This window comes from Kribbella sp. NPDC002412 (assembly GCF_053592935.1).
On record NZ_JBSFBL010000045.1, the window covers coordinates 1 to 54450 of the forward strand.

59 protein-coding genes and 1 pseudogene (1 of these 60 only partly in view) are annotated in these 54450 nt (G+C 69.8%); 33 read left to right on the forward strand and 27 right to left on the reverse strand.

What is annotated here, in order from left to right; translation table 11 throughout:
- The first annotated feature begins 50 nt into the window (after positions 1-50).
- The 5 genes from ACWCOV_RS30190 (at position 51) to ACWCOV_RS30210 (ending at position 4249) form a co-directional block, all read left to right on the forward strand.
- Positions 51-767, forward strand: a complete 717-nt coding sequence (locus ACWCOV_RS30190) for a DUF4129 domain-containing protein (RefSeq protein ID WP_449832717.1) — start codon at positions 51-53, stop codon at positions 765-767.
- Positions 764-1357, forward strand: coding sequence for a hypothetical protein (locus tag ACWCOV_RS30195; protein WP_449832718.1), 594 nt, complete (start codon positions 764-766; stop codon positions 1355-1357). Before ACWCOV_RS30190 ends, ACWCOV_RS30195 begins: the two co-directional genes overlap by 4 nt.
- 6 nt (positions 1358-1363) lie before the next feature.
- Positions 1364-2374: an AAA family ATPase gene (locus ACWCOV_RS30200; RefSeq protein WP_449832719.1), complete on the forward strand. Its 1011-nt coding sequence runs from the start codon at positions 1364-1366 to the stop codon at positions 2372-2374.
- The gene (locus ACWCOV_RS30205; protein ID WP_449832720.1) at positions 2371-3672 is read left to right on the forward strand and encodes a DUF58 domain-containing protein; all 1302 of its coding nucleotides are present in this window, start codon (positions 2371-2373) and stop codon (positions 3670-3672) included. The genes ACWCOV_RS30200 and ACWCOV_RS30205 overlap by 4 nt, the downstream gene beginning before the upstream one ends.
- Before the next feature lie 91 nt (positions 3673-3763).
- On the forward strand, positions 3764-4249 hold the full coding sequence (locus ACWCOV_RS30210) for a hypothetical protein (RefSeq protein WP_449832721.1): 486 nt from the start codon (positions 3764-3766) through the stop codon (positions 4247-4249).
- Here ACWCOV_RS30210 and ACWCOV_RS30215 read toward each other — a convergent pair.
- Positions 4246-4794, reverse strand: a complete 549-nt coding sequence (locus tag ACWCOV_RS30215; RefSeq protein ID WP_449832722.1) for a TetR/AcrR family transcriptional regulator — start codon at positions 4792-4794, stop codon at positions 4246-4248. The genes ACWCOV_RS30210 and ACWCOV_RS30215 overlap by 4 nt on opposite strands.
- A gap of 119 nt (positions 4795-4913) precedes the next feature.
- Between ACWCOV_RS30215 and ACWCOV_RS30220 the strand changes: the two genes are divergently transcribed.
- Both ACWCOV_RS30220 and ACWCOV_RS30225 read left to right on the forward strand, forming a co-directional pair.
- A complete protein-coding gene (locus ACWCOV_RS30220; protein WP_449832723.1) occupies positions 4914-6329 on the forward strand; it encodes a DHA2 family efflux MFS transporter permease subunit in 1416 nt (471 codons plus the stop codon).
- A 9-nt stretch (positions 6330-6338) separates the two neighbouring features.
- Positions 6339-6662 carry an MmcQ/YjbR family DNA-binding protein gene (locus ACWCOV_RS30225; protein WP_449832724.1) on the forward strand — a complete coding sequence of 108 codons (324 nt, stop codon included), beginning with the start codon at positions 6339-6341 and terminating at the stop codon, positions 6660-6662.
- Between the two features lie 68 nt (positions 6663-6730).
- On the opposite strand, the gene ACWCOV_RS30230 is transcribed toward ACWCOV_RS30225, so the two are convergent.
- The 4 genes from ACWCOV_RS30230 to ACWCOV_RS30245 form a co-directional block, all read right to left on the reverse strand.
- On the reverse strand, positions 6731-7387 hold the full coding sequence (locus ACWCOV_RS30230) for a dienelactone hydrolase family protein (protein ID WP_449832725.1): 657 nt from the start codon (positions 7385-7387) through the stop codon (positions 6731-6733).
- Between the two features lie 4 nt (positions 7388-7391).
- The gene (locus ACWCOV_RS30235; protein ID WP_449832726.1) at positions 7392-7739 is read right to left on the reverse strand and encodes a hypothetical protein; all 348 of its coding nucleotides are present in this window, start codon (positions 7737-7739) and stop codon (positions 7392-7394) included.
- A gap of 152 nt (positions 7740-7891) precedes the next feature.
- On the reverse strand, positions 7892-8308 hold the full coding sequence (locus ACWCOV_RS30240) for a VOC family protein (protein WP_449832727.1): 417 nt from the start codon (positions 8306-8308) through the stop codon (positions 7892-7894).
- A gap of 34 nt (positions 8309-8342) precedes the next feature.
- A complete protein-coding gene (locus ACWCOV_RS30245; RefSeq protein ID WP_449832728.1) occupies positions 8343-9413 on the reverse strand; it encodes a neutral zinc metallopeptidase in 1071 nt (356 codons plus the stop codon).
- 230 nt (positions 9414-9643) lie between these two features.
- On the opposite strand from ACWCOV_RS30245, the gene ACWCOV_RS30250 reads away from it, so the two are divergent.
- The 3 genes from ACWCOV_RS30250 to ACWCOV_RS30260 are packed head-to-tail and all read left to right on the forward strand — an operon-like array spanning position 9644 to position 14007.
- Positions 9644-11335: a DUF885 domain-containing protein gene (locus tag ACWCOV_RS30250; protein WP_449832729.1), complete on the forward strand. Its 1692-nt coding sequence runs from the start codon at positions 9644-9646 to the stop codon at positions 11333-11335.
- Entirely contained in the window at positions 11332-12531 is a 1200-nt protein-coding gene (locus tag ACWCOV_RS30255; RefSeq protein ID WP_449832730.1) for a Maf family nucleotide pyrophosphatase, read from the forward strand. The genes ACWCOV_RS30250 and ACWCOV_RS30255 overlap by 4 nt, the downstream gene beginning before the upstream one ends.
- Before the next feature lie 9 nt (positions 12532-12540).
- Complete coding sequence (locus tag ACWCOV_RS30260; protein WP_449832731.1) at positions 12541-14007, forward strand: insulinase family protein; 1467 nt, start codon at positions 12541-12543, stop codon at positions 14005-14007.
- Here ACWCOV_RS30260 and ACWCOV_RS30265 read toward each other — a convergent pair.
- Genes ACWCOV_RS30265 through ACWCOV_RS30275 form a run of 3 tightly spaced genes read right to left on the reverse strand, consistent with a single transcriptional unit; the run spans position 14004 to position 16148 of the window.
- Entirely contained in the window at positions 14004-14363 is a 360-nt protein-coding gene (locus tag ACWCOV_RS30265; protein WP_449832732.1) for a hypothetical protein, read from the reverse strand. The genes ACWCOV_RS30260 and ACWCOV_RS30265 overlap by 4 nt on opposite strands.
- Positions 14364-14373: 10 nt before the next feature.
- The gene (locus tag ACWCOV_RS30270) at positions 14374-14574 is read right to left on the reverse strand and encodes an acyl-CoA carboxylase subunit epsilon (RefSeq protein WP_449832733.1); all 201 of its coding nucleotides are present in this window, start codon (positions 14572-14574) and stop codon (positions 14374-14376) included.
- A complete protein-coding gene (locus ACWCOV_RS30275; protein WP_449832734.1) occupies positions 14571-16148 on the reverse strand; it encodes an acyl-CoA carboxylase subunit beta in 1578 nt (525 codons plus the stop codon). Before ACWCOV_RS30275 ends, ACWCOV_RS30270 begins: the two co-directional genes overlap by 4 nt.
- Positions 16149-16241: 93 nt before the next feature.
- On the opposite strand from ACWCOV_RS30275, the gene ACWCOV_RS30280 reads away from it, so the two are divergent.
- Positions 16242-18866 (forward strand): hypothetical protein, encoded by a 2625-nt coding sequence (locus ACWCOV_RS30280; protein WP_449832735.1) that lies wholly within the window; start codon positions 16242-16244, stop codon positions 18864-18866.
- A 6-nt stretch (positions 18867-18872) separates the two neighbouring features.
- On the opposite strand, the gene ACWCOV_RS30285 is transcribed toward ACWCOV_RS30280, so the two are convergent.
- Positions 18873-19355, reverse strand: a complete 483-nt coding sequence (locus tag ACWCOV_RS30285; RefSeq protein ID WP_449832736.1) for an SCP2 sterol-binding domain-containing protein — start codon at positions 19353-19355, stop codon at positions 18873-18875.
- Positions 19356-19457: 102 nt separating this feature from the next.
- Between ACWCOV_RS30285 and ACWCOV_RS30290 the strand changes: the two genes are divergently transcribed.
- The 3 genes from ACWCOV_RS30290 to ACWCOV_RS30300 all read left to right on the forward strand — a co-directional run bounded on the left by ACWCOV_RS30290 (position 19458) and on the right by ACWCOV_RS30300 (position 23621).
- Positions 19458-20084 carry a TetR/AcrR family transcriptional regulator gene (locus ACWCOV_RS30290; RefSeq protein ID WP_449832737.1) on the forward strand — a complete coding sequence of 209 codons (627 nt, stop codon included), beginning with the start codon at positions 19458-19460 and terminating at the stop codon, positions 20082-20084.
- Positions 20085-20184: 100 nt separating this feature from the next.
- Complete coding sequence (locus tag ACWCOV_RS30295; RefSeq protein WP_449832738.1) at positions 20185-22812, forward strand: phosphoenolpyruvate carboxylase; 2628 nt, start codon at positions 20185-20187, stop codon at positions 22810-22812.
- On the forward strand, positions 22812-23621 hold the full coding sequence (locus ACWCOV_RS30300) for a biotin--[acetyl-CoA-carboxylase] ligase (protein ID WP_449832739.1): 810 nt from the start codon (positions 22812-22814) through the stop codon (positions 23619-23621). The genes ACWCOV_RS30295 and ACWCOV_RS30300 overlap by 1 nt, the downstream gene beginning before the upstream one ends.
- Here ACWCOV_RS30300 and ACWCOV_RS30305 read toward each other — a convergent pair.
- On the reverse strand, positions 23611-23718 hold the full coding sequence (locus ACWCOV_RS30305) for an MFS transporter small subunit (RefSeq protein WP_449832740.1): 108 nt from the start codon (positions 23716-23718) through the stop codon (positions 23611-23613). The two genes, ACWCOV_RS30300 and ACWCOV_RS30305, sit on opposite strands and share 11 nt — an antisense overlap.
- Positions 23715-25109 carry an OFA family MFS transporter gene (locus ACWCOV_RS30310; protein WP_449832741.1) on the reverse strand — a complete coding sequence of 465 codons (1395 nt, stop codon included), beginning with the start codon at positions 25107-25109 and terminating at the stop codon, positions 23715-23717. Before ACWCOV_RS30310 ends, ACWCOV_RS30305 begins: the two co-directional genes overlap by 4 nt.
- 162 nt (positions 25110-25271) lie before the next feature.
- Between ACWCOV_RS30310 and ACWCOV_RS30315 the strand changes: the two genes are divergently transcribed.
- The 6 genes from ACWCOV_RS30315 to ACWCOV_RS30340 all read left to right on the forward strand — a co-directional run bounded on the left by ACWCOV_RS30315 (position 25272) and on the right by ACWCOV_RS30340 (position 30922).
- Positions 25272-25871, forward strand: coding sequence for a PH domain-containing protein (locus ACWCOV_RS30315; protein ID WP_449832742.1), 600 nt, complete (start codon positions 25272-25274; stop codon positions 25869-25871).
- Positions 25872-25924: 53 nt separating this feature from the next.
- Positions 25925-26827, forward strand: a complete 903-nt coding sequence (locus ACWCOV_RS30320) for a hypothetical protein (protein WP_449832743.1) — start codon at positions 25925-25927, stop codon at positions 26825-26827.
- Positions 26828-26921: 94 nt separating this feature from the next.
- Entirely contained in the window at positions 26922-27263 is a 342-nt protein-coding gene (locus ACWCOV_RS30325) for a nuclear transport factor 2 family protein (RefSeq protein ID WP_449832744.1), read from the forward strand.
- A 208-nt stretch (positions 27264-27471) separates the two neighbouring features.
- Positions 27472-28080 carry a TetR/AcrR family transcriptional regulator gene (locus tag ACWCOV_RS30330; protein ID WP_449832745.1) on the forward strand — a complete coding sequence of 203 codons (609 nt, stop codon included), beginning with the start codon at positions 27472-27474 and terminating at the stop codon, positions 28078-28080.
- 189 nt (positions 28081-28269) lie between these two features.
- Positions 28270-28734 (forward strand): hypothetical protein, encoded by a 465-nt coding sequence (locus tag ACWCOV_RS30335; RefSeq protein ID WP_449832746.1) that lies wholly within the window; start codon positions 28270-28272, stop codon positions 28732-28734.
- 28 nt (positions 28735-28762) lie between these two features.
- Positions 28763-30922, forward strand: a complete 2160-nt coding sequence (locus tag ACWCOV_RS30340) for an MMPL family transporter (RefSeq protein ID WP_449832747.1) — start codon at positions 28763-28765, stop codon at positions 30920-30922.
- Between the two features lie 749 nt (positions 30923-31671).
- Here ACWCOV_RS30340 and ACWCOV_RS30345 read toward each other — a convergent pair.
- Positions 31672-32835: an acyl-CoA dehydrogenase family protein gene (locus ACWCOV_RS30345; protein WP_449832748.1), complete on the reverse strand. Its 1164-nt coding sequence runs from the start codon at positions 32833-32835 to the stop codon at positions 31672-31674.
- Positions 32836-32970: 135 nt separating this feature from the next.
- Here ACWCOV_RS30345 and ACWCOV_RS30350 point away from each other — a divergent pair, with 135 nt between their 5' ends.
- Positions 32971-34308 (forward strand): UDP-glucose dehydrogenase family protein, encoded by a 1338-nt coding sequence (locus ACWCOV_RS30350; protein WP_449832749.1) that lies wholly within the window; start codon positions 32971-32973, stop codon positions 34306-34308.
- Positions 34309-34317: 9 nt separating this feature from the next.
- On the opposite strand, the gene ACWCOV_RS30355 is transcribed toward ACWCOV_RS30350, so the two are convergent.
- The 3 genes from ACWCOV_RS30355 to ACWCOV_RS30365 form a co-directional block, all read right to left on the reverse strand.
- Positions 34318-35538 (reverse strand): MFS transporter, encoded by a 1221-nt coding sequence (locus tag ACWCOV_RS30355; protein WP_449832750.1) that lies wholly within the window; start codon positions 35536-35538, stop codon positions 34318-34320.
- 74 nt (positions 35539-35612) lie between these two features.
- Entirely contained in the window at positions 35613-36116 is a 504-nt protein-coding gene (purE, locus tag ACWCOV_RS30360) for a 5-(carboxyamino)imidazole ribonucleotide mutase (protein WP_449832751.1), read from the reverse strand.
- Positions 36117-36126: 10 nt separating this feature from the next.
- Entirely contained in the window at positions 36127-37299 is a 1173-nt protein-coding gene (locus tag ACWCOV_RS30365) for a 5-(carboxyamino)imidazole ribonucleotide synthase (RefSeq protein ID WP_449832752.1), read from the reverse strand.
- A 154-nt stretch (positions 37300-37453) separates the two neighbouring features.
- Between ACWCOV_RS30365 and ACWCOV_RS30370 the strand changes: the two genes are divergently transcribed.
- Positions 37454-38014: a GtrA family protein gene (locus ACWCOV_RS30370; protein ID WP_449832753.1), complete on the forward strand. Its 561-nt coding sequence runs from the start codon at positions 37454-37456 to the stop codon at positions 38012-38014.
- A gap of 73 nt (positions 38015-38087) precedes the next feature.
- Here the strand turns inward: ACWCOV_RS30370 and ACWCOV_RS30375 are convergent, their stop codons facing one another.
- On the reverse strand, positions 38088-38903 hold the full coding sequence (locus ACWCOV_RS30375; RefSeq protein WP_449832754.1) for a phytanoyl-CoA dioxygenase family protein: 816 nt from the start codon (positions 38901-38903) through the stop codon (positions 38088-38090).
- Between the two features lie 138 nt (positions 38904-39041).
- Here ACWCOV_RS30375 and ACWCOV_RS30380 point away from each other — a divergent pair, with 138 nt between their 5' ends.
- Positions 39042-39296 carry a DUF4242 domain-containing protein gene (locus ACWCOV_RS30380; RefSeq protein ID WP_449832755.1) on the forward strand — a complete coding sequence of 85 codons (255 nt, stop codon included), beginning with the start codon at positions 39042-39044 and terminating at the stop codon, positions 39294-39296.
- Here the strand turns inward: ACWCOV_RS30380 and ACWCOV_RS30385 are convergent.
- The 4 genes from ACWCOV_RS30385 to ACWCOV_RS30400 are packed head-to-tail and all read right to left on the reverse strand — an operon-like array spanning position 39272 to position 42265.
- Positions 39272-39961, reverse strand: coding sequence for a gamma-glutamyl-gamma-aminobutyrate hydrolase family protein (locus ACWCOV_RS30385; RefSeq protein WP_449832756.1), 690 nt, complete (start codon positions 39959-39961; stop codon positions 39272-39274). The two genes, ACWCOV_RS30380 and ACWCOV_RS30385, sit on opposite strands and share 25 nt — an antisense overlap.
- Positions 39961-40353, reverse strand: coding sequence for an MAPEG family protein (locus ACWCOV_RS30390; RefSeq protein ID WP_449832757.1), 393 nt, complete (start codon positions 40351-40353; stop codon positions 39961-39963). Before ACWCOV_RS30390 ends, ACWCOV_RS30385 begins: the two co-directional genes overlap by 1 nt.
- Complete coding sequence (locus ACWCOV_RS30395; RefSeq protein ID WP_449832758.1) at positions 40350-41312, reverse strand: ATP-grasp domain-containing protein; 963 nt, start codon at positions 41310-41312, stop codon at positions 40350-40352. Before ACWCOV_RS30395 ends, ACWCOV_RS30390 begins: the two co-directional genes overlap by 4 nt.
- Entirely contained in the window at positions 41309-42265 is a 957-nt protein-coding gene (locus ACWCOV_RS30400; protein ID WP_449832759.1) for a glutamate-cysteine ligase family protein, read from the reverse strand. Before ACWCOV_RS30400 ends, ACWCOV_RS30395 begins: the two co-directional genes overlap by 4 nt.
- 56 nt (positions 42266-42321) lie before the next feature.
- On the opposite strand from ACWCOV_RS30400, the gene ACWCOV_RS30405 reads away from it, so the two are divergent.
- From ACWCOV_RS30405 to ACWCOV_RS30415, 3 genes are all read left to right on the forward strand, one after another.
- Complete coding sequence (locus ACWCOV_RS30405) at positions 42322-42807, forward strand: MarR family winged helix-turn-helix transcriptional regulator (RefSeq protein ID WP_449832760.1); 486 nt, start codon at positions 42322-42324, stop codon at positions 42805-42807.
- A gap of 40 nt (positions 42808-42847) precedes the next feature.
- Positions 42848-44071: a GNAT family N-acetyltransferase gene (locus ACWCOV_RS30410; RefSeq protein ID WP_449832761.1), complete on the forward strand. Its 1224-nt coding sequence runs from the start codon at positions 42848-42850 to the stop codon at positions 44069-44071.
- A gap of 82 nt (positions 44072-44153) precedes the next feature.
- The gene (locus ACWCOV_RS30415; protein WP_449832762.1) at positions 44154-44777 is read left to right on the forward strand and encodes a hypothetical protein; all 624 of its coding nucleotides are present in this window, start codon (positions 44154-44156) and stop codon (positions 44775-44777) included.
- On the opposite strand, the gene ACWCOV_RS30420 is transcribed toward ACWCOV_RS30415, so the two are convergent.
- Positions 44701-45297, reverse strand: coding sequence for an ArsR/SmtB family transcription factor (locus tag ACWCOV_RS30420; protein ID WP_449832763.1), 597 nt, complete (start codon positions 45295-45297; stop codon positions 44701-44703). The two genes, ACWCOV_RS30415 and ACWCOV_RS30420, sit on opposite strands and share 77 nt — an antisense overlap.
- Positions 45298-45355: 58 nt before the next feature.
- On the opposite strand from ACWCOV_RS30420, the gene ACWCOV_RS30425 reads away from it, so the two are divergent.
- Positions 45356-45934, forward strand: coding sequence for a dienelactone hydrolase family protein (locus ACWCOV_RS30425; RefSeq protein WP_449832764.1), 579 nt, complete (start codon positions 45356-45358; stop codon positions 45932-45934).
- Positions 45935-45942: 8 nt separating this feature from the next.
- Here ACWCOV_RS30425 and ACWCOV_RS30430 read toward each other — a convergent pair whose 3' ends face one another.
- Entirely contained in the window at positions 45943-46170 is a 228-nt protein-coding gene (locus tag ACWCOV_RS30430) for a hypothetical protein (RefSeq protein ID WP_449832765.1), read from the reverse strand.
- Between the two features lie 118 nt (positions 46171-46288).
- Positions 46289-47083 carry an NAD(P)H-binding protein gene (locus tag ACWCOV_RS30435; protein WP_449832766.1) on the reverse strand — a complete coding sequence of 265 codons (795 nt, stop codon included), beginning with the start codon at positions 47081-47083 and terminating at the stop codon, positions 46289-46291.
- A 56-nt stretch (positions 47084-47139) separates the two neighbouring features.
- Between ACWCOV_RS30435 and ACWCOV_RS30440 the strand changes: the two genes are divergently transcribed.
- Positions 47140-48270 (forward strand): epoxide hydrolase family protein, encoded by a 1131-nt coding sequence (locus ACWCOV_RS30440; RefSeq protein ID WP_449832767.1) that lies wholly within the window; start codon positions 47140-47142, stop codon positions 48268-48270.
- A gap of 72 nt (positions 48271-48342) precedes the next feature.
- Here the strand turns inward: ACWCOV_RS30440 and ACWCOV_RS30445 are convergent.
- Positions 48343-48714 (reverse strand): annotated as a pseudogene (locus ACWCOV_RS30445) (GNAT family N-acetyltransferase); the annotation flags it as partial.
- Positions 48715-48790: 76 nt separating this feature from the next.
- On the opposite strand from ACWCOV_RS30445, the gene ACWCOV_RS30450 reads away from it, so the two are divergent.
- Positions 48791-49279, forward strand: a complete 489-nt coding sequence (locus ACWCOV_RS30450; protein WP_449832768.1) for a winged helix-turn-helix transcriptional regulator — start codon at positions 48791-48793, stop codon at positions 49277-49279.
- Here ACWCOV_RS30450 and ACWCOV_RS30455 read toward each other — a convergent pair.
- The gene (locus tag ACWCOV_RS30455; protein ID WP_449832769.1) at positions 49276-50145 is read right to left on the reverse strand and encodes a helix-turn-helix domain-containing protein; all 870 of its coding nucleotides are present in this window, start codon (positions 50143-50145) and stop codon (positions 49276-49278) included. The two genes, ACWCOV_RS30450 and ACWCOV_RS30455, sit on opposite strands and share 4 nt — an antisense overlap.
- Positions 50146-50298: 153 nt before the next feature.
- Between ACWCOV_RS30455 and ACWCOV_RS30460 the strand changes: the two genes are divergently transcribed.
- Positions 50299-51129, forward strand: a complete 831-nt coding sequence (locus ACWCOV_RS30460; RefSeq protein ID WP_449832770.1) for an SAM-dependent methyltransferase — start codon at positions 50299-50301, stop codon at positions 51127-51129.
- Between the two features lie 45 nt (positions 51130-51174).
- Here the strand turns inward: ACWCOV_RS30460 and ACWCOV_RS30465 are convergent, their stop codons facing one another.
- Positions 51175-52260, reverse strand: a complete 1086-nt coding sequence (locus ACWCOV_RS30465) for a ricin-type beta-trefoil lectin domain protein (protein WP_449832771.1) — start codon at positions 52258-52260, stop codon at positions 51175-51177.
- 103 nt (positions 52261-52363) lie between these two features.
- Positions 52364-52930 (reverse strand): helix-turn-helix domain-containing protein, encoded by a 567-nt coding sequence (locus ACWCOV_RS30470; protein WP_449832772.1) that lies wholly within the window; start codon positions 52928-52930, stop codon positions 52364-52366.
- A gap of 69 nt (positions 52931-52999) precedes the next feature.
- On the opposite strand from ACWCOV_RS30470, the gene ACWCOV_RS30475 reads away from it, so the two are divergent.
- The 3 genes in view from ACWCOV_RS30475 to ACWCOV_RS30485 are tightly spaced (at most 25 nt apart) and all read left to right on the forward strand, a layout consistent with a single transcriptional unit that may run on beyond the window.
- Positions 53000-53686 (forward strand): AzlC family ABC transporter permease, encoded by a 687-nt coding sequence (locus tag ACWCOV_RS30475; RefSeq protein ID WP_449832773.1) that lies wholly within the window; start codon positions 53000-53002, stop codon positions 53684-53686.
- Entirely contained in the window at positions 53683-54009 is a 327-nt protein-coding gene (locus ACWCOV_RS30480) for an AzlD domain-containing protein (RefSeq protein ID WP_449832774.1), read from the forward strand. The genes ACWCOV_RS30475 and ACWCOV_RS30480 overlap by 4 nt, the downstream gene beginning before the upstream one ends.
- A 25-nt stretch (positions 54010-54034) precedes the next feature.
- Positions 54035-54450, forward strand: partial view of a hypothetical protein gene (locus ACWCOV_RS30485; RefSeq protein WP_449832775.1) — the 5' portion only. The gene runs 283 nt beyond the window's last position; only the first 416 of its 699 coding nucleotides appear in the window; the start codon lies at positions 54035-54037; the stop codon falls past the right edge of the window.

Here is a 54450-nt window from a genome sequence, read left to right on the forward strand (position 1 = left end):
AGTCGGCTGCCATGGCTCGACACCGGCTTCTGATCGGTTAGCCTTCCGTGGTGCAGCCGAGGCGGCGGGGAGCGCTGGTGCTGGTTGTCGTGCTGATGCTCGGCATCGCGGCGGCCGGTTTCGTGGTGCTCGCCTCGGCGGGGGGACCGGTGCGGCCGGTCAGCGAGAGCACCCGGACGTCGAGCCCACGGCCGGTGACCCCGGAGCCGGCCGACGAGACCGCGCAGACTCCGCGGCCTGGCCCGCCGTCGGCCCTGAAAGACGTGGAGCCGAAACCGCTGCCTGCCTGGGTGGAAGCACTCTGGCAGGCAATCGTCTGGTTGGCGATCACGGCGATCGTGGCGTTCATCGGATGGCTGATCTACCGGGTCGTGCGGCAGGTCCAGCTGCCGGAGGCCGAGGACGAGGACACCGACTGGGAGCGGATCAAGGCCGACCGGCTCGCCGGGGCCGTCGACAGCGGACTCTCCAGGATCGACTCCGGCTCGGCGACCGACGCGGTGATCGCGTGCTGGGTCGCGCTGGAGAACGCGGCGGCATCGGCCGGGGTTCCCCGGGAGCAGTCGGAGACTCCGGCCGAGTTCACGGTCCGCGTCCTCGGCGTCGGCGGGATCTCCGAGCCCGAGCTCGTCCGGCTCGGTGAGCTCTACCGCGAGGCCCGCTACTCGACGCACGGCTCGACCGAGGAGGCTCGTGCCGAGGCTCGGGCAGCGCTGCTCCGCCTGCGTGACGAGTTGTCCGCAGTCACTGCCGAGGTGGGCGGATGACGTCGTACAAGTGGACGCCGTTGGACGAGTCGGAGCGGCGGGCTGCGGTCCCGCCGGCACCGGCTCGGTCGATGCGGCTGGACAAGGTGCTGGTGAAGCATGTCGGGATCACCGTGCTGGTGAGCCTGCTGCTGGTGGCCGCGTTCGGAGCGCTCGGGATGGCGCCGCGGCCGCTGTGGTTCGTGGCGACGGCACTCGCGATCGGGTTCGGCTCGCTGGCGATCCGGCTGATCGTGCCGGAGGTGCTCGAGACGAGCTGGCCGGCCCGGCACGACGAGAAGCTCTCCGCGTTGCGGACCCGGAGCAACGACAACCGCACGCAGTTCATCGCCACCTGGCTGCAGGAGTCCAGCCGCGAGCGCCGGGCGGGTGAGGGCTCGCAGACGTTCGCGCGCCGGATCCAGCCGCTGCTGCTCGAGGTGACCACCGACCGGCTGCTGCACCGCCACGGCGTCGACCCGCGGCGCGAGCCGGCCCGGGCCCGTGAGCTCACCGGCGACCGGCTGTGGGATCTGATCACCCGGGACGACAAGCTCACGGCCTCCCTCGACGAGATCGAGTACGCCGTCCAGACCATCGAGAATCTGTGAGGAACCGTGACCGACGCTGACCTGCCTGCCACCGAACACGCCGGCCGAGAGCTGCGGGTGGACGAGGTTTCCGCGCTCAGCCAGGAAGTGCTGGCACGGGTCGGCGAGGCGGTGGTCGGCAAGTCCGGGGCCCTGGAGCTGGTGCTGGCCGGGATTCTCGCCGGTGGGCACGTGCTCCTGGAGGACTACCCGGGGCTGGCGAAGACCTTGGCCGCGCGGTCGTTCGCGCAGGCGCTGGGGCTGGAGTTCCGGCGGGTGCAGTTCACCCCGGACCTGTTGCCGTCGGACGTGACCGGCGCGTTCGTCTACGACCAGAAGGAGTCCGAGTTCGCCTTCCGGCCCGGCCCGATCTTCACCGGCCTGCTGCTGGCCGACGAGATCAACCGGACGCCGCCGAAGACGCAGGCCGCGCTGCTGGAGTCGATGCAGGAGCACCAGGTCACCGTCGAGGGCCAGACCTTCCCGCTGCCCACGCCGTTCCACGTCCTCGCGACCGCGAACCCGGTCGAGTACGAAGGCACCTACCCGCTTCCTGAAGCCCAGCTCGACCGTTTCATGCTGCGGATCGGCTTCGGCTACCCGAGCGCCGCGGAGGAGTGGGAGGTCCTGCGCCGCCGGATGAGCCGCCGGCAGGAGGACCAGACCGTCGAGGCGGTCACCGACGCGGCCGGACTGCTCGCCGCCCAACGGGCGATCGAGACCGTGAACGTCGAAAACACAGTCGGCCAGTACTGCGTCGACCTGGCCGCCGCCACGCGTCGCGACTCGCAGGTCCTGGTCGGCGCGTCCCCGCGTGGATCGCTGGCGTTGTTGCTGACGGCCCGTTCGTACGCCGTGATCCAGGGGCGGGACTACGTCGTACCAGAGGATGTGAAGGCGGTCGCCGTACCGGCGCTCGCGCATCGGATCACGGTCCGGCCGGAGCTTTGGCTGCACGAGGTGACCGGAGCGACTGTGGTCCGGGCGGTGCTCGGCTCGGTGCCGACCCCGCCCACCGTGGTGGGCGCGTCCAGATGAGGTGGCAGCCTACGCACGCGCAGATCCGGGTGATCTGTGTGGCGGGCTTGTTGCTGCTCGTGGCGGTGCTGGCTCGCCGGCCGGACGCCGCCGTACTCGGGCTGCCGCTGGCGTTCGTCGCGGTCTGGGGGCGGTACTTCCGGCCGCGGGAGGCGCCTGAGGTGCACACCGAGCTGGACACGGATGTGCTGTTCGAGGGGCAGGCGACGACGTACCGGTTGCGCGTGGCCGGGACGCTTGATCCGGACATCGACCTGATCGTGGCGGCGTTGCCGCGGACGCAGTGGTTCCAGTACGACCCGCCGCAGGCCGCGATCGCGGAGCCGGTGACCGATGGTGCGGTGACGCTCGAGGTCGGGTTGCGGTCGAAGCGGTGGGGCCTGCGGGCGTTGGAGCGGCCGACTGTCGTCGCTACGTCGGTGCTCGGCGCGTACCGCATCCCGGTGACGTCGACGGAGCCGCTTGCGGTCAGCACTCTGCCGTTGCGCGAGGGCTTCGAAGCGGTCGACGCCGTACCGCGGCCGGCCGGGTTGGTCGGGTTGCATCGATCGCGGCGTCCGGGCGAGGGCACCGAGCTGGCGGGCGTACGGCCGTTCCGGACCGGGGACCGGCTGCGGCGGATCAACTGGGCTGTGTCGGCGCGCACCCGCGAGCTGCACGTCACGTCGACCTGGTCGGACCGCGACACCGAGGTGGTGATCCTGCTCGACACCGGTGGCGAGATCGGCATCAGCGAAGGGATCGACGGACGGTCGAGCAGCCTGGACACCGGCGTCCGCGCGGCCGCGTCGATCGCCGAGCACTACCTGCGCCACGGCGACCGTGTCCGGCTGATCGACACCGGCAACCTGGTCCGCGGCGTCCGCTCCGGCAGCGGCCGGGGGCATCTGCGCCGGATCCTCGATGCCCTGGTGCACGCCGATCGCCGCGGACGGCAGCAGGACGAGCAGCAACTCGTCCGCCGGAACCGGATCAGGTCCGACAGCCTCGTCCTGGTGCTCAGCCCGCTGCTCCGCCAGGCGATCCTCGGGTACGTCGTGACGCTCGTCCACTCCGGATGCACAGTTATTGCCGTGGACACGCTGCCCCCGGACGTCGCCTCGGTGATCGACCTCGACGAGCACGACGCCCGCGCCTGGCCGCTCGCCTGGCGCCTCCGGATGCTCGAACGCCGCCGCGAGCTCGACCGCCTCAGCGACCTCGGCGTCCCCACCGTCACCTGGCACGGCGCCGGCACCCTCGACGAGGTGCTGAGAGACGCCTCCAGACTCGCGGCTGCCCCAAGGATGCGCTCATGAACGGCATGCGGGCTTGGAGGTGTGGCTGGTGACGCCGGCGGAGCGGGTTAGTTTGTGGTTGGCGCAGGGGCGGGCGGCTGGGCGGGCTGTGGTGGTTGCTCGGCTGACCATCGCCGTGGCCGGGGCGGTGGCGTTGGGGGTTTCGGCGGTGCAGCCGTGGAATCAGCTGGATCTGGTTCCGCTGGTGGGGATTCCGATGCTGCTGGCGACGGTCGTGTTGCCGGACTCGCTGACCGGGGTGATCTTCCTGGTCGTGGTCGCCGGCGGCTGGTTGATCCGGGCCCCCGCCGAGGTCGGCTGGGGTGTGGTGCTGACCGGGATGAGCTTGCTGGTGGTGCATCTGGCGACCGCGTTCGCCGCACAGGTCCCGTCGTACGCACTCGTCCACCGCGAGGCGCTCCGCCGGTGGTGGTTGCCGGGGGCAATCGCGGTGCTGATCGTGCCCGTGGTCGCGGTCGCCGCCGCGCTGATCCAGGGCGCCGACGTCGCGGGCTCGATGCTGGTCACGGTCGCCGCGCTGCTCCTCGCCACGGCCGCGATCTGGTTCGCCGCCGGCCAGAAGGTCGGCCGGGACTAAGCCGGGTCGCCCAAGGTCGAGATGACCTCGTCGGCCCACGGGACCGGGACCGCCGACGGGCCGAGGACCTGCATCGCGGTCATCACGGTGAGCAGCATGCCGGTGCCGAGGAACTCGCGCACCTCGGTCGGGGACGCGCCGGTGAGCTCGCGGACCAGGCGGTAGATCCCGCCGAAGCGCTCGCGGACCAGGTCGCCGATCGCAGGCTCGCCGCTGGCCGAGAAGCCGTGCAGCAGGACCAGAAGAAGCTCTCGCTCGGCCAGGAAGGTCTCGTAGCGGCCGCCCAGGCTGGCCAGCGTCGGCTCCTCGGCCGCGGCCTCGCGGAAGGTCTGCTCGATCCGGTCGCACACGGACTGCAGCGCGGCCAGGAACAGCTGCTGCTTGGTGCCGAACAGGCGGATCACGTACGGCTGGGAGACCCCGGCGATCCGCGCGATCTCGTCCGTCTTGGTCCCCGCGTACCCGGCCGCGCCGAACGCCTGCACCGCCGCCGCCAGCACCTCTTCACCGCGCTCCGCCGCGGTCAACCGCACCCTCGCACCCATGTTTCTCCCATCTCTCCCTTGACATGTTATCAGTGAATGCATACTTTGGCCCTGGACTTGTTATCAGTCAATTACAACTAATCGCGCTTCGCGCGGGACACGGTGTGAGGGGTGTGGCAATGACATCGACCGCTCTCGAGGAGAGGCTGGAACCTTCGGCGTCGCGGGGCCGGCGGTTCGGGCTGGGCGCCGTGCTGACCGCGGTGGGGATCCCCACCTTCATGGTCACGCTGGACAACCTGGTCGTGACGAACGCGCTGCCGGTGATCAAGGCCGAGCTCGGCGCGTCGCTGTCCGACCTGCAGTGGTTCGTGAACGCGTACACGCTGGCCTTCGCCGCGCTGCTGCTGACCGCGGCCGCGATCGGTGACCGGCTCGGCCGCCGGCGGATCTTCCTGGCCGGGATCGTGCTGTTCACGGTGGCCTCGGCCGCCTGTGCGCTCGCGACCGAGCCGTGGATGCTGATCGGCGCCCGCGCGATTCAAGGCGTCGGCGCGGCCGCGGTCATGCCGTTGTCGCTGACGTTGCTGTCCGGCGCTGTACCCGAGAAGCTGCGCAGTGCCGCGATCGGCGCGTGGGGTGGCATCTCCGGTCTGGGTGTGGCCGTCGGCCCGGTGGTCGGTGGCGCAGTCGTCGACGGGCTGAACTGGCAGTGGATCTTCTGGCTGAACGTGCCGGTCGGCGTGGTCGCCGTACTGCTCGCCGCCCGCGTCCTGCGCGAGTCCAGAGGTACGGCGAAGCGCCTGGACCTGGCCGGGTTGGTCCTGGCGACGGCCGGCGTACTCGCGATCGTCTGGGGTGTCGTGCACGGCGCCGACGACGGCTGGACCTCGGGCGGTGTGCTCGGGTCCCTGGTCGCCGGGGTGGCCTTGCTGGCCGGGTTCGTCGCGTGGGAGCGGCGGAGCGCGGCGCCGATGCTGCCGCTGCGGCTGTTCTCGAACCGGGCGTTCAGCGTCGTGAACTTCGTTTCGTTCACGTTCTCCGTCGGCGTGTTCGGCGCGGTGTTCCTGCTGGCGCAGTTCTTCCAGGTGGTGCAGGGCTACAGCCCGCTGGAGTCCGGCGTCCGGACGTTGCCGTGGACGATGGCTCCGATGGTGGTGGCGCCGATCGCCGGGATGATCGTCGACCGGGTCGGTCCCCGCGTGCTGATCGCGACCGGGCAGCTGTTCCTCGCGGCCGCGCTCGGCTGGCTCGCCCTGATCACCACGGCCACGACCCAGTACGGCGAGATGGTGCTGCCGTTCGTCCTGGCCGGGATCGGGATGGGCCTGACGTTCGCGCCGGCGGCCAGCGTGGTGATGGCGAGTGCTCCCGACGCCGACCGTGGTGTTGCCTCCGGCACCAACAACACCATCCGCGAGGTCGGTGTCGCGATGGGCGTCGCGGTCCTGGCCTCGGTGTTCGCGTCAGCCGGCTCCTACGAGTCTCCGGTCAGCTACACCGACGGTCTCGTCCCAGCAGTCTGGACCGGCGCCGCCATCGTCGCCGTCGGCGCGGTCGTCGCCCTGCTGCTCCCTGGCCGCCGGCGCGTTTAGAGTGTCTGCGTGCTGGACGCTGACGACGTACGACGGATCGCGCTGTCCTTCCCCGAGACGGTGGAGAAACAGCGGTGGGGACACCCGACGTTCGACGTGGCCGGCCGGATGTTCATCACCATCCCGGACGACCAGACGTCGTTCGCGGTGCGCTGTCCCCGGCTGGAGCGGGACGAGCTGATCAAGGCGGAGCCGGAGAAGTTCTGGGTGCCGCCGCACGAGGCGGGTTCGAACTGGGTTCGGGCCCGCCTCGCGGCGCTCGAGGACGCCGACGAGCTACGCGACATCCTGATCGACTCCTGGCGCCAGGTCGCCCCGGCCGAGCTCACCTGATCGAGCAGCCCACGCGACGAGCTCTGACACCAGCTGATCGGTCTGACGTCGGCGCCATGGGACTGGACTCAGGTGGTTCTCGTGCCGCGCCGGACGTGTTCGTCGAAGAATGCCAGTACTCGTTGCCAGGAGTCGGTTGCGGCCTCGGGCTCGTAGGTGCGCCACTGATCGTTGAAGAAGGCGTGTTTGGCTCCCTGGTAGACCTTCAAGTCGTGTGCGACGCCTGCGGCCGTCAACTCGGCTTCAAGGATGCCGGCCGCCTTGGTGGTGAAGTCCTTGCCCGGCCAGGAACCGACGACGGGGCACAGCCGGCGGATCGCGTTTCGTGGCCTGGGCGCGGCGCCGTAGAACGGGGCTATCGCGCTCAGCCGGTCATCGGTGCAGGCCCACGTCAAGACGATCGAGCCGCCGAGACAGAACCCGATGGCGCCGATACGGTCGGCGTCGACGTCCGGATGACTCGACAGTTCCGCCAGGGCGTCCTTCAGCAAGGGAACGCCGTAGTGGTCCAGGTTGCCCTGCATTGCGCCCGCGAACATCCGGGCCATGCAGACAACCCGGCTTCGCCCCCGGAACAGGTCGACACCCAGGGCGGCGAATCCTTGGCCGGCGAATCGCCGGCAGATCTCCCGGATGTTGTCGTTGAGGCCGAATGCCTCATGGATCACGACCACGCCGGGGTGCGGGCCCACTCCGTCCGGCAGGGCCAGATACGCGCTGTTCACCGAGTCAGTTCTCATCGGCCCAGTCCGCGCCGCCGCGACCGGACTCCAGGTACCGCTTGAGTCCCACCCAGTTCCGGCGCTCCCAGGACGGGCCGATCAGGGCAAGCACCGGGGACATCACCCGCATCGGTCCGACCAGGCGCATGTCCCAGTCCCACCTCAGCCGCGTCCCGTCCGGCACCACCTCGAACGTCAACGTGCCGTCGACCTGCAGGTACGACGAGCGCACCACGTTGTGGAGCCGGCGCGGCCTGTCGTACTCCAGAATCTCGAGGACCATCTCGCCCCGGGCTCCCATGCCCTTGGGCACAGCGACGAACCGCGCACCCCCGCCGACCGGTCCCTCGTTCACCTTCTCCGGCGCGGATGATCCGCGGGTTGTACCTCGGCTCGTTCCGCTCGTCAGCGACCAGATCGAACACTTCCTCGGCGGGTGCGTCGATCGTGACCTCTCCACAGATGTGCGCCATCGCGATCTCCCCCCGGCGTACCGTCCACTCTCGGCTAGCTGCCGCCGCCGTACGGGACGGTGATGATCTCCAGCCAGTGCCCGTCCGGGCCCTCCCAGTAGAGTCCGCGGCCGCCGTCGCCGTGGTTGATCTCCTGCGGCTGCCGCTTGAACGGGTCGGCCCACCACTTGCGGCCGTCGTCGCGCAACCGGCCGAGGATGAGGTCGAACTCCTCCTCGCTCACCAGGAACGCGTAGTGCTGGCCGTGGATCTCGCCCTCGGTGTCCATGAAGTCCAGGCTCGCCCCGTTGTCCAGCTTCAGCTCGGCGAACGGGCCGTACGCCCCCGCCTCCGGCAGGCCGAGGATCTCGCCGACGTCGCGGGCCGCGGCCCACCGGTCCTTCACGTGCACGATCGTGTGGTTCAGCTCGATACTCATCAGGTCCCCCGGATGCGGTCTCAGCGTGGTCACTACTGTGCACCCCGAGCCCCGGCCCCGTGAAGAGTTAACTGACGTTGTTGGGTGACGCGGTGAAGGTGTTGCAGCTGGCCGGGTTGCCGGTCTTGAAGGACTGGCCCATGAACCGGCCCTGACTGGCCTTGCTGCCGTGGGTGCCCTCGTTCGGCTTGTCGCCGGCGGTGACGACCCACTTGTTCCACACCTGCAGCATCAGCCCGTTGATCGGATAGCTGCGCTTGTTCACCGCGAGGAAGACCCCGGCGAAGCAGTTCGCCTGGAGCTCGGTACGGCGGTTCATCCGCAGCCGCTCGTCGTACGACGAGGCGTCGTACTCCAGGTCGTGCGCGGCCTCCAGGATCCCGGTGATCTCCTGGACGTGGTGACCGTACTCGTGCGCGATCGAGCGGGTGTACCACATCCGCGAGTACGCCTTCGACTCCGCGTCCGGGTACTCCATGTAGGTCTTCACGAAGACGTCGACCTTCATGTACATCGTCTGGTTCGTCGGGCAGTAGAACGGCACCGCGACCGGGCCGCTGCCGCACGGGTTGGAGTAGCTCGTGCCCGCCCAGTAGACCATCTTCGGCGACACGAACCGGTAGCCGGCCTTGGCGACCAGGGGAGCCCAGCCGCGGTCCAGGCAGGGCTTGATCGCGGCCCAGTAGGCGGCGGCGTTGCGCTGGTTGGTCGGGCGGACCCGCGGCTCCCGGCAGCCCGTCGCGGCCATCTGGCCGGCCCCGTAGAGCCGGTTCTTCGCGACCACGTCGATGGCCTTCGGCTCCGGCCCCTCCGTCGTGGTGCTGGTCGGCTGCTCCGTCGGCTCGGACGTGGGTTCTTCGGTCGGCTCCGAGGTGGTGGTCGGCGACGGCGTGTACCGGCCCGAGCTGACCGGCGGGGTGTAGTCGTCGTCGGCGTCCTTGCTCACCTGGCTCCAGATGAACACGCCGGCGACCGCGACCGCGAGCAGGCCGAGCACCAGGACCGCGGGTCCCTTGGACTTCTTCTTCGGCGGCTGCTGCGGCTGCCAGCCAGGCTGAAAGCCGGGCCCACCGGGACCGGGCGGTCCGAAGCTGGGTCCCCAGCCGAATCCCTGTCCCTGCTGGGGCGCGACCGACACCGGCGCATACTGCGGCTGCCCGCCGTACTGGCCCGGTGGCGGACCGTAAGGCTGAGGCGGCGGGCCCTGCGGAGGCCCTGGCTGCTGGTACGGCGGGTACGGCGCATTCTGACCCTGCGGACCGCCGAACGGTGTCTGGCTCAACCCCGGTCCTTTCATTGACAGCGACGGCCACAGTATCGGCAGAAACAGGTCAGCCGACTCCGGCCCACGGGGGTAGGGTCGGCCAGGTGACCGATGCCACCACACCGAGCAGCCCGATCGATCAGCTCTCCGACCGGTACCTCGAGGAGTTCGTCGTGCTGTCGCCGACCGCGGCGACATTCATGGGGATCGAGGGCCACGACCATGAGCTGCCGGACTACACCCCGGCCGGTTTCGAGGCGCTGATCGACCTGACCCGGCGGTCGCTGGCCGAGGCGCGGGAGACCGCGACCGGCAGCCCGCGCGAGGAGGTCGCCAAGGACGCGTTCCTGGAGCGGCTCGGGCTGGAGCTGGAGACGTACGAGGCCGGCGTTCCGCAGCACCAGCTGAACGCGATCGCCTCCGTCCCGACCGAGATCCGCCAGGTGTTCGACCTGATGCCGACGGCGACCGAGCAGGACTGGGAGACGATCGCCATCCGGCTCAACCAGGTCGGCACGACGCTCGACGGGTACCGCGAGACGCTGCTCGACCAGGCCGGTCAGGGCCGGGTGTCGGCGCTGCGGCAGGTGAACGACCTGGCCGGCCGGATCGCCAGCTGGACCGGCGCCGACGGCGACGACTTCTTCGCCGGGCTCGCCGCGCAGGCCCCGGACAGCCCGGTCAAGGCGACCGTGGAGGCGGCGGCCGCGTCGGCGCGGAAGGCGTTCGAGCAGTTCGGCGGCTGGCTGCGCTCGGAGGTGGCGCCGCGCGCTCCGGAGCGGGACGCGTGCGGTCGCGAGGTCTATGCGCTTGCCTCCCGCAACTTCCTCGGCGCCGAGATCGACCTCGAGGAGACCTACGCCTGGGGCTGGGAGGAGCTGGCCCGGATCGAGGCGGACATGCAGGCGATCGCGGCCGGCCTGAACGACGGCGACCGCAGCATCGAGGCCACCGCCGCGCTGCTGGACGACGACCCGGCCCGCAAGATCCACGGCAAGGAAGCGTTCCGGGACTGGATGCAGCAGCTGTCCGACCGGGCGGTGGCCGAGCTCGGCGGCACCCACTTCGACATCCCGGCCGAGATCCGCACCCTGCAGTGCATGATCGCGCCGACCTCGGACGGCTCGATCTACTACACGCCGCCGAGTGAGGACCTGACCACCCGGCCGGGCCGCATGTGGTGGGCGGTGCCGAACGGCGTCGAGGATTTCGCCACCTGGCGCGAGGTCACCACCGTCTACCACGAAGGTGTGCCCGGGCATCACCTCCAGTGCGCGCAGACCATGCTGCGCACCGACCTGCTGAACCGCTGGCAGCGGATCGCCTGCTGGGTTTCCGGCCACGGCGAGGGCTGGGCCCTGTACGCCGAGCGCCTGATGGAGGAGCTCGGCTACCTCGAGGACCCGGGCGCGCGGTTCGGGATGCTGGACGCGCAGGGCTTCCGGGCCGCCCGGGTGATCGTCGACATCGGCATGCACCTGGAGCTGGAGATCCCCGCCAGCAATCCGTTCGGCTGGCGTCCGGGGGAGGTGTGGAACGCGGAGCTCGGGTTCGAGTTCCTGCGGGCGCACTGCCGGATGGAGACCGAGTTCCTCAAGGCCGAGCTCAACCGCTACCTGGGCTGGCCGGGCCAGGCGCCGTCGTACAAGGTCGGCGAGCGGATCTGGCTGCAGGCGCGGGATGAAGCAAGACAACGGAAGGGATCCGCGTTCGACCTGCGCAGCTTCCACTCCGACGCGCTGAACCTCGGCTCGATCGGGCTCGACCCGCTGCGGCGCGCCCTGGCGAAGCTGTGAGCGTCCGGTTCGTGCTCGCGTCGGCCTCGCCGGCGCGGCTCAAGACGTTGCGTGGCGCCGGGGTCGAGCCGGAGGTGATCGTCTCCGGCGTCGACGAGGACAACGTCACCGCGGAGAGCCCGGGCGAGCTGGCCCGGGTGCTGGCGACGCTGAAGGCGCGCGCGGTGGTCGCCGGCCTGACCGAGCACGCGACTGTGCTCGGCTGCGACTCGGTGCTCGAGCTGGACGGTGAACCGTTCGGCAAACCCGGTTCGCCGGAGATCGCGCGCGAACGGCTGCGGTCGATGCGCGGCCGGACCGGCGTACTGCACACCGGGCACTGCCTGATCGACACGGCCGCCAAGCAGGAGCTTCGCGAGCTGGAGTCGACAAAGGTCTACTTCGCCGACCTCACCGACGAGGAGATCGACGCGTACGTCGCAACCGGCGAACCGCTCGTGGTCGCCGGCTCCTTCACCGTCGACGGCCTCGGCGGCCCGTTCGTCACGGCGATCGAAGGCGACTACCACAACGTCGTCGGCGTCTCCCTGCCGTTGCTCCGCCGGATGCTCGCCGAGGTCGGCATCACCTGGCCGGCGCTCTGGAAGTCCTCTCCGCGGATCGATTACGACGAGACCGAGGCAGCGCGGTACGACGACACGCGCGGCGGCGCCGTACGCGCGCAAGCCGCCGCGGACGCGGTGGACTCGCTGCTGCCGAAGGGCGGCCGGGTCCTCGAGCTTGCCGTCGGCACCGGAATCGTCGGCGCCGAGCTCGTTGCCCGCGGCAACCTCGTGCACGGTGTCGACCTGTCCACCGCGATGCTCCGGCACGCACGCGTCCGCCTGCCCGGCCACGTCGCGGCGGCGAACGCGGGCCGGCTGCCGATCGCGGACCGCCGCTGCGACGCGGTGGTCGCCATCTGGCTGCTGCACCTGCTGGACGACAGCGAGCCGGTGATCGCCGAGGCGGCCCGGGTGCTGCGCACGGACGGCGTCTTCATCACCACCACCGAGAAGTCCGACGCCGGCCGCTACGCCGACGGCCGCGGTCCCGACGACTCCCGGTCGCAGGATGCGCTCGCCCACCTGGTCGCCACGGCCGCCCGCCACGGCCTCACCCTGGACGCCGCGACGACCTTCCCCGGCCCACCCCGCACGTCAGGCCAGTCCCCGCTCTACCCCCTGATCCGCTTCCGCCGCACCGCGACCGGCTAGCGTTCGGCCGTGAGCGAGTCCATCGACGGCGTCCAGGTGCTGCGGCACAGCGGCACGCAGAACCACACCGACGTCACCCTGACCTTCGCGGTCGGCTCCCGGGACGAGACCCTGCGGACCGTCGGGGTCGCTCACCTGCTCGAGCACCTGGTGATGCACGCCGTACGTCACCTGCCGATCGAGATGAACGCCGAGGTCGACCTGATGACGACCACGTTCGTGGCGTCCGGGTCGGCGGCGCGGGTCGGGGAGTTCCTGTCCGGGGTGTGCCGTGCGCTCGCCGCGCCGCCGGTCGACCGGATGGACGTGGAGGCCGGTGTGCTCGCGGCCGAGGAAGGACAGGCCGCGCACCCGGTCGTGGCACAGCTGCTGAACGTGCGGTACGGCGCCAAGAGCGCGGGACTCGCGTGGCTGGAGGGTCCCGGGTACGACGGAATCACACCGGAGCACGTGGTCTCTTTCGCCCGGAAGTGGTTCGTGCCGTCCAACGCGGTGCTGCAGGTGACCGGTCCGCTGCCGGACGATCTGCGGCTTGAGCTGCCGAGTGGTTCGGCGCCGGCCCGGGTGCATCCGGTCGCGCGTTCCTTCGATGGACCGGCCGTCGTCGGGTACGGCATCCCGGCGGCCGGTGTGCTGCTCACGCTGCCGCCGGACGACGCCGTACGGCGTTCCACGCTCGCGATCGACGTACTGCGGCAGCGGGTCGAGGAGGCGTGCCGGCACGCCGGCGGGCACAGCTATGAGGTCGGTGGTGATGTGGTGGCCGGCCCGGGTGGGAGCAGCGACTGGGTGGTGTACGCCGAGGCGCGGGAGGGCAGCGAGGAGGCGGTGTCCCGCGCGTTCGCGGAGGCGCTGACCGACCTGGCCGAGAACGGTCCGACCGAGGCGGAGCTCGCCTACCACGTCGCGCGCTGCCAGGAACGGCTCGACGCCGACGAGCCCGAGCTACGGCGTGCGTTCGCCAACACGATGGGCCGCATGTTCGGTGAGCCCGAGCTCGAGCCGGTCGACCGTGACGGCCTGGCAGCGCTGCGGCCGGCCGACCTTGCCGCCGTACTGAAGGCTGCGCTTCCGGACGCGATCGGTTACGCCTACGAGGATGCTGTCGAGGTGTGGAAGCAGGCCGGGTTCCGCGAGGGCACGCTCTGCCCGGTGATCCCGGAGCTGCCCACCGGGCAGAGCTTCAAGCCGCCGTTCGCGGCGCGGGCCTTCGTCAAGGAAGTCCGCTCGATGCTCTTGGTGCGGACGGACGCGGCGCTGGTACTGCGTGACGACGACGGAGTGCACGAGATCCGCTGGGACGAGGTCGCCGGCGTGATGCGAAGCCACGACGGCCCGACGATCGTCCTGGGCCTGAACGGCTGCGGGATCCCGCTCGACTCCGACCTGTTCCGCGGCGCCGGCAAACTGCTGGCCGAGCTCGCCGAACGGGTCCCGCGGGACCTCTGGTTCGACGAGACGAAGTTCGACGCCTAGGCCGTCAGGCCGGACTTCTGGTCGAGGAGTTGGAGGAGGTCGTGGGCGGCCAGTTCGACGGCCTTGTGCCGCCACTCGGAGGCGCGGTAGACCGAGGCGATCAGGGCCGTCCGATGGATCCGCCGGAAGTCCCCGATGACGAAGCCGTAGCGGGCCTTGGTCTCGTCCGACGGGCCGACGGTGAGGCCCAGGTGCCAGGCGGCGTACTCCTCCCAGCTGTGGTTCTCCAGATACGCGTTCTGGTCGTCCGCCCGGGGCTGCACCTCACCCCAGTCGCTGTCCAGCACGTACTGCCTGCCCTCGATCAGCCGCTTGGCCTGCTCGACAGCCGCCTTGTTGACCTCGTACTTGGCCATGCCCCCAGTGTTACGGGTGAGCCGACGCTCGCCAACGACCCGGGCCCGGGTGGAAGGGCTGCCGGGCGTGTCGCCAGTACGTCGCCCAGTCGGACGCCCGCCCTGGCTGCGACGGTACGACGGTCACCGACGAACGGGCCGCGATCACGGTGACGAGGGCGGCGAGCTCCTCGGGGGTCGGGTCGCCTTTGACTACCTGAAGGATCGTCACAGCGGGATGTTCCCATGCTTCTTGGGGGGCAGGGTGTCGCGTTTGGTGCGGAGGAGGCGCAGGGCCCGGACGATCTCGGCGCGGGTCTCGCTCGGCTTGATGACGGCGTCGATGTAGCCGCGCTCGGCGGCGATGTACGGGTTCGCCAGGTGGTCCTCGTACTCGGTGATCAGCTGCTGGCGGCGGACCTCCGGGTCGTCGGCGGCGGCCAGCTCCCGGCGGTACAGGATGTTGACCGCGCCCTGGGCGCCCATCACCGCGATCTGCGCGGTCGGCCAGGCGATGTTCATGTCCGCGCCGAGATGCTTCGACCCCATCACGTCGTACGCGCCGCCGTACGCCTTGCGGGTGATGACGGTGATCATCGGCACGGTCGCCTCGGCGTAGGCGTAGATCAGCTTGGCGCCGCGGCGGATGATGCCGTTCCACTCCTGGTCGGTGCCGGGCAGGAAGCCGGGCACGTCGACGAAGGTCAGGATCGGCAGGTTGAACGCGTCGCAGGTGCGGACGAACCGCGCGGCCTTCTCGGAGGCGTCGATGTCCAGCGTGCCGGCGAACTGCATCGGCTGGTTCGCGACCACGCCGACCGGGCGGCCCTCGACCCGGCCGAAGCCGACGATCATGTTCGGCGCGAACAGCGTCTGCACCTCGAGGAAGTCGCCGTCGTCCAGCACCGCCTCGATCGCGGTGTGCATGTCGTACGGCTGGTTCGGCGAGTCCGGAATCAGCGTGTCCAGCGCCAGGTCGGTCTCGGTCGGCTCGAGGTCGGCGTCGAAGTCGTAGGCCGGCGGGTCCTCCAGGTTGTTCTGCGGCAGGTGACCGACCAGCGCCTTCACCCACTCGATCGCGTCCTCCTCGTCGCTGCCGAGGTAGTGGGCGTTGCCGGACTTGGTGTTGTGCGTCCGGGCGCCGCCGAGCGCCTCCTGGGTGACGTCCTCGCCGGTGACGGTCTTGATCACGTCCGGGCCGGTGATGAACATGTACGACGACTCGTCCACCATCACGGTGAAGTCGGTGACCGCGGGGGAGTAGACGGCGCCGCCGGCGCACGGGCCCATGATCAGCGAGATCTGCGGGATCACCCCGGAGGCGCGAACGTTGCGGCGGAAGATCTCGCCGTACAGGCCGAGGCTGACGACGCCTTCCTGGATCCGGGCGCCGCCGGAGTCGTTGATGCCGATCAGCGGGCAGCCGATCTTCATCGCCAGGTCCATCACCTTGACGATCTTCTCGCCGAACACCTCGCCGAGGCTGCCGCCGAAGACGGTGAAGTCCTGGGCGAACACGCACACCTGGCGGCCGTCGATGGTGCCGAAACCGGTCACCACGCCGTCGCCGTACGGGCGGTTGCCGTCCAGGCCGAACGCGGTCGAGCGGTGCCGCGCGAACTCGTCCAGCTCGGAGAAGGAGCCCTCGTCCAGCAGCAGCGCGATCCGCTCCCGGGCGGTCTTCTTGCCGCGCGCGTGCTGCTTCTCCACCGCGCGCTCCGACCCGGCGTGCACGGCCTCGTCCAGCCGGTGCTCGAGGTCCGCGAGCTTCCCGGCCGTGGTGTGGATGTTCACCGTCTCTCCCATAATCGGGCAGCCTACGCGCCGGTACGCCGTCCTGCCCTGTGACGTCCACCGCAACGCCGTGACTGAACCCGCACGCTCGGTAGGTTGCTCCGCGTGGCCGACCCGGTGCTGAACGACCTCATCCGCAAGATCAACCAGCTCGTCGTCGCCGACACCGGCGGCCGGTCGATGGCGACCGGCGATCAGGTGCCCGGCGTGACCCGCGGCAACCAGCGGCGGCTGCTGCCGCTCGCGGAGAACCTCGACATCCCGGCCCGCCTCGCGCCGAGCCCGGAGGCGGTGGTGAACCGCGGCGGCGGCGAGACGTACGACCAGCGCGTCGGCATCCGGGCCGCGTTGACCGAGGTGGTGGCGAGCTGCGCGAACACCCTCGAGCCTCCGAGTCCGCTGCCGGCGCCGGCCGACTCCTACCACCGCAGCCGCCTCGGGATCGCGGTGAGCAGGGCCTATGCCGCCACGGCGACGCCGCGGCTCGCGCCACTGCTCTTCGAGAACGGGCGAGCCGACGATCTCGGCCGGTTCACGCCGCCGATCCTCGAGGGCGACGTCGCGGCCGCGCGGGCGCTGGCCCTCGCGATCGGTGCCCGGCTCAACCAACGCGACGACGCGGTGCTGACCGCACTCGTCGGCGCCGGTCGCGGCGGCGTCGCTCCGGCCGCCGGCCGGATGGTGCTGGGCGTGACGCCGGGGTTCGCGACGCTGCCGGACGCCGAGCAGGAGGCCGCCGTACGTGCGTTCGCGCGGAACCTCGAAACCGGCTTCGCGGCGCGCGACCTGACCGGGGCCAAGGCCCGCGAACTGTCCGAGGAGGTCGAGAACCGGCGGCAGGACATCGCCGGGGGCGCGGGCGCGGTCGACACGGCGCACAGGCTGGCCGCCACCGAGATCCAGAAGCTGCACGGGTTCCTGGACAAGTTGGACGAGTGGCATCCGGCGCGGCAGGAGCGGGCGCAGAAGCTGGCCGGCGTGCAGCGGCCGGAGTCGGTCCACCAGTTGGCAGAACGCATCGAGCGCGAGGTCGGCGAGCTGACCGGCGCCCCGCAGTCGCGGTGGAACGGTCAGGTCGAGTCGCTCCAGCTCACCGACGACCAGGAGCAGGCCCTGGCCAGGCTGACCGAAGCCGTCCGGCTGCGGCCGGAGGAGGTGACGGCCGCCCGGGACGGGTTCCGGCAGGCCACCGCGGAGCTGGTCCGCCTGGCCGTCCCGGACGAATACGACTGGCGGCACGAGCAGGCGGCCGCGAGTGTCGCACCGCGGTTCCTCACACTCGAACAGGCAGTCAGTACGGCGTTTGCCGAGGACAACGTCAACGGGATCATCGGCCGGACGCTCCCGGCCACGCTCGCGACACAGCTGCAGGCGCCGCGGGAAGCCCACCAGGACGGGCCCGCGGCTGTCGCGCGCGGGTTCGCCGCGGCGGTCGACTCGGCCAACCGGCGGCCGGCCGGCGAGACCCTTCGCCTGATGGCCGGACAGGGCCGGGCCGGGATGGCGATCGTCGCGGCGGAACAGATCGCGGCCGGGGTCCCCAACCTCGAGCGGCCCACCGCGGTCACGCTGATCGCCGAGACGATCGACGACAGCTTCGACGACCTGCCGCAGGTCCGGGACCCGCGGGCGTACGGCGAGGATGTCGCCAGGCTGGCCCAGTCCATGGCCGAGAACTTGGCGGAGGAGACAACCGAGGTCGCAGCCCCGGAGCGGCTGCAACCGGCGGCCGAGCGCCCCGCGAACATCCGTCAGCTGATGGAGCGCATCCAGGGCAGCGTCGCCGAGCTGACCGGCGCACCGGAATCCCTGTGGAACAACGAGTTCGAGCTGATGCCGCGGGACGGCGTCGCCCCGTCCGCCGAGGGCACGATGTACGTCGAGCGCAGCGCTGACCTCGCGATGGTGCAACTGACCGACGGCGCGGACATGCCGCTCGTGGCGGCGCTGCGTGACTCCTCGGGCAACCTCACGCGCAAGCAACTGGCGGACGCGTACGACGGGATCACTGCAGCCACCGTGTCGTACGCACAGTGGGCGGTCCCCGCCGGGCACACGCGGGAGGACGAGATGCGGGCCGAGGCGGACCCGCAGTACGACGCGCTCGCGGCGTCGGTGCGGAACGCCTTCGTCGAGGACAACCGCGACGAGATCATCGACAGCGTGCTGCCGGCCGAGCTGGCGGACCAGGTGAAGTCAGCTGGGCCGTCGTACGTCGACTCGGCCTGGGCTCCGGCGGCGCGTGGACTCGCGCAGTCCATCGACGAGGCCATCGAGGCGGCCCCTGGGACGACGCTCCGGCAGTTGGCGGGGCAGCACCGGGCCGGGATCGCCACGGCCGCCGCGGCGGCACTGGTGGCCGACACCGACATCCCGGCCGCTGACCGGCCGGCCGCCGTACGCGAGGCCGCCGACCGGATCGGTCACGCGTTCGGCAACCTGCCGGCCCAGCTCCAAGCCTGGCAGGAGGCCGGTACGACGGACGCCGACCTGGCCACCAAGTCGTTCGAGTACGGGCAAGAGCTGGGCATGGATGCCAATGACCTGGTCCGCGAGCGTAAGGAAGGCATGTTCACGATCGCCGCGCAGGCCGATCCGCACCTGCGGTTCGCCAACGACCCGGCGGCGCCACGGCCGGGCAGTGTCAAGGCACCGGCGGCCGCTCCGGGGGCGAACCGCGCGGGCGGGTCCGGCGCGTCCAGGCCCCGCGGTCTGGGCGAGCGAGGCTGACCGGCGTCAGGCTGGTCCGACGGCGAAGATCTTGGTCAGGCGGGCGGCCAGGGCCAGGTCGCCGCGGACCGAGAGGCGTTGTTTGAGGACCGCCAGGACCGGGTCCTCGATGCCGGTGACGACGCGCAGCAGCGTGGCCGGGTCGGTGCGGATGGAGATGTCGGCGCTCTCGGGCTGATCGTCGAGCAGCCGGCAGCGGCCGTCGCTGACCCGGATCCAGAACTCGTCCACGTCCCCTGCGACGCCGTTCCCGCCTGCCCCCGTGATCTGCCAGGCTACGACTGCGTCGAACCCGGCAGCCCGGGCGGGTCGGAGGTACTCCGGCATCCGGCGAAAGATCTCGCGCAACGCGACCTCCCGCACGCCCCCGATGAGCCGATGCCGAAGCTCCCGTTCCGACGTCCGGTCCACCAGCCGGGCGAGCTCACCCGCGTCGAGCGAGGTCAGGCCGTCGGACTCCAGCCAGCCCGCGCTGCCTCGCTCGGTCATGGCGACCTCCCCGAAGGTGTGGAGACCCGGGACCGTAGGCGCATTCCGGACCGGGTTCCTACCAGACCGTAGGAATTTCCTACGATCTGGTAGGTTTGTCAAGTGGTGGAGGACCCCGAACCGCGCCGCCGGGCGGCCCATCTAGGCCCGGAGCGCCGGCGGCCGATGATCCTGGACGCGGCCCTGGAGGTCTTCTCCGAGAAGGGCTACGCCGGGACGACGATGCAGTCGGTGGCGGACGCCGCCGGAGTCACCAAGCCGGTCGTCTACACCTCCTTCGCCAACCGCGACGAGCTCCTGCTGGCCCTGCTCGCCCGCGAGGAGCAGCACCTGGTCATCTCGATCGTCGCCGCGTTGCCGGCCGACCCGAGCGTCGGCACTCCCGAGGAACACGTCCTCGAAGGCCTGACCGCCTTCCTCACCACCGCCGCGCAGCACCCGCGGTCCTGGCGGATCGTCTTCGGCGCCCAGTACGGCGCCGCCCCCGTCGTCGCCGAACGGGTGCGAGCCGCCCGCGCGTTTCTGGTCGAGGGCCTGCGGCTGACCCTGATGAAGTCCCTGCCCGGCGTCACTGCTCCGGACGCGAACCTGCCGGTGCTGGCCGAGCTGCTCGCCTCGATGACCGAGGCCTGCGCCCGGATGCTCGTCGTCGACGGCACCGAACGGACCCCCGCCGAGCTCGCCAAGGTGGTCTCCCAGGTCGTCGGAGGCGGCTTCGGCAACGTCTGACCCGCCGTACTGGGAAGTAGCTGCGGATGGGGTCACGATCGGGCTTCCAGCAGGCGGACTGTGCGGCGTCGGCGTGCGCCCGCCGATAGGGTGGGCGAACGTGACCGAGACCGGTAGTGAGACCCGTACCCGCGCGCGGTTCGAGGTGCCCGAAGAACTTCGGGCCGACGTGCGCCTGCTCGGCGAGATCCTCGGCAAGGTGCTCGTGGAGTACGCCGGTCAGCCGCTGCTCGACGACGTCGAGAAACTCCGCGAGCTCACCATCGCCGGTGACGGCGCGGCGGCCGAGCAGCTGGTCGCGTCCTGGCCGCACGAGCGGGCCGAGGACGTCGCGCGGGCGTTCACCTGCTACTTCCACCTGACCAACCTGAGCGAGGAGCTGCACCGCGCCCGGGTGCTGCGCGAGCGCGACCGGATCGGCGATGCGCCGGTGGTGTCAGAGCTCGCTCAGGCGGTCGAGAAGATATCGGCGGAGAGCGGTGAGCAGCAGGCCCGCGCGCTGCTGAACGGGCTGGAGTTCCGCCCGGTGCTGACCGCGCACCCGACCGAGGCCCGGCGGCGCGCTGTACTGGCGACCATCCGCCGGATCTCGTCGCTGCTGGAGGAGCGGTCCGACCCGCGCGCTGGTGACAGCGAGCTGGCCGAGAACCAGCGCCGCCTGATCGAGCAGGTCGACATCCTCTGGCGGACGTCGCAGCTGCGGACCAGCCGCCCGTCACCGCTGGACGAGGTGCGGTCCGCGATGGCGGTGTTCGAGGAGACCCTGTTCGATGTCGTCGGCAACGTGTACCGGCGGCTCGACGACGCGCTGGCCGGTGACGCGGCCGGGACGAAGACGCCGGCGGTGGCGCCGTTCGTCCGGCTCGGATCGTGGATCGGCGGCGACCGCGACGGCAACCCGAACGTGACCGCGGCGATCACCCGCGAGGCCATGCAGATCCAGGCCGACCATGTGCTGCGGGCGCTCGAGCGGGCCACCGACGAGCTCGGCCGGGCGCTGACCTTGGACGCGGCAACCACTCCGCCGTCCGCGCCGGTCCGCCGCATCCTGGAGGACGCCCGCGCGGTCAACCCGGACCTGATTGCCGACATCGAGACTCGCTCGCCTGCCGAACCACACCGTCAGCTCCTGCTGCTCGCTGCGCGCCGGTTGGCCGCGACGCGCGCCCGGGATGCCGACTTCGGCTACCCGCGAGCTGCTGACTTCTTACACGAGCTGAAGGTGCTGCAGGACTCGCTGGTGACCGCCGGCGCTCCGCGGCAGGCGTACGGCGAGCTGCAACAGCTGATCTGGCAGGTGAACTCGTTCGGCTTCCACCTGGCCGAGCTGGAGGTCCGCCAGCACTCGTCGGTGCACACCAAGGCACTGGAAGAGGTGCTGGGCGGTGGTGAGCTCTCCGACCAGACCGAAGAGGTGCTCGCCACGCTTCGGGTGATCGGCCAGATCCAGCAGCGCTTCGGCCCCGAGGCGTGTCGTCGGTACGTCGTTTCGTTCACCCGCAACGCCGGGGACCTCGCGGCCGTCTACGAGCTGGCCGACGCCGCGATGGACGGCCGGCCGATCGAGCTGGACGTCGTACCGCTGTTCGAGACCGGTGAGGACCTGCAGAACTCGGTGGAGGTGCTGGACAACGCGATCCAGCTCACCCGGGTCCGGCACCGGCTCACCGCGAACGACCGGCGCTTCGAGGTCATGCTCGGCTACTCCGACTCCGCCAAGGACGTCGGACCGGTGTCGGCCACGCTGGCTCTGTACGACGCGCAGGCGCGGATCACTGCCTGGGCTCAGCGCAACGCGATCCGTCTGACCCTGTTCCACGGCCGCGGTGGTGCTCTCGGTCGTGGCGGTGGTCCGGCGAACCGCGCCGTACTGGCACAGGCCCCTGGGTCGGTGTCGGGGCGCTTCAAGCTCACTGAGCAGGGCGAGGCGATCCCTGCTCGCTACGGCAACGCAGCAATCGCCCAGCGGCACATCGAGCAGGTGACCGCGGCGACGCTGCTGGCGTCCACTCCGGCTGTCGAGGAGCGGGCGGCTGCAGCGGCCAACCGGTTCTCGGTGGTGGAGAAGACGCTCGACGAGGCCGCGCGTACGGCGTACCACCGGCTCGTGAAGGCGGACGGCTTCGCGGAGTGGTTCGGCCGGGTGACTCCACTGGAGGAGCTCGGTCAGCTGCCGCTCGGGTCGCGTCCTGCTCGCCGTGGCGTGGCGGTGTCCTCGCTGGAGGACCTGCGGGCGATCCCGTGGGTGTTCGCGTGGTCGCAGGCTCGCGTGAACGCGCCCGGCTGGTACGGCCTCGGTACGGCGCTGGCCGCCGTCGGCGATGTCGCCGTACTGCGTGACGCGAACCAGAACTGGCCGCTGTTCCAGGTGATGCTGGAGAACGCGGAGATGTCGCTGGCCAAGACCGACCGGCGCATCCTCGGCCGCTACCTGGAGCTGGGCGACCGGTCGGACCTGACGCAGCTGATGCTCGACGAGCACGCGCTGACGACCGAGTGGGTGCTCAAGGTGCTCGACCAGGACCGCCTGCTGGCCGGACGGCGCGTGCTGGGTCGTGCGGTCGAGCTGCGCAACCCGTACGTCGACGCACTCAGCTACCTGCAGCTGCGTGCACTGCGGACGCTGCGCACAGACGACTCGCTGGACGAGGAGCAGATCGTCCGGACCCGGCGGCTGCTGTTGCTGACCGTCTCGGGTGTTGCCGCCGGCCTGCAGAACACCGGCTGATGTTCAGCGACCTGGATCGGCCGCCACTCGACGCACGCTTCCTGAGTGGGCGGCTGGTGCGACCCGGCTCGCTCTGGACGCAGATCGACGTACTGACCGAGACGGAGTCGACGAACGCGGTCGTGGCCGCTGCTGCGGCTGCCGGCGCTCCGGAGGGGCTGGTGGTCACTGCGGAACACCAGTCGTCGGGGCGCGGGCGGCTGGGGCGTACGTGGACCACTCCGCCGCGGTCTGCCCTGCTGACGTCGGCCTTGCTGCGTCCGACGGCTGTGCCCGCCGCGCGGTGGCCGTGGCTCGGGTTGCTGGTGCCGTTGGCGGTGGCAGCCGCCGTACGTCGGGTGGGGGAGATCCCGGCTCAGGTGAAGTGGCCGAACGACGTACTGGTCGAGGACCGCAAGCTGGCCGGCATCCTGCTCGAACGCGTCGACGGGCCTGCGGCTGTGGTCGGCATCGGGCTCAACGTGACCCTGCGCGAGTCGGAGAAGCCGCATCCCGCTGCGACGTCGCTGGCGCTAGAGGGTGCCGCGACTACTGATCGGGTGACCGTGCTGGCCGCCGTACTGCGCGAGCTTGCGACTCGCTACCAGGCCTGGCGTGCTGCCGACGGGGACCCGGAGACGATCCTGCCGGAGTACCGCGAGCACTCAGCGACGCTCGGGCGTCAGGTGCGCGTAGAGCTGCCGGACGGGACGTTCCTGGAAGGCACAGCACGTGACCTGGCCGACGACGGCCGGCTGATCGTCGACACCCCCGACGGCGTCCGACCACTCGCCGCCGGGGACGTGACGCACCTGCGCGCTAATTCGTGAAGATCTTGGCCGCGGTGATGAGCGTCTGGATGATGCCGTAGCCGAGCAGCACGGCGACCAGCAGCCAGGAGATCACCAGGCGTGGCGTCTGGTTCATTTCGCCTCCTCCATCGTCGGCTCGGACCGCTCGTGGAACCGGGCGGCGACCGGGCGGATCAGCAGGTTCGCGACGAAGCCGACGGCCAACACGCCGACCATCGTGAACAGCGCCGGCCGGTACGCCTCGGCGGTCAGCGTGCCCGGCTTGCCCTCCCGGTCGAGGAACCCGTTGATGATCAGCGGCCCGGCGATCCCGGCCGCGGACCACGCGGTCAGCAGCCGGCCGTGGATCGCGCCGACCCGGTAGGTCCCGAAGAGATCCCGCAGGTACGCCGGCACGGTCGCGAACCCGCCGCCGTAGAAGGACAGGATCACCGCCGCGAGCAGGACGAAGATCACCGTGCTGTTGTGCCCGACCGTGGCCAGCAGGAAGTAGGCGATGATGCCGACTCCCAGGTACATCGCGTAGATCGGCTTGCGGCCGATCACGTCCGACGTGCTGGACCAGCCGAACCGGCCCGCCATGTTGAAGATCGACAGCAACCCGACGAACCCGGCGGCCGCGGCGACCGCCACCGAGGACTTGCCGTCACCGCCGCGGAAGAAGTCCTGGATCATCGGGCTGGCCTGCTCCAGGATGCCGATCCCCGCGGTCACGTTGCAGAACAGCACCACCCACAGGCACCAGAACTGCGGGGTCCTGATCGCGTTCGCCGCCGACACGTGGTTGGTGGTGACGAGCGCCTTCTGCTTGACCGACGCCGGGTCGAACCCGTCCGGCTTCCAGTCGTCGGCCGGCACCCGGATGTTGAACACCCCGAACATCATGATCACGAAGTAGCCGATGCCAAGGGTGAGGAACAACGCGACCAGGGCCCCGCCGCCGGCCACCGACGCGCTGTTGCCGGGATCGTAGTTGTCGTCGTACACGCTGAGCAGCTGGCGCGACAGCGGGCTGGCCACCAGGGCGCCGCCGCCGAAGCCCATGATCGCCAGGCCGGTGGCGAGGCCGGGGCGGTCCGGGAACCACTTGATCAGCGTGGAGACCGGCGAGATGTACCCGATGCCGAGGCCGATGCCGCCGATGACGCCGTACCCCAGGTAGACGATCCAGAGCTGGCCGGTGCCGATGCCCAGGGCGCCGACCAGGAAGCCGGTGGCCCAGAAGCAGGCGGACACGAACATCGCCTTGCGGGGGCCGTTGCGCTCCACCCAGGTGCCGCCGACCGCGGCGGACAGGCCCAGCATCACGATCGCGATGCTGAAGATCACCCCGATCGCGGTCTGGCTGGTGTCGAAGTGCTTCACCAGCGACGTCTTGTAGACGCTGGTCGCGTACGCCTGGCCGATGCACAGGTGGACGGCGAGCGCGGCCGGCGGGATCAGCCAGCGGCTGTATCCCGGCGGAGCGACGGTGTGCTCCCGGTCGAGTACCGACAAGACGGCCATCATCGCTTCCTTTCGTACCGAAGGCAGCACTGCGTGCTCGGGTCGTTACCCCTCGCGCATCCTGGCGCACTGTATGCATTTTGTGAAGAGTTAAACCACTGGGTGGAAAGGCTGTCGTGTCGGGACAGGACAAGCGAACCCGGGAACTGTGACACTGTGACCATGGCGATCTCGGCGAAGTTGTTGGGTGAGGACGAGTACGTCGTCGTCAGCACCCGGACGCACTGGAAGGCGCTGATCTTCCCGGTGTTCGTGCTGCTCGTGGTGGCGGGCGTGGGCGGCTTCGTGGCCGCCATCGTGCCGACCGGCAGCCTGCAGACGCCGGCCCGGATCGCGGTCCTCGCGGTCGGGGTGGTGGTGCTGGTGACGTTCGCCGCGAAGCCGTTCCTGAACTGGTTCTTCTCCACCTACACGCTGACCAACCGCCGGCTGATCACCCGGCACGGCATCCTCACCCGGACCGGCCGGGACATCCCGCTGATGCGGATCAACGACGTCTCCTACGAGCACGGCCTGATCGACCGCATCCTCGGCTGCGGGACGCTGCACATCGAGTCCGCCGGCGAACGCGGCCAGGTGGTGCTGCCCGACGTACCGCACGTCGAGCACGTCCACCTGCAGATGTCCGACCTCCTCTTCGGCGGCCCCGAAGGCCGCCCCGGCGACGGCATCCTCGACGACGAAGAACCCCCCGCGCACATGCGTCGCCGCCCCCAGGCCGAACCCGACTCCGAAACCCTCTTCAGCTCGGACGACAAGTAATCAACGCCCACCTTCGGTCATCTATCCAGGTAGAGACCAAGGGATGGCGCGGGATGAACAAGGCGATCGGTACGACGGCAGCGGCTCTGCTCGTGGCAGGCAGCCTGCTGGCACCTGGTACGGCGACAGCCGCGGAGTCGGCGAACTGCGTGCTGGGCGTGGGGGCGGTGACGGCCGGCGGCGACCACCGGGCACAGACGGTGATCGCGACGACGCCGCCGACAGCGACCAGCTACCTCCTCGCGCAGAACGGGCACGCCGACGGGCTGGCGAAGGTGAGCAGCTCGGCGGGTGTCCTCGACGACGGGTACGGCGGTGTCAGCGTCCACGGGTACGTCATCCTGGGCGATGCGCTGCACATGACCGGCTATCACGCGGCGAAGGGCCAGATCGACTCCACCGGCTCGACGACGCGGCGGATCGGCGGCGGATGGGGGAGCTTCGTCGCACTCGAGGAAGCCGAGTACCAGGGCCCGACCGCGGCCGGCATCTCGCGCCGGAACACGTACGGACTCCGCAACGACGGCACCCTGTTCCGCTGGAGCGTCGACACCAAGGGCGTCTGGCGAAACCGGGTGTCCGCGCCGGGGTTCGCCGCAATGAAGTCGATGGCGCTGATCAGCAAGAGCAAGGCCTACGACACCTTTCTCGCGAACACCCGGGGCGGTGCGCTGTACACCATCCACATCCCGACGACCGCCCCGATGAAGCCGGTGGTGAAGTTCGTCCGCCGCTCGACCTGGCAGGGCTTCGAGGCGATGCTCGCTCAGAACTGCGGCAAAGGCACCGTGCTGGTCGGCATCGACAAGGACACCAGGTCCGCCTACCTCTACGCCGTCGGCCGGGCCAACGGCCTGTCCACCGTCATCCAGGGCCTCGGCAAGATTCCCATGGCCTTCACCGACCCCACCTACTTCCGCTGGAAGGACCCCGGCTCACCGCTCACCGGCGAGTGAGCTGGGGCTTTCCGCAGCTGAAGTCTGCGGAAAGCCGCATACTCGTCCACTCTCCAGCACTGTTTACTGCTGGAGAGTGGAACGGAGAAACGCTGTGGAGCAATGGGATTCGAAGACACCTGGTGTGTTGCTGACGTCGTTGCTGGCCGAAGACGTGCGCATCACCATGCCGCCGGACCCACTGGTCATCGGGAGAGACGCAGCGGCCGAGTTCCTGGGCAGGCCCCTGGACTGGCGCACGTTCCCGTCCGCTGCCAACGGCCGGCCTGCCCTGATCTGCTACCTCCGTCGTCCCGGCAGCGATCAGTACGACGCAATGGTCGTCGACGTCCTCACGATCGAGAACGGCAGGATCGTGGCGAGCAACGCCTTCGCCGGATCCCACCACGTCACCGTCTTCGGCCTGCCCGCAACCCTCGAGCAGCCCAAAACCTGATCCGGCAACCACACTCATTGATCGTGAACTGGGGTTCACGGTACACCGCGGCTCGGTCGTCCTGCCACCGGCAGGCATCGCTCTGAAGTTCTTGCATGGGTCGGACGGGCCCTCGATGATCAGTGTGATCTGGTGGCGCAGCCCCAGTTCGTCGACGCCTAGACTGACGGCCTCTCACGATGACCTACGACGACGGACAGGTTGAGCGATGACCAAGCGGCGAACCAGCGAAGAGGTCGATGCGATCCGCGCATCGCTGGTCTCGGCGGCGAAGGTGCTCGTGCGACGTGAGGGCGCGAATGCGCTCACTATGCGCGCCGTCGCCCGTGAGGCCGGGTGCGCACTTGGCCTGCCCTACAAGTTCTTCGCCGACCGCGAGGAGCTCGTTCTCGAGCTCGTCGCGGCCGAGTTGGCAGAGCTCACGTCGGCACTGGACGCATGGCTCCAAACCTCGGGCCGACGCTCGGTCGGCGCCAATCTCGAGCGGTACGCCAAGATCCTGCTCGACTCAGACACGCCTGCCCTGCTCGGCGCGAACGCGCTCGACGACGCAGCCCTCAAGGCGCGGGTGCGGAGGATGACCCAGGAGTCGGGGCTCACGCATTCGTTCGACGAAGCAATCGCTGCCTACCTCCGAGCGGAGCAAGAGCTTGGCCGGGTACGGCCGGGCGTCAACGTCGATGCGTTCGGCTTTCTCATCGCCGGCGCAATCCACAATCTCGTCGTGGCAGGCGAGCTCTACCCGCGTCCGAGTCGACGCGAGTTGAGGCGTTTCCTCGACGAGTGTGCCGCAGCGATCGTCCCCGCCGGGGAGTAGTCGCCAACAGCCGCGCAGAGCGGTCCCCGCTCAGTTCGCCAAACGCGATGACATTTCCACCTGTGCTGCGACCTGCGTCGGGCGGCCGAATGCGATGAGACGGCCGGTGTCATGACGGCCTGCGTACCGCCGTGGACAGCCGTCCGCCGAGCTAGACTATGAACATGCGTTCACGGTAATATCGCCGGCATGAACTCCAAGCCCGGCCTTTCCCTCGACGCCACTCGACTGCATCCATGGATCCTGTGGGTCAGCGCGCTGGCGACGTTGAACACGGTTGTCCATCACCTGCACGGGGCACGGATCTATGACACCCCGGCGCGATACCACGCGATGTGGCTCGCTCTCGGTGGGATCGCGCTACAAGTTGTCGCTCTCGCGATCGAGCAGCACGCGGCCCCCCGGGTGGCACGCATCGCGCGGATGGCCTTCTACAACCTCACGGCGCTGTTCTTCGTGGTGCTCTTCGGCGTGGTTGAAGGGCTGATGACGCACGTCGTGTTGCCGATCGCTCACCGCGGTTACGGCACGGAGGAGCCGTTCGAGCTTCTGTTCCAGACCACGGGAATTCTCCACGTCGCTACTGCCGTACCGGCCGCCCTGCTCGTCGCCAGTGCCATGACGGCCGGTCGCCGGGCTCGCGCGGCGAAGTAGGACGATGCTGCGCCGTTGGGCTGCGTTCGTGGCCACCCGTCCGCGCTCCGTCCTTGCGGGCGCCTCAGGGGTGCTGCTGGTCGCCGGTCTGTTCGGGTTCGGCGTCATGGACTCGTTGTCGCACGGAGGCTACGCAGACCCGCAGTCGGAATCGGTCCAAGAGTTGGTGATCGAGCGCGAGGTGTTCGGCAACCGATCGGCCGACGTGATCGCGATCTACTCCAGCGACGAGCTGCTGGTCGCCGATCCAGCGTTCGAATCGGCTGTGGCGAAGGTGGTGCGGCAACTTCCGGCTGACCTCGTCAGCTCCGTGGTCTCCTATCAGGATGCGCCTGACCCGGCGGGCATGGTCAGCCGCGACGGGCGCGCCGCCCAAGTCGTCATCTCGCTGTCCGGCGCGGACCAGGACGAGTTCATCGAGCACTACAAGGAGTTGGCTCCACTCCTCGAGGCGGACGGGCTGCGCACCGACCTGGCTGGAACGTACGCGGTGTACACCGACGTCGACGAGATCACCGCCGAAGACCTCGCCCGCGCCGAACTGCTCTCGCTCCCCCTCGTGGTGTTGCTCGCGCTGGTGATCTTCGGCACCGCCGTGTCGGCGCTGCTGCCGGCAGTGGTCGGAGGCGCCGCAACTGTGGGTGCACTCGCCATGGTGCGACTTGTCGCCGGGTTCACAGAGGTCTCGGTGTTCGCGGTCAACGTCATCTCATTGCTCGGCATCGGGCTCGCGGTGGACTACGCGTTGTTCGTCGTCAGTCGTTTCCGCGAGGAACTGGCGACCGCGGCGGCAGGGTGTGCTTCCGGCGCGGTAGAGGTCGCCGTACGGCGAACTGTGGTCACCGCTGGGCGCACCGTCCTCGTCTCCGGGCTGACCATCGCCGCTGCCATGTCGAGTCTGCTGATCTTCCCCCAGGCCTACCTGCGCAGCCTTGGATACGGTGGCATCGCCGCGGTCCTGGTCGCCATGGCGGCGACTCTCACCATTCTCCCCGCAATCTTGCGGCTCCTCGGCGCGCGAGTCGACCGCGGGCGGATATGGACCCGACGAACCCCGAAGGCCGAAGGACGATGGTGGGCGGCACTCGCACGGGGCGTGATGGGCCGACCCGTGACCATCGTCCTCGTCGTGGCGGCGGGCCTCCTCGTGATCGCCGCGCCGTTCGCGGGGGCACGTTTCGGGAGTGTCGACCACCGAGTGCTCCCCGCGGACGCGCCGGCTCACCGGGCGGCAACGATGCTCGACAGATTCGGAGACGAGATCTCGACGGCGAACATCGTCCTTCGCGATGCCACGGCCGACCAAGCCGACAGGTATCGCGTGGCCCTGACCGCGGTTCCTCGCGTCGACACCGCCGAGATCGTCGCTCACGCAGCGGACGTCCACCTCCTCCGCGTCACCTGGTCTGGCGGCAGCCAGAGCGAACAGTCGCAGGAGGTCGTGCGTGGCCTGCGAACCGTCGCTCCCGAACAGGGACAAGCACTCGTGGGCGGCGTGACGGCAGACACGGTCGACCTGGTCGACTCGATCGGCGACACATTGCCCTGGATGGGCCTGATGGTGGCAGCAACCATGCTGGTGCTGCTGTTCCTCGCGTTCGGATCCCTGGTCCTGCCTCTCAAGGCCATCGCGATGAACCTGCTATCGGTAACCGCCTCCTTCGGCGTCGTAGCCTGGATCTTCAGCGACGGGCACCTCTCGGGCTTGCTCGACTTCACGCCGCAAGGCTTCATCGACGCTACCAACCCGGTCCTGATGTTGGCGGTGCTCTTCGGCCTCTCGATGGACTACGAAGTGTTCCTCCTGTCCCGGATCCGCGAGGAGTGGGACCGCACTGGCGACAACGAAACAGCCGTCGCCGTCGGCATCCAGCGCACCGGACGCATCATCACCAGCGCCGCTCTGCTGCTGGCGGTCGTCATCGGCGCATTCGCCACCAGTGGCCTGGTCTTCATGAAGGAACTCGGCATCGGCATGCTCGTCGCCATCTTGGTCGACGCCACGATCGTGCGTGCCCTCCTCGTCCCGGCAGCAATGAAGCTGCTCGGTCGCTGGAACTGGTGGGCTCCACACCCCCTCTCCGCATGGTGGCGCAACCACGCCTTCCACGAAGCGCCGCTGCTGCGCCGCGAGCCTTCCGCAGTCGAACAGACCCGAACCCCAACGCTGCACGGACCCAGCACCTGAAGGAGAAGGCAATGACCACCCGCCCATCGATTGCGGATGAGCGACAGCCTGGAGTTCCGGACGACTGCCATACGTCAGTCGCATCAACTTCCTCAAATACTTGCATTGGACGTATCGAGTCCGCGGACTTAGCGTCGAAGCAGTGACAAGGAGCTGATCGTGAACCTTCTGTTCATCGCCCTGATTCGCCAACGCAACCGCGTCGCGCAGTCGGCCTTGCCGCATGCTCCCTTTGAGGTTGAGAAGCCACTACCGCGCCGCCGTGTGCTCACCCGCTGGAGTCGGAGCAGGCCTGTCCGCTCAGCTCCAACCGGACCGGGTTCCGCCGTTGGCCGTGAAGCTACGTCGTGCCTCTCCGAGACGTTGGGGTCGTACCTGTGGCGGGTTGACGAGCGTGATCACGTGATGGATGCCTGCGCCGACCCCTCGGACACCTCCTGGGGATCGGGTGATCTGGTCAGATCTCCCCAGTCCCCGTTTGCTGTTCACGGCTGCGGCGATCACGAGTGATCCGGGCTGAGGTGTGCAGTTCGACAGGAGGTGTCCGGCGATCGAGCCAGATAACCGGTCCGCTCAGGCGTGCGTCGCCGGCAGTGGCCGCATACGTCCTGTCGAACTGGAACAGCAGCCAACGTTCCTTGACGCACTAGGCCTGTGTGGTCCGGAGTTGCGGAGCGGAGGCGCCTGCTCGAACATGCGCAACGCCGGGTCCGGTGCCGCGCACCCACCTTCGACCCGCGGAAACGTCCTCAGCCGAGGCCCTTCAGGAGTTGGCGGGCCATGACGATGCGCTGGACCTGGTTGGTGCCTTCGTAGATCTGGGTGATCTTGGCGTCGCGCATCATGCGTTCGACGGGGTAGTCGTGGGTGTAGCCGTAGCCGCCGAGGAGTTGGACGGCGTCGGTGGTGACGGCCATGGCGACGTCGGAGGCGAAGCACTTGGCGGCGGCGCCGAAGTAGGTGAGGTCGGCGTCGCCGCGTTCCGAGCGGGCAGCGGCGGCGTACGTGAGCTGGCGGGCCGCCTCGATCTTCATGCCCATGTCGGCGAGCATGAACTGCAGGCCCTGGAACTCGGCGATCGCCTTGCCGAACTGCTTGCGCTCCTTGACGTAGCCGAGCGCGTAGTCCAGGGCGCCCTGGGCGATCCCGAGCGCCTGGGCCGCGATCGTCACCCGGGTGTGGTCCAGCGTCGCCATCGCGGTGGAGAACCCGGTGCCGGGTTCCCCGATCAGCCGCGACGCCGGGATCCGGACGTTGTCGAAGTACACCTCGCGGGTCGGCGACCCCTTGATGCCGAGCTTCTTCTCCGGTGCCCCGAACGAGACCCCCTCGTCGGCCTTCTCCACCACGAACGCGCTGATTCCCTTGGACCGCGCCTCCGGGTCGGTGACCGCGAACACGGTGTAGTAGTCGCTGACGCCGGCATTGGTGATCCACCGCTTCACGCCGTTCAGCACGTAGTGGTCGCCGTCGAGCACCGCCCGGGTCTTCATCGAGGCGGCGTCCGAGCCGGCCTCGGGCTCCGACAGGCAGTAGGAGAACATCGCGTCGCCCGCCGCCACCGGCGGCAGGTACTTCTGCTTGACCTCCTCGGCGGCCGACAGCAGCAGCGGCAGCGAGCCGAGCTTGTTCACGGCCGGGATCAGCGAGGTGGAGGCGCAGGCCCGGGCCACCTCCTCGATCACGATCACCGTGGCGAGCGCGTCCGCGCCGGCGCCGTCGTACTGCTCCGGGATGTGCGGGGCGTGGAAGTCGGACGCCTTCAGGGCGTCGTACGACGCCTTCGGGAACTCGGCCAGCTCGTCCACGTCACCGGCGTGCGGGGCGACCTTGGCGTCGCAGACGTCGCGGACCGCCTCCCGGATCGCCTGGTGCTCCTCGGACAGCGCGTACAGCTCGAAAGAGTTACTCACGAGTTGCACTGTACGACGAACAACGCGCGAGCGGAGGGCGTCGTACGCCGAAAGTGACCAACAGCGCACGGCCTGGCAGACCGGCGGACATGAGCCGGTCACCGGCTGATAACCACGATGGGTAGAGTCCCCGACATGAGTGAAGCGACCTCCCGCCCGCTGCGGATCGCCGTGATCGGCACCAGCTACCTCGGCGCCAACACCGCCGCGGGGATGGCCGAGTTCGGTTTCGACGTGATCGGAGTCGAGATCGACGAGCACCGGCTGAAGCTGCTGAACGACGGCAAGGCGCCGCTGTACGAGCCCGGGCTGGACCCGCTGCTGAAGAAGCACGTGGAGTCCGGCCGGCTGCGGTTCACCAAGGACTACCGCGAGATCGCGGACTGGGCCGACGTGCACTTCATCGCCGTCGGCACCCCGCAGCTCGAGGGCAGCGAGGCGGCCGACCTGTCCCAGGTCAACTCGGTCGTCGACATGCTCGCCCCGCTGCTGACCAAGCCGACCCTGGTGGTCGGCCGGTCGACGGTCCCGGTCGGCACGTCGAAGCACGTCGAGCAGCGCTTCCACGCCGAGTCCCCGGCCGGTACGGCGGTCGAGATCGCCTGGCAGCCCGAGTTCCTCCGCGAGGCGCACGGCGTGGACGACACCCTGCACCCGGACCGGCTGGTGTTCGGGGTCGAGTCCGCGACCGCCGAGGCCCGGCTGCGCGAGGTGTTCGCCACCCCGATCGCCGAGGGGTCGCCGGTGGTGGTCTGCAACCGGCCGACCGCGGAGCTGGTGAAGGGCGGCGCGAACGCGTTCCTGGCGACGAAGATCTCGTTCATCAACGCGCTCGCCGAGATGGCCGACGCGACCGGCGCCGACGTGACCCAGCTCGCGGACGCGCTCGGGTACGACAAGCGGATCGGCCGCGGCATGCTCAACGCGGGCCCCGGGTACGGCGGCGGCTGCCTGCCGAAGGACCTGCGCGCCTTCATGGCCCGGGCCGGTGAGCTCGGCGTCGAAGAGGTGATCACGCTGCTGCGCGAGGTGGACGACATCAACCACCACCGCCGCGCCCGGATCGTCGACCTGACCCACGAGGTGCTCGGCGCCGAATGGGTCGGGCGGAACGTCACCGTCCTCGGCGCCGCGTTCAAGGCCGGTACGGACGACGTCCGCGACTCGCCCGCCCTCGACATCGCCGGCCGGATCCAGCTACACGGCGCCAACGTCACGGTCTACGACCCGGAGGCGATGGAGAACGCCCGCAAGGTCCGTCCGACGCTGCGGTACGCCGACTCCGTGCTCGAGGCCTGCGAGGGCGCGCACGCCGTACTGCACCTGACCGAGTGGCCCGAGTTCCGCGAGCTGGACCCGGTGAAGCTGAAGGAGGTCGTCGACATACCCGCGCTCGTCGACGCCCGGCTGCAGCTGGACTCGGTGCGGTGGCGCGCGGCCGGCTGGACCTACCGGGCGCCCGGCAAGCCCTGAGCTTCCGTCCTAAGCCACGGTCGCGGTGCGCAGGACGGGTCTCGTCAGCACGACGAGACCCGTCAGCGCCGCGGCGACGGAGATCCCCAGGCAGACACCGGTGATGCCGAAGCCGTCCACGTCCGCGAGAGTGCCGAGGACCGGGTTCATCACCACGAGGGCCAGGTTCTGGCAGAGCACCACGACCGACTGCAGCCGGGACTGGTACTCACGCTCGACCGAGTTCATCAGCAGCGGCAGCACGTGACCGGTGAACGTCCCGACGCCGATCCCGCTGAGCACACCGGCGGCGAAGGCCAGCGGCAGCGGGTCGAGAACCGCCAGGCCGAACAGCCCCGCCGCGGCGACGAGCAGCCCTAGCGCAGCGAAGATTCCCGGCCGCGGGAACGCTCCGCGCATCAGGATGCGCAGCGCGATCACCCCGACTCCGAGACTCCGGCTGGCCACCAGCAGGCCCGCGGTCGCCGCGTCCCACCCGTGCGACCGGGCCAGCAGCGGGAACAGCAGCGCGTCCAGCGGCATCAGCAGGCCGGCCGCCACCGTCATCATGATCAGCAGCGCCCGCGTCAGCGGCCGCCCGAACGCCACCTTGATCCCGGCCACGATCGACCGGATCATCCCGGTCGGCATCTGCCCGGGCGGGGTGATCGTCTTCCCGAGCAGAACCAGTACGACGATCATCACGCCGAACGTCAGCGCGTCGAAGGCGGACGCGGCCGCGAGCCCGGCCCAGCTGACCAGGACGCCGCCGACCGCCGTGCCGCTGACCGCGAAGACCACGCCGGTGACCTGGAAGCTGGCGAGCGCCCGCGGCACCTGCTCCGGCGGGACCAGCAGGCGCGGCATCGAGCGGGACGACGGCAGGAAGAACGCGTCGATCACGCCGACCACCAGGGCCAGTCCGAGCAGCAGCCAGACCGGCTCCCCGACCGCGAGCGTGGCCGGCACCAAGGCGGCGGTCACGACGAACATCGCCGTACAGCTGACCAAGAGGACCCGGGGTGCGCCGAACCGGTCGCCGACGGCGCCGCCGACCAGCAGCAGGGCGGCTCGGGGCGCGGCGGCGAGCAGCAGGACCAACCCGGCGACCTGGCCGCCGTGTTGGCTGGCCGACCAGCCGATGGCGAACGTCATCGTCAGGTCGCCGAGCAAGGACACGGCGGCGCCGAACAGCCAGATCCAGTAGCGGACCGGGATGCGCTGCGTATCCGATTCAGCGGGCGGAGTCACGATCAAGGACCTTAGACGACGTCGGTTGGGATCTCACGACTACCCGGCCCGGACCTGTGGAAAACCGGCTGTGATCAGCCTTTACGGAGCTGTGCCGCGCCGTCACGGACCGTGCTGCCCTTGGCCCGGGCCAGATCGGCCAGTGACTCCTGGAACGCGACCATCCGGTCGCGCAGCTTGTCGTCCGACGCGGCCAGGATCCGGACCGCGAGCAGGCCCGCGTTGCGCGCGTTCCCGATCGACACGGTAGCCACCGGGACCCCGGCCGGCATCTGCACGATCGACAGCAGCGAGTCCATCCCGTCCAGGTACTTCAGCGGCACCGGCACCCCGATCACCGGCAGCGGAGTCACCGACGCCAGCATGCCCGGCAGGTGCGCGGCCCCGCCGGCGCCCGCGATCAGCACCTTCAGCCCACGCTCGTGCGCCGACCGGCCGTACTCGATCATCTCGGCCGGCATCCGGTGCGCGGAGATGACGTCCGCCTCGAACGGCACGTCGAACTCGGCGCACACCTCGGCCGCGGCCTTCATCGTCGGCCAGTCGGAGTCCGACCCCATCACGATGCCAACAGACATGTCCCCGCTCCTACTCGTCGATGCTGCCGGTCAGGTACGCCGCCGCGTGCCGGGCGCGTTCGCGGACGTCCTCGAGGTCGTCGCCGTACGCCGTGACGTGGCCGACCTTGCGCCCGGGTTTCACGGACTTGCCGTAGAAGTGCACCTTCAGCCCAGGGTCGCGGGCCATGCAGTGCAGCAGCCCGCGGTGCATGTCCTCGACGTCACCGCCGAGCACGTTGACCATCACCGTGTACGGCGCCCGCGCGGCCGGCGACCCGAGTGGCAGGTCGAGCACCGCGCGGAGGTGGTTCTCGAACTGCGACGTCACCGCGCCGTCGATCGACCAGTGGCCGGTGTTGTGCGGGCGCATCGCGAGCTCGTTGACCAGCAGGCGGCCGTCGCGGGCCTCGAACATCTCCACCGCGAGGATGCCGACCACACCGAGCTCGCCGGCGATCTTCAGCGCGGTCTGCTGGGCCTGGGCGGCCTTGTCCGGCGCCAGGCCGGGTGCGGGCGCGGTGACCTCGACACAGATGCCGTCCTGCTGCACCGACTCGACGATCGGGTAGGCGACCGCCTGACCGTGCGGCGACCGGGCAACGATCGCGGACAGCTCGCGGACGAAGTCGACCTTCTCCTCGGCCAGGATCGGCACCCCGCTGCCGAACGCGGTCGCGACCGCCTCGTCGTCCGGGCCGTTCACGAACCAGACGCCCTTGCCGTCGTAGCCGCCGCGGGTGGTCTTCAGGATCACCGGGAACCCGCCGACCCGCTTGGCGAAGTCCTCGACGTCTGCCGGCGACTCCACCACTTGGTGCGCGGGTGACGGCGCGTCGAACATGTCCAACCGGTTGCGCATGACCGCTTTGTCCTGGGCGTGCACCAGGGCGTCCGGACCGGGGAAGACCTTCACGCCCTCGGACTCCAGCGCGTGCAGCAGGTCGGTCGGGACGTGCTCGTGGTCGAACGTGACCACGTCGCACTCGGCGGCGAAGCGCCGTACCGTCTCCGGGTCGCGGTAGTCGCCGACCGGCGCGTCGGCCACCGCCTGGGCCGCCGACACCGTCGGGCCCTCGGCGAGCACCCGGAGCTGGATGCCGAGCGCGATCGCGGTCTCCTGCGTCATCCGGGCCAGCTGGCCGCCGCCGACCATGCCGACGACCGGCGTCCCGACCGGGAGGTCCTTCCGTTCGAACTTCACAGCCTGGAGCCTAATGTCCATACATCAGGCGGGCGGCAGCGGGCCACAGTGACGCGCGGGGGCGCGCGGGCGATTTCGGAGTCGGACCAGTCGCCGGGTACCGTGGGAAGCTGCCCTCCCGTCGCGGTGTGATCACAGAAGGTTCCGGAGACCGTTGAAGCTCGTCACCACGCTGTATCGCCAGGTCGAGCACCTGGTGCACGAAGTGGCCAAGTTCGGTCTGGTCGGTCTGCTCGGCATGGCGGTGGACCTGCCGATCTACAACTGGCTGGTCTTCAACAACCCGCTGGTCATCGCCGACTCCGGGGTCGGCATGCTGCACCACAAGCCGCTGACCGCGAAGTTCATCTCGGTCACGGCCGCCACCATCGCGACGTACCTGGGCAACCGGCACTGGACCTGGCGGCACCGGGAGCGCTCCGGACTGCACCGTGAGTACGTGCTGTTCTTCGTGCTGAACGGCATCGGCCTGCTGATCGCGGCCGCCTGCCTCGGCTTCTCCCGCTACGTCCTGGACCTGCACAGCTGGCTGGCCGACAACATCTCCGCGAACGTGATCGGGCTGGGCCTCGGCACGCTGTTCCGGTTCTGGTCCTACCGAAGGTTCGTCTTCAAGGAAGAGATCGAGCTCGAGGAGGCCGAGCACACCCCGGCCCCCGAGTCACCGGCCGAACTCGACCCCGAGTCCACCGGCGACCTCCCCGCCGTCCGCTGATCACTCCCCGCCGAGCGGCGCCCCGGCGTCCTTGGACTTCCTGCCGCGCTTGATGAAGTCGGCGGTCTGTTTGTTACTCGCGAGGCCAGAGCAGCGGCTGGATCGCGGGGTCGGTGTAGTCGGGGGCGTTGGTTGCGGGGTCGGTGCGGACGAGGGCGTCGTTGGGGTGGGATGAGCCGGGGCGCCAGCGGTTGGTGGTGGGTTGGAGGTGGATGGCCAGCGAGCGGCGGGGTTCGGTGCCGCGGTTGGGGGAGCTGCCGTGGACGGTTCGGCAGTGGTGGAAGCTGACCTGGCCGCGGCGCATCCGGGGTGTGAACGGGGTCGGGTCGAAGCCTTGCGCGACGAGGGCGGCGTCGAGGACTGCGCTGTCCTGGGAGAAGAAGTCGAGGCCGTTCACGTCCCACCGGTGACTGCCGGGCAGGAACGAGACCGCGCCGTTGACCTCGTCGACGTCGTGGAAGCCGACCCAGGCGGTGAGCATCGTGTCCGCCGTACAGGACTGCCAGTACTGCCGGTCCGTGTGCCACCCGACGCGCGCCGACCCGCCCGGTCGGTCGACCGGCTTCCGGAGCAGCTGGTCGTGCCACAAACGGATGCCCTCGGCACCGGACAACGCGGCGGCTGTGGCGGCGATCGCCGGATACCGAACCAGCGCCGCCAGCTCGTCGACCCGCAGCGACGCGTAGTCGTTCTTCCGCAGTACGTCGCCATCGCTCGGCTGCCACCCCCGAGTCACCGGAATGTCGGGAAGCTGATGGTCGTGGTCGCCGGCGTAGAACCGCTCCATCCCCCGCTCAGCCGCATCGAGCACCTCAGCAGGCACGATCACCGGCGAAATCCAGTACCCGTGCTCCCGGTAGAACGCAATGTCATCAGCTCCTGGCTCCATACCCCGACCCTAGGCAGGCTTTCCGGTTGGTTACGGCTGGGGTGGGGGTATAGGTGGAGGGTTTCGGCGGCGTGACACTGGCCGTGTTGCAGCCGGGGGCTTGGGAGGGCGTCCTGGCGAGAGGGGAAGGGGAGTGCCATGGCGCTGTTCATGGATGTGCATGAGAGTTTGCCGGAGGGTGCGACGGCCAAGGATGTTGCCGAGGCGCACAAGGCGGACGTGAAGGTGCAGGACCAGTACGGCGTGAAGTACTTGCGCTACTGGGTCGACGAGGCGAACCACAAGGTGTTCTGCCTCGCGGAGGCGCCGGACGCCGAGGCGGCCATTGCCGTGCACCGGGAGGCGCACGGGTTGGTTGCCGAGCGCATCTACGAGGTCGTCGAAGGTAGCTGACAGGTCTGGGTCAGCCAGCCGAACAGGGCGGGGCCGGTGGGGTCGGTGAGCTCTGGGTGCCATTGGACGCCTAGGGCTTGCCACCGGGTGGGGCCGCGCCACTCGATTGCTTCGGGGGTGCCGTCGTTCGCGGTGGCGGTGATGGTCCAGGGTGAGCCGGGGTCGGCGATGGACTGGTGGTGCAGTGAGGTGACGTGGGCGGTCGGGCCCAGTAGGTGGTTGAGCAACGAGCCGGGTTGAGTTTGCACGGGGTGGCCGGTGGTGAGGCGCACGTGGGTCATGCCGAGGTCGGGGGTGAGGGTGCCGCCGAAGGCGATGGACAGGACCTGCATGCCGCGGCAGACGCCGAGGAGGGGGATGGCTGCCTCGGCGGCCGCCCGGACAAGGGCGAACTCGGCCTCGTCGCGGCCTCGGTCGACGTCGCGAGCCGTCGCCGGGTCCCCGCCGTACCAGGTCGGGTCGACATCGCCGCCGCCGGTGAGGATGAGCGCGTCGACGAGGTCGAGTGACGCGGTGGCGCACCGGTCGACGAGCAGGATCGGCAGACCACCGGCGGCCAGTACGGCGTTCGCGTACGACGTCGGCGCCCCGACGACCGGGAGCTCGCCCCAGAACCGGGGTACGACGTACCGGCTGCCGGCGATGCCGATGACCGGGCCGGACATCAGATCGTGGCGATCGCGGTGACGCCGATGGCGATGCCGACGACATAGGTGCCCAGGGCCCCTATGTCGCGCAGCGGCCCGCGCGATGCCATCGACTTCGACCGGAGCATGCCGACGGCGTGCGTGGTCCGGACGAACAGTGCCGCGACGGCCAGCGCGTCGACCAGCCAGCTGCCGGTCAGCGTGGAGCAGACGAGCAGCAGCACGATCAGCGTCGGGATGTACTCGGCGGCGTTGCCGTGGGCGCGGATCGCGATCAGCAACGGGTCGGCCGGATCGGTCGGCGCCTGGTTGCCGCCACCGCGGATCGCGCGATGCCTGGTGACGTTCGCGCCGAGCAGGAACAGCAGGATGCCCATCAGGGCCATGGAAACAATCGTCACGGTACTCATGTCAGGACTCCTTCGTACTGAGTGATCAGCCGGCTGACCATCGAGTGGCTGAGCCGGGTGCCGAGCAATGCGTCGGTCTTGTGCATGCCGCCGGGGCACGTCACGTTGACCTCGATCAGCCGGCCGCCGATGACGTCGGCGCCGGCGATGGCCAGGCCGTGCTGGACCAGCAGCGGACGAAGTGCGGCGGCGATAGCGAGATCGTCGTCGTCGACCGCGGCCGGTGCGACCGGCGGTCCGATCCGGAAGTCGTCGGCGCACGGGCGCCGTAGCACGGCTCCGACGATCTCGCCGTCGAGCAGGAACAACCGTTTGTTGCCGTACTCAACGGCCGGCAGGTACTGCTGCGCGATCACCTGCCGGCGTCCGCCGCGCGTCGCCGACTCCAGCAGCGTCGCCGCGGCGTGGTCGTCGTGGACCAGCCAGACATCGAGCCCGGCGAACCCGTCGACCGGCTTGACCACTGCCGTCCCGACCCGTTCGACGAACGAGCGCAGCTCGCCGGCCGCCGTACCGACGTACGTCGGTGGGCACAGCTCGGGGAACCGCAGCGCGACGAGCTTCTCGTGGACCGCGCGGATCCCGTCCGGCCGGTTGACCACGCGCGTGCCCGCGAGATCGAGCAGGTACGTCGTGTGCAGGTAGCGATCGTCGACCGGCGGATCGATCCGCAGGTGCACCACCTCGAAGCCGGCCACGTCGACGATCGCGAGCTCGACCTCGTCCCACCAGGTCGGGTCCACGATCCAGCGGTGGTCGGCGCCGCTCGGGTACCGCGGCCGCAGCCGGATCCTGTGGGCGCGGGCCCGCGGCCGGCCGTCGACGATCGCGAGCTCCTCCGGCCGGCAGGACCAGACGTCGAGGCCGAGCTCCTGGCTCGCGTGCATCAGGCCGATCGTGGCGTCGATCTCGGCGTGCAGCCCGGCGAGCGGGTCGGTGACGAACAGGATTCCGTTCATGCGACGAGCTCCACTTCGGGTAGCAGCTCGTGACCACGAGCCGCGGTGGCGGCGTCCCCGGCGGCTGCCGAGCGCCAGTGGTCAGCCAAGTGCGCACGCTCCGGCTCGAGTGCCCGCAATGCGGTGCGCCGGCGATCGTCGTCGTACACCAGACTCGTCAGCGCGCTGATCACGTCGCCGATCGCGTGCGGCTCCTGCGCGTCGAGGAAACGGACCTCGAGGTACGTCGACCGCGGCCGGACCGGCGGGAACATCGTGGTGAGGTGCTCGACCGGACCGCCGGTCGTGAAGACCGCGGCGCCGGCGGCGAAGGCGGTGTACGCCGCGACCGGGTCGTCGCCGTACAGCAGCCGATCGTCGAACCCCGTCCGCGCCGGGTCGGTCTCGAGCCAGGTGGTGAGCCGTCCGTGCGGCCCGGCGCTGCGCGCGAACGCGGCCGCGAGGAACGGGCCGGCGAGGTTGAGGACCCGCCACTGCTCGGCGCCGGCGCGACCGGGCCACCAGTCGAGGCAGACCTGTGTGGACGCGGTACGACGCATCATCCGCCGGCCGGCGGGGCCGATCGAGTCGAAGTGCCGGTGCATCGCGACGTACCTCGGCGTGACCAGCTGCAGCGGGACCTCGTGCTCCGGCCGTGGGTCGACCGGCAGCGCGTAGATGCTGATGTGTTCCGCGGCAAGGTGGCGCTGGAGGTCGTCGGTCAGCGCGCGGACCTGCGTCACCGGGTCGGTGCTGCACGGCAGGCTCAGCTCGAGCTGACCGCCGGGCTCGAAGGTGACGTACGGCGAGGCGATCGCCGCCGCGGCCGCCTGCCGAACCCGGTCGATCGGTACGGCGGCGCCGGTGGTGCTGTCCGCGACCAGGAACTCCTGCTCCACGGCGACCCGGACGGTCCGGCGACGGCCACGGGCGAACAGGCCGGCGACCAGCGGGCGAAGCTCCTTGGGATTCATGGATCCTCCTGATACTGTAAGGATGCCTGTCAAAATATTGAAAGGAATCCTTACGGATGTCAAGAGTCGAACTCCTCCGGCTCGACCGTAAGCCGTTCATCGCCCTGGTCGACCGCGCCAACCGGGCGCTGCAGGCGGACATGGTCCGGCACGGCCACCGGGACGGCCATCCGGAGCTCAAGCCCGCCCACAACGCGGTCTTCGGGACGCTCAGTCCCGACGGCTCCCGCGCGGCGGACATGGCCGCGCGGGCCGGGATCACCCGGCAGTCGATGGGTGAGGTGATCCGCGAGATGGTGGGCCTCGGCATCCTCGAGATGCGCCCGGACCCCGAGGACGGCCGGGCCAAGCTGGTCACCTACAGCGAGCACGGCCGCGAGGTCGCCGCCGACGGGTACGCGCACCTGCGCGACCTCGAGGAACGCTTCGCCGAGGAGTTCGGTCCGGACGACTACGCGACCGCCCGCGACGTCCTGGCCCGGGTCGCCGACCTCCTCGACCGCTGGGCCGCGGAACGGGCGTCAGAGGCCCCCTCCGGATAATCCACCTGAAAGTGTCCGCGGGCCGTGTGAGGATCTGAGGATGACCGAGCAGATCGCCGTACGACCGGCCGTGCGTGAGGACTACGACGAGTTCCGGGCCTTGTTCGCCCAAGCGCTGATGTTCGAACCCTCCGGCGGCGACGACCTGGGCCGGGCGATGTTCGAGCCCGAGCGCGCGCTGGTCGCGACCGACGGCGACGAGATCGTCGGTACGACGCGCGCCCTGACGCGAGACTTGTCCGTGCCGGGCGCGGTGGTGCCGGCCGCGCATGTCACCTCGGTGGGAGTGCGGGCGACGCATCGCCGGCGTGGGGTGATGTCCGAGCTGATCATCCGGCAGTTGCGCGAGGCGCCGGAGGCGATCGCGGTGCTGTGGGCCAGCGAGTCGGGTATCTACGGCCGGTTCGGCTACGCGCCGGCGGCCTGGGGTGTGTCCTACGAGGTGGATCTGCACCGGGTCGGACCGCCGGACGTGCGAGTCCGTCCTGGCGAGCTCGGTCTGCTGGCTGCTGAGGGCGCCGCCGAGCAGCTCGCGCCGCTGCTGAAGCGCCTGCAGGAACGGCGTCCTGGCGTCTCCGGCCGATCCGACCTCGGCTGGCAGCAGCACCTGGAGGACAAGCCGGAGTCGCGGGGTGGGAAGACCGCCCGGCAGATCCTGGTGCACCGCGATGAGGCCGGCGCGATCGACGGGTACGCCTTGTGGCGCGGCAAGATGAACTGGGACCCGGTCGGCCCGTCGAACGAGGTCTCGGTCGAGGAGGTGGTCGCGATCGAGCCGGCCGCCTACCGGGCGCTGTGGCACTACCTGCTCTCGCTCGACCTGGCCGCCAAGCTCGAGTTCGGGCATGCCGCCGTGGACGAGCCGCTGCAGCAGCTCGTCACCACCCCGACCGCCCTGAGCCGCCGGGTGACCGAGTCCCTGTGGGTGCGGGTGACAGATGTCCCGCGCGCGCTGGCCGACCGGCGGTACGCCGTACCCGTCGACCTGGTGTTCGAGGTGGCCGACGACCTGATCCCGGCGAACGCAGGCCGCTTCCGGCTGACCGCCGACGGCCCGTCCGCGCCCGCGAAGTGCCACCAGACCGACGATCCGGCCGACCTCACCCTGTCGGCCCGCGAGCTCGGCGCGATCTACCTGGGCGGCCGCCCGCTCGCCGAGTTCGCCGCCACCGGCCGCGTCACCGAGCACCGCCCCGACGCCCTCACCACCGCCAGCGCAGCCTTCACCTGGCCGACCCCACCGGTGAGCATCGAGATCTTCTGACCGGCCCTTTCGGGCACAGTCGGTCCGAGAACGAGCCGGCCGGGCTTATCGTCGTACCGAGCCTGGGGGTGGGGAGGTTCGGATGGCGACGCGTGAGTTGTCGCGATCGGACCCGGCGGTAGCTGTCGGTCCGGTCGGCTTGTTGACCATCGGTGCGGTCGGTGGCCTTGCCTGGGCGGCAGGACTGCGCGGATTCATGGCCCAGGTCGCGGGTGACGAGGCCGGTGTCGAGTGGGTCGGCACGTTCGTCTGGATCCTGCTGCCCGGCGTGCTCATCGGAGTCCTGCTGGGGTGGGCCGAGCACCTCCGCCGCACCGGCGGGCGTCCGCACTGGCGGTGGCTTGCTCTGGCGCCGCTGCTCTTCCTGGCGGTGCTGACCCCCGATCCACTCGGTGTGCTGGAGAACGGCATCGGAGGCGGTGCCATCGGCGTCCCGCTGTTCGGCATGCTCGGCGGTTACGCCATCGCCGGTCACGGTCATCTGTTGTGGCGACTGATCGCGGGAGTCGTGGCGTTCAGCGTCGTACCGATCTGGGCGTTGACAGTCGAGTCCTTCGCGCCGCACCTCGGGCTCGGCACTCCGGCCGGCCTGTGGGTTGCGCTGTACTACTACTCCTTCATGGCCGTCCTCATGCTTGCCTGCTCGATTCCTCATCGACCGGTGGCAGGGTCGGGTAGTCGAGGATCGGGTAGAGGCCGACGGTGAAGCCGTAGGTGGTGTCGCCGGAGCGGGGGAGCTGGTCGAAGTCGTGGATGAGGCGGTCGACGCGCTGCCAGAACTCGGCGGCGCGCTCCTCGGGGATGCGGGCGTGCCGGATGAACGAGCGGAGCTGGCCGTCGTCGTAGGCGGCGGTCGACTCCTTCGCCGCGACCTCGAAGTCGTTGAAGTCCGGCGGCAGCGGTACGCCGTCCGGCCCTGAGCGACCCAGGCCGACGTAGAACATCCGCGCGGCCCGGCCGTAGAAGCGTTCCTCGATCGCCCGCACCCGCCGGGTCCGGACCACCCGCAGGATGCCCGCGTCCGCCAGCACCTTCACGTGGTGCGCGACCGTGCTCTTCGGCCGCTTGACCGCGGCCGCCAGCTCGGTGACCGTCGCGGCCCGCTCGTGCAGCAGGCCGAGAATCGTCGTCCGCAGCGGGTCGCTGATCGCCCGGACCTGCTCGGCGGTGGTCAGCTCGATGGTGTCCTCAAGCTCGTAGTCCGGCACCGGCCCCTTGATCGGCATGATCGGATCAGACTAACATCGCGAATCGTTCGAAATATTTGGATCATTGGAGCTGATCATGGCTGAGGTCGTTCTGTACCACCATTCGCAGGGCCTGACCGAGGGCGTGCAGGCGTTCGCCGAGGAGCTACGCCAGGCGGGGCACACGGTCCACCTGCCTGACCTGTACGACGGCAACACCTTCGCCACCCAGGAGGAAGGGATGGAGTACGCGAAGAAGGTCGGCTTCGGCACGCTCCTGGAGCGCGGTGTCGCCGTCGCCGGGGACCTCCCGGAAGCGCTCGTCTACGCGGGCTTCTCGCTCGGCGTGATGCCGGCGCAGCAACTGACCCAGACCCGCCCCGGCGCCAAGGGCGCGTTGTTCTTCTACTCCTGCCTACCGGTGGAGGAGTTCGGTGAGTGGCCGGACGGCGTCCCGGTGCAGATCCACGGCATGGACCAGGACCCGTTCTTCACCGAGGAAGGCGGCGACCTGGACGCCGCCCGTGCCCTCGTTGCGGCCACCGACCAGGCCGAGCTCTTCCTCTATCCCGGCAAGGAACACCTCTTCGCCGACTCGTCCCTCCCGTCGTACGACGAATCAGCCGCCGCCCTCCTCAGGCAGCGAACCTTGGTGTTCCTGGCCGGAATCGACTGAGGTGGGTCTCAGAGAGCGTGCAGCTTGGCGAACGGGGCGAGGACACGGATCAGCTTGCCGCCACCGAAGTCGACGACGACCGCGTAGCCGCCGTCGACCGTGCTGATCCGGCCCAGGCCTTCCTTGTCGTGGGACACCCGCTGGCCGACCTCGAAGACCTTGATCGGGTCCGGCACGCGGGGTTTGAAGGGACTCGTGGACAGGTGACGACGCGTCGTCGCGCGGAAGGAATCCATCAGGGTTCCAGTATGCGCCACGTCCCGCCGCCGGGACGCTTCCCCGTCAGGAAACCGCGGCTCGGGCGGCCTCGGCGCGCACATCAGGGTGTTCAGGCTGTTCGCGGCCGGGCCATCGTCATCGAGGACTGAAGGCGCCTGCGTTCCGGTCGGACCACTCGCGGAAGGTGCGCGCGGGCCGGCCGGTCAGGTCGGGTACGGCGGTGCTGACGAGATCGGATCGTGGACGGTTCTCGGCGCTGTCCACGAGCGCTTCGACCAGCGCCGGCGGTCGACCGTCGGCGAGCAGTTGAGCCCGGGCCTCGTCGAACGGGGTCGGGTCGAAGGTGAGGGTGCGGCCGAGCGCCGTACCCAGGATCTCGACCTGGTCGGCGCGGCTGAGCACCTCGGGACCGGTCAGCGCGTGTGTCGTGCCGGGCTGTGGTTCGAGCAGGATCCGAGTGGCGACCGCGGCGATGTCGGCTGGGTCGATCACTGCCGTCGGAGCGCTCTCCGGCCCGCGTACGACGTCGCCGGCGCGGAGCTGACCCGCCCAACCGAGCGCGTTGGACGCGAACGTGTCGGCGCGCAGGATGGTCCACTCGGGCCCGGACTGCTGGACGGCCTGCTCGAGGTCGCTGTGCAGCCTGGTGATCGGGTCGGTGTCGCGACCGAACCGAACAGCGGTCGACGACAGGTAGACGACCCGACGCGCATGCTGCGCGATCACGTCGAGCATGGCCGGTGCCCCCTCGGCGGTGAGGAACGGCCAGATCAGGAACACCGTGTCCACGTTTTCGAGCGCCTCGGCGAGCGTCTCGGGCCGGCTGAGGTCGGCGCCGGATCCGCGGTCGAGGGCGCGGACCTGATCCGCGGGCAGTTGTGCGATGAGCTCACGGCCGAGGTTCCCGGTGGCGCCGGTCACGAGGATCATCTCAACCACAACCCTGCTGCGGTCGCGCGGTATTCCGGCCGCGTAGGTTCGGGGGCATGCGAGAGTTCAGGATCGACGTCCCGGACGAGGCGCTCGACGACCTGGCTGAGCGGCTGCGACGCGTTCGTTGGCCGCAGCAACTACCTGGTGCCGGGTGGGAGCGTGGAGTCCCGGTCGAGTACCTGCGGCAGCTTGTCGAGCGCTGGCAGTCGTTCGACTGGCGGACGTGGGAGGCCCAGCTCAATGAGTATCCGCAGTTCAGCACCCGGATCGACGAGCAGACGATTCACTTCCTGCACGCGCGATCACCCGAGCCGGACGCGCTGCCGCTGATCCTCACGCACGGCTGGCCTGGTTCGGTCGCCGAGTTCCTGCCGATCCTCGGCCCGCTCACCGATCCCGCGTCGTACGGCGGTGATCCGCGCGACGCCTTCCACGTCGTGGCGCCGTCGGTGCCGGGCCACGGATTCTCGGTGCCGCTCGAGTCGCCGGGCTGGAACCATCGCCGGATCGCGCACGCCTGGGCGGAACTGATGGCGCGCTTGGGCTATCCGCGGTACGGCGCCCAAGGCGGCGACACCGGATCGGTCGTGTCACCACTGCTCGGACACGTCGATCCGGAGCACGTGATCGGCGTACACATCAACGGGGGATTGGCTTTCCCGCCGATCGAGCCCGGCGATGTCGACCAGCTGTCCGACGTCGAGCGGGAGCGGCTGGCAGCGGCTGAGCGGTTGCGCGAGGTCGGGACCGGGTACGCCGAGCTGCAGGGCACGCGGCCGCAGACGGTGTCGTTCGGGTTGAGCGACTCGCCGGTCGGGCAGCTGGCCTGGATCGTGGAGAAGTTCTGGGAATGGACCGACCCAGCCCGTGCGCTGCCCGAGGACGCGGTCGACCTCGACCACCTGCTGACCGACGCGTCGATCTACTGGTTCACCAACACCAGCGCCTCGTCTGCCAACCTGTACTACGAGAATCGCGTGGCGGCCGACGACCCGGCGCAGCCGTCCGGCGTGCCGACCGGGGTCGCGGTGTTTCCGACCGACCCGGCGATCCGGCGGGTACTAGAGCGTCGGCACCGCATCGTTCACTGGTCGGAGTTTTCCCGCGGCGGTCACTTCGCTGCGCTCGAGGCGCCAGACCTGCTCGTCGGCGACATCCGGGCGTTCTTCCGGGAGCTTCGCTGACACCAGGAAGTTGACCAGGGCGCCGTCCCGCTCGACCGTGGCGTCCGGCCAGCGGCGGCGGATCATCCGCAGGGTCAGGTCGTTGGCCGGACTCACCACGAACAGGAACCGGGTCGCACCCGCCGTGATCGCGTCCGCGGCGGCGATCGACAGCATCCGTACGCCGAGACCGCGCCGCTGCTCGGGTTCGCTGATCACCGCGGCGAGCTCGGCGGTCTGGTCGTCGTACCCGATCGCCCAGGCCCACATCGCGTGGCCGACGACCTGGTCGTCGCGAGTGGCGACCCACGACTGGCCGGACGGGCAGAGCATGCGCAGCACCAGCGCGGGCCGCGGTGGGCGGCCGATGGCGGTCTGGAACCGGAAGTAGAGGCTGAGGTCGGTCAGTCCCATGAGCATCGTGGTCAGATCGTCCGCGTCGGGTTCGCCGGCGGGCCGGATCATCGGCAGCTGAGTCTGGTTCACGGATTCAGCCTTCCCTGACTTGGCTGAGTCTGTCAAGCGGACTTATCCTCGAGGTATGACTGCGACGGTGCCCGAGGCGATGAACTGGTCGACCGAGAACTGCACGATCTCCCGGACGATGCAGATCCTCGGCGACAAGTGGACGTTCCACGTGCTGCGGGAGCTGTTCGTCGGCGTCCGGCGGTTCGAGGACATCCGGGTCCGCGCCGGGATCCCGCGGCAGGTGCTCACCGAGCGGCTCGCGGCGCTCATCGAGCGCGGGCTGCTGCGGCGGCATCCGTACCGGCTGCCGGGGCAGCGCGAGCGGTACGAGTACCGCCTCACCCAGGCCGGGCTCGACCTCTACCCGGTGCTGGTGGCGATGATTCAGTGGGGCGACCAGTACCTCCCGCTCGACGGTGGCCCGCCGATCGTGCCGCAGCACCGCGAGTGTGGTGAGCACGTCAGTGTCGTGCTGCGGTGCGAAGCAGGCCACGAGCCGGAAGCCCGCGAGATCGCGATCCGCCCCGGCCCGGGCGCCAAGCCGCGGGCGCTCGCGGGCTAGAGCAGGTCGATCGCGTTGCGGATCAGGCGTTCGGTCTCGCGGGGCTGGGCGGCCGAGATCGACAGCGTGTCCATGGTGATGGTGTAGCCGTCGACCTCGTCGCGCTTGTCGACGTAGACGGCGCTGGTGAGGTGCTCGATGTAGACGATGTCCGGCAGGTCGGCGTCGTTGAACCGGAGCAGGGTGAACGCGCCGCCGGTCGCGCCGTACCCGCCGGTCGCGAACGGGATGATCTGCAGCGTGACGTTGTGCCGTTTGGACGCGACGATCAGGTGCTCGAGCTGTGCCTTGAGGATCTGCTTGTTGCCGATCGGACGGCGTAGCACGGCCTCGTCGATGACCGCCCACAACCGGGCCGGACGTGTCCGGGTGAGCACCTGCTGGCGCGACATCCGCAACGTGACAAGGCGTTCCCGCTCCGCGGGCGGCATCGGCTTGTCCCGGCCGAGCTGGAACACGGCCCGCGCGTACTCCGGCGTCTGCAGCAGGCCGGGCACGAACTGGAGCTCGAACGTGCGGATCAGGTCGGCCGCCATCTCCAGGCCGAGGTAGGAGTGGAACCAGGTCGGCGTGACGTCGTCGTACCGCTGCCACCAGCCGGGGTTGTTCGCCTCCCGGGCCAGGTCGAGCAGGCGTTCGCGCTCGGCCGGGTCGTCGAGTTTGTAGAGGGTGAGCAGGTCGTCGACGTCGCGGACCTTGAAGCCGACCCGGCCGAGCTCGAGCCGGCTGATCTTCGACTCCGAGCCGCGGATCGCCCAGCCGGCGTCGGTGCGGGTGATCCCGGACTCCTCACGGAGCCGGCGCAGATGAGCCCCGAGCATGATGCGCAGCGCGGTCGGCCCGCCGTACGCGCCCGGCTCAGTCACCCTCGCCTCCCCAGATCGTCACATCACGGCCGAACGATCATTTCACAACAGAATGTGACGCGGTCCAACTGGCGCGCGTGCACCCCGTGTTCACGGGCCCCTACGGTCAGTAGAGTCTTCCCACACACATCCCGACAGCTGCGAGGTTCGCTGATGCCCGATGCCACCAAGGCGCCCAGTTCGATTCCGGTGGGCGTGGACACCACCCGGGCCAGCATCGCCCGGGTGTACGACGCCGCGCTGAACGGCAAGGACAACTACGAGATCGACCGTGAAGTGCTGCGCCAGGTGGCCACCGTCGCCCCGCAGGTGAACGACCTCGCCTGGTCGAACCGGAACTTCCTGATCCGGGCCTGCCGCTTCCTGGCCGGCCAGGTGGGCATCACGCAGTACCTCGACTGCGGCTCCGGTCTGCCGACCGCGGAGAACACCCACCAGGTGGTGCAGCGGCTGAAGCCCGAGGCCAAGGTGCTCTACATCGACAACGACCCGGTGGTGCTCGCGCACGGCCGCGCGCTGCTGGAGGAGAACGAGAACACCCTGTTCGTCAGCGCCGACATCTTCGAGCCCGACGAGGTGCTCGAGCTGGTGAAGGAGCAGGACTTCCTCGACTTCGACCAGCCGATCGCGGTGATCCAGAACGGCACCATCCACCACTACCTCGGCGACGACGCGCCGCAGCTGATGCAGAAGTACGTCGACGCGGTGGTGCCCGGGTCGTACACGGTGATCGCGCACTTCCTCGACCCGCAGACCCCGGAGCACTCCGAGATCGCGCGCAAGATGGAGGAGAAGTTCACCCACAGCCCGATGGGCAGCGGCGTGTTCCGCACGTACGACGAGATCCGCGCGATGTTCCCGGGCCAGGAACTCGTCCCGCCGGGCCTGGTGCTGTGCGACGACTGGTGGCCGGACGGCCCCCGCGTCAAGCCGCTCAACCAGGTCGAGGAGTGCATCGCCGGCGGCGTCGGCCGCAAGCTCTGAACGACGTGTGCAGGGCGCCCGGTGTCGCCGGGCGCCCTGCCTACGTCAGGCCGGCACAGTCCAGCGCTGTGCCGTGGAGTTGTTGCAGGTGGCAACAGTCACCGGATTCCCCGAGGTGGCGGGCGCGGTCAGGCATCGCCCGTTCGCCCGGATCGTGCCGTCGCCGGACACCGTCCACTGCTGGTTGGCGCCGCCGTGGCAGCTGTAGAGGATGACGGCCCCGGCCTGGGTCGCGCTCGCGTCCAGGCATCCGAAGTTGGCATGCAGGGTGTTGTTCTCGGCGTGCACCCAGTTCTGGTTGTTGCCGCCGGTGCAGCTGTAGAGCAGGACCGTCGTACCGTCGGAGCCGGACACGTCCAGGCAGCCACCGCTGCCGCGGACCTCACCTGACGACGAGTTGCCGATCCCGTTCTCCTGCACCGCTGTGGTTCCGGCGATCGTCACCTGGCTGTCGGCAGCACACCCACTGCTCTCCGAACTACCGGTGAAGCGCGCCGTCTGGCTGCCACTCGTCGGCGCGCTCATCGTCAGCTTCGAGTACGGCTCGTCGTCGCAGGTGGCCTTGTCGTTGTTCCAGTCGAAGTACTCGGTCCAGCTCACCATCCCCGACGTGCTGATGGCGTTGCCGGCGCCGGTCTGCAGGCTGCCGAGCTTGAACGACGTACCGGCGGTCAGGTCGCGGACGGTTACGCCGTACCAGCCGCTGCCTTCGCTCGCGATGGCGAACGCGTAGGTGTGGCCGGCGACGGGAGACTGGTCGAGGCGGCAGCTGCCGCCGGTGCCGTCCTCCTGGAACCGGAGGCAGTAGGTCCCGGCGTCACCGGCGCGCCAGTCGGTGGAGTTCCAGAGCGAGTAGATGAACATGCCGACGCCGTCGCGGTGCGTCTGCAGACCGGTGTAGCCGCCGACGCTGCCGGCGGTGAAGCCGAACTGGTTGGCCCAGTACACGTTCGCCTTTCCCGGCGACGCGTTGATCGTCATCCGGAACTCGGCCTGGGTCACCGAGGCGGTGTCGAAGGTGTAGTTCACGTAGGTGCCGGGCGTGACACCGACGGCGGCGGCGTTCGACGCCGGGACGACCGTGGTGGCGAGCCCCAAGAGGGCGCAGAGCAGTAGGGACTTGAGTCGCATCGGGGTGCAACCTCCAAACGAAGCGGGCGGACTTCGGTTCAGAGCGCTCGACGTTGATAATGCGCAGAAGTGTGCAGTCCTGTCCAGAGCTGAGCAGGAAAAGTCAGACGTGTTCGGAGACCAGGACAGCTGACGTGCCCTCCTCGAGGGCTTGGAAGATGTGGGGGTGGTCGCCGGGGTAGGCGACGTAGTCGCCTGGGGTCAGTTCGATGGGGGAGTCGGTGGGGCCTGCCAGGGCTCGGCCGGAGCTGAGGACCACGTGTTCGACCACGCCTGGCATGTGGGGTTCGGATTTGCGGCCGGGGCCGGGGGAGGCGGCGATCCGGTAGATGTCGCGGCGGGCGTTCGGCGGGCAGGAGGCGACCAGGGTGGCGGCGTACTCGGCCTGGTCGGAGTAGATCACCGGACCCTCGCCGGCGCGGATCACCTGGACCTTGGGGCGTGGTGGGTCGAGCAGCGCGGCGAACGGGGTGTCGAGCGCGACCGCCAGCGCCCACAGGGTTTCCACGCTCGGGTTGCCGGTGCCGGACTCCAGCTGGGACAGCGTCGACTTCGCGACGCCGGCCCGCTTCGCCACCTCGGTCAGGGACAGTCCCGCGCGCGCCCGGTGCCGGCGCAGTGAGGCCGCGATGACGTCGAGCGGCGCCTTGCTGTCCATCGTGCTGTCCATCGATGTTCGCTCCATCGGTCCATTTGTTCGGCTTGACGAACGGGCGGTGCCATGTTCATCATAATGCCCATGCGTTCGATCTGGCGAACACTCGACCGTGGGCTGGCCCGGGACATCGGGCTGGTCTGTCTTGCCGACGGCGTGGTCGGGGTCTCGTACGGCGCGATCAGCGTCGGCGGCGGCCTGCCGCTGTGGGTGCCGGTGGCGTTGTCGGTCGTGGTGTTCGCGGGTGCGTCGCAGTTCCTGTTCGTCGGGATCGTCGCGGCCGGCGGCAGCCCGATCGCGGCGATGATCGCCGGGCTGCTGGTGAACACCCGGCACGTCGCGTTCGGCCTGGCGGTCAGCGACGTGATCGGCAGCGGCTGGCGGCGGCTGCCCGGCAGCCACCTGATGACCGACGAGAACGTCGCCTTCGCCCTCGGCCAGGACGAGGTCCGGCAGCGGCGGGCCGCGTATTGGGCCGCCGGCATCGGCATCTTCGTCTGCTGGAACCTCGGCGTCCTGGTCGGCGGCCTGGCCGGGACCGTGATCACCGACACCGACGTGTTCGGGCTGGACGCCGCCTTCCCGGCCGTGCTCCTCGCACTTGTGCTGCCGGCCCTGCGCGACAAGTCGACGCGTACGGCGGCCTTGGTGGGGATCGTGGTCGCGCTAGCCGCGACGCCGTTCCTCCCGGCCGGCCTTCCCGTCCTGCTCGCCCTGGTGGGCTTGCTGTTCTACCGCGCGGAGAAGCCCGCACTGGAGGTGTCCCGATGACGACCAACACTCCCGTACTGCTGGCCGCCATCGCGGTGCTTGCTGTTGGCACCTTTTCGTTGCGGTTCGCCGGGCCGCTGATGCGGAGCCGGTTCGAGGTGCCGGAGCGGGCTCAGCAGTTCATCGCCGCCGCGGCGGTCGTCCTGCTCGCCGCGCTGGTGGCGACGTCCGCCCTGATGGACGGCCACGGTCCGGCAGGGGTCGCGCGTCCGGCCGGCGTGCTCGTCGGAGGCGTCCTGGCCTGGCGGAAGGCGCCGTTTGTCCTCGTCGTGGTGGCCGCCGCCGCGACCGCGGCGGGTCTGCGGTTGCTCGGCGTACCGTAGGCCGGGCTGCCGCTACCGTGAGGTCATGAGCACCTATCCCGGGCACGCTGAGCCGAAGAAGAACAAGACGCTGACCTGGCTCGCGGTCGCGGCTTTCGTGATCGGGCTCGGGCTGACCGGGTTCTTCGTCTACCGGATCGTGACGACGGCGCCACGGACTCCGGAGCCGATCGGGGAGGGCGTCGTCCACCTGGACAAGGAAGGGCTGACGATCTACTCGTCCGTCCCGGTGCTCCTGCCGCCGTGCGAGGCCAAGACCGCCGACGGCGCCGACGTCCCGCTCAAGCCGGTGACCGGGTCCGAGCAGATCACCGTCAACTCCGACACCTGGTATGTCGTCGCCCGCTCGGTCGAGACCGTGCCCGCCGGCGACTACAGCATCTCCTGCACCGACGACGAGACCGGTGCGACGTACTTCGCCGGTCCGAAGATGTCGGTGCT

Coding starts and splice junctions, on each gene's coding strand:
- ACWCOV_RS30195 (WP_449832718.1), top strand. CDS start 764: ATGACGTCGTACAAGTGGACGCCGTTGGACGAGTCGGAGCGGCGGGCT.
- ACWCOV_RS30205 (WP_449832720.1), top strand. CDS start 2,371: ATGAGGTGGCAGCCTACGCACGCGCAGATCCGGGTGATCTGTGTGGCG.
- ACWCOV_RS30215 (WP_449832722.1), bottom strand. CDS start 4,794: ATGGGTGCGAGGGTGCGGTTGACCGCGGCGGAGCGCGGTGAAGAGGTG.
- ACWCOV_RS30220 (WP_449832723.1), top strand. CDS start 4,914: ATGACATCGACCGCTCTCGAGGAGAGGCTGGAACCTTCGGCGTCGCGG.
- ACWCOV_RS30265 (WP_449832732.1), bottom strand. CDS start 14,363: ATGGCCAAGTACGAGGTCAACAAGGCGGCTGTCGAGCAGGCCAAGCGG.
- ACWCOV_RS30275 (WP_449832734.1), bottom strand. CDS start 16,148: ATGGGAGAGACGGTGAACATCCACACCACGGCCGGGAAGCTCGCGGAC.
- ACWCOV_RS30285 (WP_449832736.1), bottom strand. CDS start 19,355: ATGACCGAGCGAGGCAGCGCGGGCTGGCTGGAGTCCGACGGCCTGACC.
- ACWCOV_RS30300 (WP_449832739.1), top strand. CDS start 22,812: ATGTTCAGCGACCTGGATCGGCCGCCACTCGACGCACGCTTCCTGAGT.
- ACWCOV_RS30305 (WP_449832740.1), bottom strand. CDS start 23,718: ATGAACCAGACGCCACGCCTGGTGATCTCCTGGCTGCTGGTCGCCGTG.
- ACWCOV_RS30310 (WP_449832741.1), bottom strand. CDS start 25,109: ATGGCCGTCTTGTCGGTACTCGACCGGGAGCACACCGTCGCTCCGCCG.
- ACWCOV_RS30315 (WP_449832742.1), top strand. CDS start 25,272: ATGGCGATCTCGGCGAAGTTGTTGGGTGAGGACGAGTACGTCGTCGTC.
- ACWCOV_RS30320 (WP_449832743.1), top strand. CDS start 25,925: ATGAACAAGGCGATCGGTACGACGGCAGCGGCTCTGCTCGTGGCAGGC.
- ACWCOV_RS30330 (WP_449832745.1), top strand. CDS start 27,472: ATGACCAAGCGGCGAACCAGCGAAGAGGTCGATGCGATCCGCGCATCG.
- ACWCOV_RS30335 (WP_449832746.1), top strand. CDS start 28,270: ATGAACTCCAAGCCCGGCCTTTCCCTCGACGCCACTCGACTGCATCCA.
- ACWCOV_RS30350 (WP_449832749.1), top strand. CDS start 32,971: ATGAGTGAAGCGACCTCCCGCCCGCTGCGGATCGCCGTGATCGGCACC.
- purE (WP_449832751.1), bottom strand. CDS start 36,116: ATGTCTGTTGGCATCGTGATGGGGTCGGACTCCGACTGGCCGACGATG.
- ACWCOV_RS30375 (WP_449832754.1), bottom strand. CDS start 38,903: ATGGAGCCAGGAGCTGATGACATTGCGTTCTACCGGGAGCACGGGTAC.
- ACWCOV_RS30380 (WP_449832755.1), top strand. CDS start 39,042: ATGGCGCTGTTCATGGATGTGCATGAGAGTTTGCCGGAGGGTGCGACG.
- ACWCOV_RS30385 (WP_449832756.1), bottom strand. CDS start 39,961: ATGTCCGGCCCGGTCATCGGCATCGCCGGCAGCCGGTACGTCGTACCC.
- ACWCOV_RS30390 (WP_449832757.1), bottom strand. CDS start 40,353: ATGAGTACCGTGACGATTGTTTCCATGGCCCTGATGGGCATCCTGCTG.
- ACWCOV_RS30395 (WP_449832758.1), bottom strand. CDS start 41,312: ATGAACGGAATCCTGTTCGTCACCGACCCGCTCGCCGGGCTGCACGCC.
- ACWCOV_RS30400 (WP_449832759.1), bottom strand. CDS start 42,265: ATGAATCCCAAGGAGCTTCGCCCGCTGGTCGCCGGCCTGTTCGCCCGT.
- ACWCOV_RS30405 (WP_449832760.1), top strand. CDS start 42,322: ATGTCAAGAGTCGAACTCCTCCGGCTCGACCGTAAGCCGTTCATCGCC.
- ACWCOV_RS30410 (WP_449832761.1), top strand. CDS start 42,848: ATGACCGAGCAGATCGCCGTACGACCGGCCGTGCGTGAGGACTACGAC.
- ACWCOV_RS30415 (WP_449832762.1), top strand. CDS start 44,154: ATGGCGACGCGTGAGTTGTCGCGATCGGACCCGGCGGTAGCTGTCGGT.
- ACWCOV_RS30420 (WP_449832763.1), bottom strand. CDS start 45,297: ATGCCGATCAAGGGGCCGGTGCCGGACTACGAGCTTGAGGACACCATC.
- ACWCOV_RS30425 (WP_449832764.1), top strand. CDS start 45,356: ATGGCTGAGGTCGTTCTGTACCACCATTCGCAGGGCCTGACCGAGGGC.
- ACWCOV_RS30430 (WP_449832765.1), bottom strand. CDS start 46,170: ATGGATTCCTTCCGCGCGACGACGCGTCGTCACCTGTCCACGAGTCCC.
- ACWCOV_RS30435 (WP_449832766.1), bottom strand. CDS start 47,083: ATGATCCTCGTGACCGGCGCCACCGGGAACCTCGGCCGTGAGCTCATC.
- ACWCOV_RS30440 (WP_449832767.1), top strand. CDS start 47,140: ATGCGAGAGTTCAGGATCGACGTCCCGGACGAGGCGCTCGACGACCTG.
- ACWCOV_RS30450 (WP_449832768.1), top strand. CDS start 48,791: ATGACTGCGACGGTGCCCGAGGCGATGAACTGGTCGACCGAGAACTGC.
- ACWCOV_RS30460 (WP_449832770.1), top strand. CDS start 50,299: ATGCCCGATGCCACCAAGGCGCCCAGTTCGATTCCGGTGGGCGTGGAC.
- ACWCOV_RS30465 (WP_449832771.1), bottom strand. CDS start 52,260: ATGCGACTCAAGTCCCTACTGCTCTGCGCCCTCTTGGGGCTCGCCACC.
- ACWCOV_RS30470 (WP_449832772.1), bottom strand. CDS start 52,930: ATGGACAGCACGATGGACAGCAAGGCGCCGCTCGACGTCATCGCGGCC.
- ACWCOV_RS30475 (WP_449832773.1), top strand. CDS start 53,000: ATGCGTTCGATCTGGCGAACACTCGACCGTGGGCTGGCCCGGGACATC.
- ACWCOV_RS30480 (WP_449832774.1), top strand. CDS start 53,683: ATGACGACCAACACTCCCGTACTGCTGGCCGCCATCGCGGTGCTTGCT.